Source organism: Anaerobacillus sp. ABR4_321 (genome assembly GCF_056158505.1).
Genome location: NZ_JBSWTK010000001.1, coordinates 1 through 57,671, shown reverse-complemented (window position 1 = coordinate 57,671; position 57,671 = coordinate 1). Strand labels below are relative to the sequence as shown.

The 57,671-nt window shown below is 41.9% G+C and carries 46 protein-coding genes, 3 rRNA genes and 1 riboswitch; of the genes, 38 read left to right on the top strand and 11 right to left on the bottom strand.

Annotated features, from left to right (window positions below; all coding sequences use genetic code 11):
* Window positions 1-117: 117 nt before the first annotated feature.
* The 19 genes from ACXADT_RS00245 to ACXADT_RS00155 all read left to right on the top strand — a co-directional run bounded on the left by ACXADT_RS00245 (window position 118) and on the right by ACXADT_RS00155 (window position 22,718).
* Window positions 118-1,560, top strand: a complete 1,443-nt coding sequence (locus ACXADT_RS00245; protein WP_474832858.1) for a hypothetical protein — start codon at window positions 118-120, stop codon at window positions 1,558-1,560.
* A gap of 2 nt (window positions 1,561-1,562) precedes the next feature.
* Window positions 1,563-2,006, top strand: coding sequence for a GNAT family N-acetyltransferase (locus ACXADT_RS00240; RefSeq protein ID WP_270182559.1), 444 nt, complete (start codon window positions 1,563-1,565; stop codon window positions 2,004-2,006).
* 96 nt (window positions 2,007-2,102) lie between these two features.
* Complete coding sequence (locus ACXADT_RS00235) at window positions 2,103-4,496, top strand: DUF7408 domain-containing protein (protein ID WP_474832856.1); 2,394 nt, start codon at window positions 2,103-2,105, stop codon at window positions 4,494-4,496.
* On the top strand, window positions 4,489-5,415 hold the full coding sequence (locus ACXADT_RS00230; RefSeq protein ID WP_474832855.1) for an ABC transporter ATP-binding protein: 927 nt from the start codon (window positions 4,489-4,491) through the stop codon (window positions 5,413-5,415). The genes ACXADT_RS00235 and ACXADT_RS00230 overlap by 8 nt, the downstream gene beginning before the upstream one ends.
* A gap of 1 nt (window position 5,416) precedes the next feature.
* Window positions 5,417-6,271, top strand: coding sequence for an ABC transporter permease (locus ACXADT_RS00225; RefSeq protein WP_474832854.1), 855 nt, complete (start codon window positions 5,417-5,419; stop codon window positions 6,269-6,271).
* Window positions 6,268-7,827, top strand: coding sequence for a hypothetical protein (locus ACXADT_RS00220; RefSeq protein WP_474832852.1), 1,560 nt, complete (start codon window positions 6,268-6,270; stop codon window positions 7,825-7,827). Before ACXADT_RS00225 ends, ACXADT_RS00220 begins: the two co-directional genes overlap by 4 nt.
* 2 nt (window positions 7,828-7,829) lie before the next feature.
* Complete coding sequence (locus ACXADT_RS00215) at window positions 7,830-8,825, top strand: AAA family ATPase (RefSeq protein ID WP_474832850.1); 996 nt, start codon at window positions 7,830-7,832, stop codon at window positions 8,823-8,825.
* Window positions 8,822-9,697, top strand: coding sequence for a DUF58 domain-containing protein (locus ACXADT_RS00210; protein ID WP_474832848.1), 876 nt, complete (start codon window positions 8,822-8,824; stop codon window positions 9,695-9,697). The genes ACXADT_RS00215 and ACXADT_RS00210 overlap by 4 nt, the downstream gene beginning before the upstream one ends.
* 9 nt (window positions 9,698-9,706) lie before the next feature.
* Window positions 9,707-11,506 (top strand): vWA domain-containing protein, encoded by a 1,800-nt coding sequence (locus tag ACXADT_RS00205; RefSeq protein WP_474832847.1) that lies wholly within the window; start codon window positions 9,707-9,709, stop codon window positions 11,504-11,506.
* On the top strand, window positions 11,496-14,249 hold the full coding sequence (locus ACXADT_RS00200) for a VWA domain-containing protein (protein WP_474834613.1): 2,754 nt from the start codon (window positions 11,496-11,498) through the stop codon (window positions 14,247-14,249). Before ACXADT_RS00205 ends, ACXADT_RS00200 begins: the two co-directional genes overlap by 11 nt.
* Before the next feature lie 96 nt (window positions 14,250-14,345).
* Window positions 14,346-15,710 (top strand): sigma-54 interaction domain-containing protein, encoded by a 1,365-nt coding sequence (locus tag ACXADT_RS00195; protein ID WP_474834611.1) that lies wholly within the window; start codon window positions 14,346-14,348, stop codon window positions 15,708-15,710.
* Between the two features lie 230 nt (window positions 15,711-15,940).
* Window positions 15,941-16,648 (top strand): CoA transferase subunit A, encoded by a 708-nt coding sequence (locus tag ACXADT_RS00190; RefSeq protein ID WP_474832845.1) that lies wholly within the window; start codon window positions 15,941-15,943, stop codon window positions 16,646-16,648.
* Entirely contained in the window at window positions 16,645-17,313 is a 669-nt protein-coding gene (locus ACXADT_RS00185) for a CoA transferase subunit B (protein ID WP_474832844.1), read from the top strand. The genes ACXADT_RS00190 and ACXADT_RS00185 overlap by 4 nt, the downstream gene beginning before the upstream one ends.
* Before the next feature lie 15 nt (window positions 17,314-17,328).
* Window positions 17,329-18,648, top strand: a complete 1,320-nt coding sequence (locus ACXADT_RS00180; RefSeq protein ID WP_474832842.1) for a GntP family permease — start codon at window positions 17,329-17,331, stop codon at window positions 18,646-18,648.
* Between the two features lie 21 nt (window positions 18,649-18,669).
* Complete coding sequence (locus ACXADT_RS00175) at window positions 18,670-19,449, top strand: 3-hydroxybutyrate dehydrogenase (RefSeq protein ID WP_474832841.1); 780 nt, start codon at window positions 18,670-18,672, stop codon at window positions 19,447-19,449.
* A 57-nt stretch (window positions 19,450-19,506) separates the two neighbouring features.
* Complete coding sequence (locus tag ACXADT_RS00170) at window positions 19,507-20,682, top strand: acetyl-CoA C-acetyltransferase (RefSeq protein ID WP_474832839.1); 1,176 nt, start codon at window positions 19,507-19,509, stop codon at window positions 20,680-20,682.
* Window positions 20,683-20,969: 287 nt separating this feature from the next.
* Entirely contained in the window at window positions 20,970-22,028 is a 1,059-nt protein-coding gene (gene rsgA / locus ACXADT_RS00165; protein ID WP_474832838.1) for a ribosome small subunit-dependent GTPase A, read from the top strand.
* 24 nt (window positions 22,029-22,052) lie between these two features.
* The gene (locus ACXADT_RS00160) at window positions 22,053-22,553 is read left to right on the top strand and encodes a DinB family protein (RefSeq protein ID WP_474832837.1); all 501 of its coding nucleotides are present in this window, start codon (window positions 22,053-22,055) and stop codon (window positions 22,551-22,553) included.
* 42 nt (window positions 22,554-22,595) lie between these two features.
* A complete protein-coding gene (locus tag ACXADT_RS00155) occupies window positions 22,596-22,718 on the top strand; it encodes a YuzL family protein (RefSeq protein WP_270182575.1) in 123 nt (40 codons plus the stop codon).
* Window positions 22,719-22,771: 53 nt separating this feature from the next.
* On the opposite strand, the gene ACXADT_RS00150 is transcribed toward ACXADT_RS00155, so the two are convergent.
* Window positions 22,772-24,181, bottom strand: a complete 1,410-nt coding sequence (locus tag ACXADT_RS00150) for an aminotransferase class I/II-fold pyridoxal phosphate-dependent enzyme (protein WP_474832835.1) — start codon at window positions 24,179-24,181, stop codon at window positions 22,772-22,774.
* A 373-nt stretch (window positions 24,182-24,554) separates the two neighbouring features.
* Between ACXADT_RS00150 and ACXADT_RS00145 the strand changes: the two genes are divergently transcribed.
* Window positions 24,555-26,252, top strand: coding sequence for a peptide ABC transporter substrate-binding protein (locus ACXADT_RS00145; protein WP_270182577.1), 1,698 nt, complete (start codon window positions 24,555-24,557; stop codon window positions 26,250-26,252).
* Between the two features lie 39 nt (window positions 26,253-26,291).
* Here the strand turns inward: ACXADT_RS00145 and ACXADT_RS00140 are convergent, their stop codons facing one another.
* The 3 genes from ACXADT_RS00140 to ACXADT_RS00130 form a co-directional block, all read right to left on the bottom strand.
* Window positions 26,292-27,752, bottom strand: a complete 1,461-nt coding sequence (locus ACXADT_RS00140) for an amidase family protein (protein WP_474832834.1) — start codon at window positions 27,750-27,752, stop codon at window positions 26,292-26,294.
* A 118-nt stretch (window positions 27,753-27,870) separates the two neighbouring features.
* On the bottom strand, window positions 27,871-28,452 hold the full coding sequence (locus ACXADT_RS00135; protein ID WP_270182579.1) for an ECF transporter S component: 582 nt from the start codon (window positions 28,450-28,452) through the stop codon (window positions 27,871-27,873).
* Window positions 28,453-28,599: 147 nt separating this feature from the next.
* Window positions 28,600-28,735, bottom strand: a riboswitch (FMN riboswitch).
* Window positions 28,736-28,906: 171 nt separating this feature from the next.
* Entirely contained in the window at window positions 28,907-29,281 is a 375-nt protein-coding gene (locus tag ACXADT_RS00130; protein WP_474814059.1) for a c-type cytochrome, read from the bottom strand.
* 174 nt (window positions 29,282-29,455) lie between these two features.
* On the opposite strand from ACXADT_RS00130, the gene spoIIP reads away from it, so the two are divergent.
* A complete protein-coding gene (gene spoIIP / locus ACXADT_RS00125; RefSeq protein ID WP_270182581.1) occupies window positions 29,456-30,625 on the top strand; it encodes a stage II sporulation protein P in 1,170 nt (389 codons plus the stop codon).
* 36 nt (window positions 30,626-30,661) lie between these two features.
* Here the strand turns inward: spoIIP and ACXADT_RS00120 are convergent, their stop codons facing one another.
* On the bottom strand, window positions 30,662-31,234 hold the full coding sequence (locus tag ACXADT_RS00120) for a YitT family protein (protein ID WP_270182582.1): 573 nt from the start codon (window positions 31,232-31,234) through the stop codon (window positions 30,662-30,664).
* Window positions 31,235-31,361: 127 nt separating this feature from the next.
* Between ACXADT_RS00120 and ACXADT_RS00115 the strand changes: the two genes are divergently transcribed.
* The 8 genes from ACXADT_RS00115 (at window position 31,362) to ACXADT_RS00080 (ending at window position 43,417) form a co-directional block, all read left to right on the top strand.
* Window positions 31,362-33,791: a putative bifunctional diguanylate cyclase/phosphodiesterase gene (locus ACXADT_RS00115; protein ID WP_474832832.1), complete on the top strand. Its 2,430-nt coding sequence runs from the start codon at window positions 31,362-31,364 to the stop codon at window positions 33,789-33,791.
* Window positions 33,792-34,049: 258 nt separating this feature from the next.
* A complete protein-coding gene (locus tag ACXADT_RS00110) occupies window positions 34,050-35,684 on the top strand; it encodes a M4 family metallopeptidase (RefSeq protein WP_270182584.1) in 1,635 nt (544 codons plus the stop codon).
* A 157-nt stretch (window positions 35,685-35,841) separates the two neighbouring features.
* Complete coding sequence (locus ACXADT_RS00105; RefSeq protein WP_474832829.1) at window positions 35,842-37,446, top strand: cation:proton antiporter; 1,605 nt, start codon at window positions 35,842-35,844, stop codon at window positions 37,444-37,446.
* Between the two features lie 197 nt (window positions 37,447-37,643).
* Window positions 37,644-38,156 carry a GNAT family N-acetyltransferase gene (locus ACXADT_RS00100; RefSeq protein ID WP_270182586.1) on the top strand — a complete coding sequence of 171 codons (513 nt, stop codon included), beginning with the start codon at window positions 37,644-37,646 and terminating at the stop codon, window positions 38,154-38,156.
* 195 nt (window positions 38,157-38,351) lie between these two features.
* Window positions 38,352-39,602 carry an ATP-binding protein gene (locus ACXADT_RS00095; RefSeq protein ID WP_270182587.1) on the top strand — a complete coding sequence of 417 codons (1,251 nt, stop codon included), beginning with the start codon at window positions 38,352-38,354 and terminating at the stop codon, window positions 39,600-39,602.
* 5 nt (window positions 39,603-39,607) lie between these two features.
* Window positions 39,608-40,804, top strand: a complete 1,197-nt coding sequence (locus tag ACXADT_RS00090; protein ID WP_474832827.1) for an HD-GYP domain-containing protein — start codon at window positions 39,608-39,610, stop codon at window positions 40,802-40,804.
* Between the two features lie 96 nt (window positions 40,805-40,900).
* Entirely contained in the window at window positions 40,901-42,040 is a 1,140-nt protein-coding gene (locus tag ACXADT_RS00085; RefSeq protein WP_270182589.1) for a PqqD family protein, read from the top strand.
* A gap of 168 nt (window positions 42,041-42,208) precedes the next feature.
* The gene (locus tag ACXADT_RS00080) at window positions 42,209-43,417 is read left to right on the top strand and encodes a S1C family serine protease (protein WP_270182590.1); all 1,209 of its coding nucleotides are present in this window, start codon (window positions 42,209-42,211) and stop codon (window positions 43,415-43,417) included.
* Between the two features lie 17 nt (window positions 43,418-43,434).
* On the opposite strand, the gene ACXADT_RS00075 is transcribed toward ACXADT_RS00080, so the two are convergent.
* Together ACXADT_RS00075 and queF are read right to left on the bottom strand one after the other, a co-directional pair.
* Window positions 43,435-44,091 carry a queuosine precursor transporter gene (locus ACXADT_RS00075; protein WP_270182591.1) on the bottom strand — a complete coding sequence of 219 codons (657 nt, stop codon included), beginning with the start codon at window positions 44,089-44,091 and terminating at the stop codon, window positions 43,435-43,437.
* Between the two features lies 1 nt (window position 44,092).
* Window positions 44,093-44,509, bottom strand: coding sequence for a preQ(1) synthase (queF, locus tag ACXADT_RS00070; protein WP_474832825.1), 417 nt, complete (start codon window positions 44,507-44,509; stop codon window positions 44,093-44,095).
* Window positions 44,510-44,705: 196 nt separating this feature from the next.
* On the opposite strand from queF, the gene ACXADT_RS00065 reads away from it, so the two are divergent.
* Window positions 44,706-45,197 (top strand): YtxH domain-containing protein, encoded by a 492-nt coding sequence (locus ACXADT_RS00065; RefSeq protein ID WP_474832824.1) that lies wholly within the window; start codon window positions 44,706-44,708, stop codon window positions 45,195-45,197.
* A gap of 37 nt (window positions 45,198-45,234) precedes the next feature.
* Here the strand turns inward: ACXADT_RS00065 and ACXADT_RS00060 are convergent, their stop codons facing one another.
* On the bottom strand, window positions 45,235-45,324 hold the full coding sequence (locus tag ACXADT_RS00060) for a YjcZ family sporulation protein (protein ID WP_224884444.1): 90 nt from the start codon (window positions 45,322-45,324) through the stop codon (window positions 45,235-45,237).
* A gap of 100 nt (window positions 45,325-45,424) precedes the next feature.
* Window positions 45,425-46,153, bottom strand: coding sequence for a glycerophosphodiester phosphodiesterase (locus ACXADT_RS00055; RefSeq protein WP_474832822.1), 729 nt, complete (start codon window positions 46,151-46,153; stop codon window positions 45,425-45,427).
* A 108-nt stretch (window positions 46,154-46,261) separates the two neighbouring features.
* Between ACXADT_RS00055 and ACXADT_RS00050 the strand changes: the two genes are divergently transcribed.
* Together ACXADT_RS00050 and ACXADT_RS00045 are read left to right on the top strand one after the other, a co-directional pair.
* Window positions 46,262-46,591: a YmaF family protein gene (locus ACXADT_RS00050; protein ID WP_474814033.1), complete on the top strand. Its 330-nt coding sequence runs from the start codon at window positions 46,262-46,264 to the stop codon at window positions 46,589-46,591.
* Window positions 46,592-46,733: 142 nt separating this feature from the next.
* Complete coding sequence (locus ACXADT_RS00045) at window positions 46,734-47,906, top strand: aminotransferase class I/II-fold pyridoxal phosphate-dependent enzyme (RefSeq protein WP_474832821.1); 1,173 nt, start codon at window positions 46,734-46,736, stop codon at window positions 47,904-47,906.
* A 41-nt stretch (window positions 47,907-47,947) separates the two neighbouring features.
* On the opposite strand, the gene ACXADT_RS00040 is transcribed toward ACXADT_RS00045, so the two are convergent.
* The gene (locus tag ACXADT_RS00040) at window positions 47,948-48,469 is read right to left on the bottom strand and encodes a GNAT family N-acetyltransferase (RefSeq protein ID WP_270182597.1); all 522 of its coding nucleotides are present in this window, start codon (window positions 48,467-48,469) and stop codon (window positions 47,948-47,950) included.
* A gap of 124 nt (window positions 48,470-48,593) precedes the next feature.
* Here ACXADT_RS00040 and ACXADT_RS00035 point away from each other — a divergent pair, with 124 nt between their 5' ends.
* Window positions 48,594-49,481 (top strand): alpha/beta fold hydrolase, encoded by an 888-nt coding sequence (locus ACXADT_RS00035; RefSeq protein ID WP_474832819.1) that lies wholly within the window; start codon window positions 48,594-48,596, stop codon window positions 49,479-49,481.
* Window positions 49,482-49,534: 53 nt separating this feature from the next.
* Here ACXADT_RS00035 and ACXADT_RS00030 read toward each other — a convergent pair whose 3' ends face one another.
* Window positions 49,535-50,605, bottom strand: coding sequence for an ATP-binding protein (locus ACXADT_RS00030; RefSeq protein ID WP_474832818.1), 1,071 nt, complete (start codon window positions 50,603-50,605; stop codon window positions 49,535-49,537).
* A gap of 317 nt (window positions 50,606-50,922) precedes the next feature.
* Here ACXADT_RS00030 and ACXADT_RS00025 point away from each other — a divergent pair, with 317 nt between their 5' ends.
* The 5 genes from ACXADT_RS00025 (at window position 50,923) to rrf (ending at window position 57,142) form a co-directional block, all read left to right on the top strand.
* Window positions 50,923-51,540: a class I SAM-dependent methyltransferase gene (locus ACXADT_RS00025; RefSeq protein WP_474832816.1), complete on the top strand. Its 618-nt coding sequence runs from the start codon at window positions 50,923-50,925 to the stop codon at window positions 51,538-51,540.
* Window positions 51,540-51,872 carry a CHY zinc finger protein gene (locus ACXADT_RS00020; RefSeq protein ID WP_474832815.1) on the top strand — a complete coding sequence of 111 codons (333 nt, stop codon included), beginning with the start codon at window positions 51,540-51,542 and terminating at the stop codon, window positions 51,870-51,872. Before ACXADT_RS00025 ends, ACXADT_RS00020 begins: the two co-directional genes overlap by 1 nt.
* Before the next feature lie 405 nt (window positions 51,873-52,277).
* A 16S ribosomal RNA gene (locus tag ACXADT_RS00015) occupies window positions 52,278-53,827 on the top strand.
* A 213-nt stretch (window positions 53,828-54,040) separates the two neighbouring features.
* Window positions 54,041-56,970: ribosomal RNA gene (locus ACXADT_RS00010) — 23S ribosomal RNA — on the top strand.
* 55 nt (window positions 56,971-57,025) lie between these two features.
* Window positions 57,026-57,142, top strand: a 5S ribosomal RNA gene (gene rrf, locus ACXADT_RS00005).
* The 16S, 23S and 5S rRNA genes sit together here, the layout of an rRNA operon.
* The last annotated feature ends 529 nt before the right edge of the window (window positions 57,143-57,671 follow it).

The following is a 57,671-nucleotide window of genomic DNA, read 5'->3' as shown; positions in this document are numbered from 1 at the left end:
GTCGTGAACACGGTTTTTTTGTAGCCCTTTGCTGCCAATAGAAAGAATAGTATGATAAATCTGGAATAACTGTAAAAAGGAGTGAAGATCATTCTTAAGAAGAATGCACCCAAACTTTTGATTGTCTTAGCAATTTTTACTGGCTTTCTCCTCTATATGAATTGGAACCATGGTGAAGAGCCTACTTTTGCGATTAGTGATGATTTCGAGCAAGTTGACTCTGAACAAATGTTGATGGCTGAATTGACGAGGCAATTAACTGGATCTGAGCTAGCTGCAAACTATCAACTATTTGAAGATGTAGATTATGAGAAACTATTAATTGAGGTTCAGCGCACCTTGAAGGTTGAAAAAGCATGGTTACACCAAGGTGAGCTACAGCTTATTTATAGTATCGATTTACGCAGAGAGGATCAAAAGCAATTGGACGTGCCATATTTGATGTTTGAAGAGGTTGGTCTAATGGCAGATGGGAAACGTTATAATTTTGAACTCACAACACTCGAGACGAATTGGCTGTCCAAAGGGTATGTACATAACTATCGATTGTATAGAGGCATAAACATACGAATGACAGGTTCTGAAGAGAACTTTGAAAAGCTTCAAAACATAACTGGACATGAAGAAATTGATCAAATTGTTATCGGTCAGCCAAACATGATTCACGGTTCATTTGAAGATAAGAAGGCAATGGAGTCAATGAAGATCGGTCTCTCACTGCCTACAAATGCAAATGATGAGCTTGAAAGGATGGAGCTTAATCAGAGAACAAATTTGAACGATGGAAGAACGATCGAATGGGAAGCGCTCACTTTATTTATTCATAATACAAAGCTCTTATTCAACATGGATACTGAGCGGCCATTACAAGGTATGACGTTACGAGTTAAGAAACCGAATGGAGGAGTTTTTGAAGACCAAGTGAGTGTCGGGAGTTTAGGAAAAGGGCAGTATGAAGTGAACATGAGAGGGTTTACAGAATTCCCGAATGAACTAGACATTGAAGTGACTGCGCTTGAATTCATGGATGAAGGCACGCCCATGACGTTTACAATTCCGAAAGAAATAATCACTCAAGGGTTGAGAATGGATAAAGGAGAATCGCAATCTATCGAGAAAAAGATTGGATCTAAGAATGGCGTGAACATCTTTTTCGAAGGATTGTCTACTAATGATACATACGGTGGTCCACATGAAGATTTGATGGGGATATTGGTTGGGTTAGAAGGTGTTGAGGACAAACAATTCAATACTTGGTTTAATTACGTGACGGAAGGTATGCAAAATTTAAAATATAACATCTCAGGTGATTCTGAGTCTGAGGTCTATCAATATAGGCAAGGCCCGCTTATTGAAATATCCGACCAAGATGGAAACATCTTAGAGCCTATCGGTAGCTCACTAAATCCGACCCCTGAAAAAGAAGTTCAAAATATATTGATCGAAAGAACGTATTTTGAAAATGCTAGCGAAATAAACTTGAAGATCAGTCACTTTCCCTATGTTGAACAGCTTGAAGAGAACAATACAACGTTTAAGTTAACAAGTAAAGGAGGTTGATCATGAAAATAGATAGAGAGTTGGAAGACTATCCGTTTGATCTTCTCCTCGATGCAGATCCATCAATCGAGAAGGTGAAAGAATATCTCACGCATGGGGTTTGTTACACCGCGAGAATTAGTGAGAAGATCATCGGAACTTATGTTTTGTTACATAAAGGATCTTCCGTAGAAATCATGAATATAGCAGTAGAAGAATCATATCGAGGAAAAGGGATAGGTAAGAGATTGTTAAAGGATGCGTTAGCTAAAGCAAAACAAATGGGAGTGGAGACTGTTGAAATTGGGACAGGAAACTCTAGTATAGGTCAGCTAGCTCTATACCAAAAGTGTGGATTTAGGATCATAGACATTCAACATGGCTATTTTGAACGCTATGAAGAAGAAATAATTGAGAACGGAATCGTATGCAGAGATATGATAAGGTTATCGATTTCTGTTCGGTAAGGGATATTGTTCCATTTTCTTTATCAGAAGATGGAACTTTTTTGCATAATCAATCGTTCAATTAGTGGAGAGACGATGAAAAAGGGGGAAGAAAAAGTGAGGAACATACATAAACAATTAGCAATTATTCTATTTTTCATAGTTGCGATCTCGGTACCTCATTATGCCGATGCAGCAGGTGGGATAGAGGTAGAAACAAACATAGGCATCGACGGAAAAGCACAGATTGGAAAAGGCTTTCCTGTCGAGCTCACCCTTAAGAACAAAGGGGAGAGTGTAAAGGGCGATTTGGTCATTGCTTCAAGCAAAGGCTATTCCTCTGGTCACAACCAGGTTGTTCCAGTAGAACTAGGGGAAGGTGAGGAAAAAACCTTCCAGCTCACTGTTTCAGGGTTTGGGGAGCACGTCCAGCATTCGACAAGCCCTACAAAGAAAACGCAGCATATTTATTTTTATGAGGGAGGCTTTGAGGACGGAAAGCAAGTGGAGCTTTCAGGAGATCTCGATTTAACGCCTTCTTTTTTACCGTTCGATCGCCTTGTAGTCGGTGTGCTTAGTGATGATCAAGATGCGTTCAATGCGATTAAGGTGACGACGATAAATGGAAGTTCTCCAGAAGTCATTCAAATGGACTCCGTTTATAATTCAGCAGAAGCACTCGAGGTATTTGACCTCATTGTTATTAATGAGTATAACGCAGCGGTATTTTCAGATGATCAACAGGAGAAGATAGCAGAATGGGTTGAACGAGGGGGTAGCCTCGTCATCGGGAGTTCCTCTGGGGTGACGGAGCGTATTGGGTCGTTGAGTGACCTGTTACCGCTTACTCCAACAGGATCAGAGCAGTTAAACGAATTCAAGGTTCTTAATTCCGAGGAGTCACTGTCTCTATCAAACTTTGAAGTGATGACTGGTGAATTGAAAGATTCAGCAAAGGTAGAATTTAAGGAAGGTAACACACCACTCGTTGTTAGTGATTCTATCGGTATGGGACAGGTCATTCAGCTTACATACAACCCATCCTCAAAAGCCCTCGTGGACTGGGAAGGAAATAGCAAATGGTGGGATAAACTGATCCAGAACACTGTAGATATTAGCAGGGGAGGGTACAACTCAACGGATGACATGCTTCAGCAGCTTACATATGACTCAGAGATGTTCCCAGGGTCTGTCGTCCCGATTTCAATGTTGGTTATGGTGTTTGCGATCTATCTTATTGTAGTTGTACCTGTTCTCTACGTTATTTTGAAGAAAAAAGATCGACGTGAGTGGGGTTGGTGGATTATTCCATCGCTCGCTTTGATTACTAGCATTGGTATCTATCTCGTAGGAGCAAAAGATCGATTGCAAGGAACACAAGTGAATGAAATGATGGTTTTCGAGCTAAATGAATCCGGAATGGCTTCAGGTTATGGAAGTGCGTCACTTTTAACAAATGGGAGCGGGGATTATAGTCTTTCATTTGAGGGGGAAACCTTATCTCTTTCACCAAAAACAGATCACGTCTATGAAGATATTGATTACAGCACGTTTCCTATGAAAGAAAATACGGCAGATGGAGAGAAGATCACATTCCAGGATGTAGAGTACTGGTCGACACGTTCAGCAACAGTTACTGTACCATCAGTCCAACTAGGTGAACTCGAAGCTGATCTAGCAGTGGTAGACGGTCAGTTGACTGGTGAGATCACTAGTAACTTAACGTACGATTTAAACCATGTCTACCTCATCAGTGGCACAAAAACGTATGAGCTCGGAAACGTTAAAGCAAGCTCTAGAACGGCGATTACGGTCGATGATGTCGATAATACCTTAATGACTGCTCCATCTTCCTATGCTGCACAAAATGTGTTTCCAAATGCGCACAATGCTTATGGAGGACAAGGGAGCAATAAAAACTGGAAAGAGTTTTCGATTCTAGAATTCTATTTATCGAATGGCTTGCTCAATTCTAGAAATACATCCCCAGTGATAGTCGGATATATAGATGACTCGATCCTTAATGGGAAGATCAATGATAAATCACCGAAGAGAAATAGTTTAAACATGATCGTAAAGCCGGTCGAAGTTGAAACTTCAGACGCTGGAGAGTTTTCCATCGATCTAGGTGACACTGTTCCTGAGATCGAGACGCTTGAAGGAGACGCTGAATTTTACATTGAACCATTAGCGAACGGTGAGAATTGGATCGATATAGGGCAGGGGAAATTTGAATTTCGTTATCAGCTTCCTGAATCGATCAACAATAAAGATGTAACGTTTGAAGAGTTGACGGTAAAATTTGACCAACTCAACGGGAATTCTGAAATACGTTTGATGAATAAAGAAGACGGCAAGGTTCTAGAGCAACAAAGCGAGAAGATAACAGACAATGTGAAGGATTACGTTATAGATAATGCAATCGTTCTTCAAGTAGAGAGACCGAGCGGTATGAAGGGTCAATTCTTTGTTCCTCGTATAATGGTGAAGGGGGAGTTTACTAGTGATTGAGATCGTTAATCTTACGAAGCGCTATGGAACGTTCACAGCGCTAGACCAAATGAATTTAACTATAGAAAAAGGAACCGTATTCGGAGTGGTTGGTCCGAACGGTGCAGGGAAGTCTACCACATTTTCAATCCTAGCTACACTTCTTGCGCCGACGAGTGGGACAGCATATATCGATGGGATCGACGTGACGCAAAACCCGTCGAAGATTAGAGAATACATCGGGTATATGCCTGACTTCTTCGGTGTATATGATTCTTTAAAAGCAGGTGAGTATCTCGACTTTTATGGTGCGAGTTACGGTATCGCTCCGAAAGAGCGGGAAGTTTTGATCCCTCAGCTACTGGAACTGGTGAACTTATCTTCGAAGAAAGACACGTACGTTGATTCGCTTTCTAGAGGGATGAAGCAGCGTCTTTGTCTTGCTCGTTGCCTTATCCATGATCCTGAAATATTAATTCTAGACGAGCCTGCTTCAGGTCTTGACCCACGTGCACGAGTAGAAATGCGCGATATTTTAAAAGAACTAAAAGCCATGGGGAAAACGATTTTGATTTCTTCACATATCCTCCCAGAGCTTTCTGAAATGTGTGATGCGCTTGGCGTCATCGAAAATGGACAGCTCGTCGCAACAGGTTCAGTCGCTGCGATTCAACAGCAGTTAAAAGCAAACAAAGTGTTAATTGTAACTGTTCAGAATGAGTTTGAACGTGCTGTACAGTTCTTCGAAGATCAGCCGCTTGCAGTTGATGTTCGGAAAACAGCTGATACTGAACTTCAGTTTGGGTTTAATGGAACGGATGAAGATCAAATCCGATTACTGAAAGAGGCATTACAACAAAGCCTACCGATCCTTAGCTTTACTGAGGAAAAAACGGATCTTGAGGATATCTTTATGGAAATTACGAAAGGAGTGGAATAAGGTGAAGGCGTTACTTTTAAATCCAGTCCTGAATAAAGAATTTAAATTGAGGCTCAGGTCTTTTAAGAGCTATCTAGGGATACTCATTTATTTAATCGTTCTAGGCAGCATTGGAATCGGGTTCATCTTTTTAACGACGATGAACGCGAGGATGGGGTATTTCCGTCCGGAAGAAAGTCGCGTTATGTTCATGGTGCTGTCGATGGTGCAGCTAGGATTAATTTTGTTTATGACGCCTGGACTCACAGCCGGTGTGATCAGTGGGGAACGTGAGCGACAAACGCTAAATATGCTTCTTACGACAAAACAATCTTCAGGAAGCATCATTGTAGGAAAGCTGTTGTCTTCTTTATCTTTTCTACTTTTGATCATCGTGGCATCTCTCCCGCTCTACAGCATCACGTTTCTATTTGGAGGGGTAGCCCCTGGGACCATTCTTGCTACCTTTGGACTTTACATGATTACAATTCTGACGATCGGTAGTTTGGGCGTGATGTTTTCTACTTTGATTCGAAAAACGATCGTTTCGATGATCACGACATACGGCGTGGCATTATTTTTAACGGCATTTACGGCTTTTGTTGCGGTTCTATCGATTCAGTTCATTTCGATGGGTGGTCCGACCCAAACACAAAATCCTATTCCATACCTTATGTTGATGGGGAACCCTGCAGCTGTGCTGATGACCGTCTTTGAACCTAGTATGCAAAAAGAATTGATGAAACAAAGTGGCATTTCGATTCCTCTTTGGATCAGTTACTTATTCACCTGTGTCTTCTTGATCACCTTGTCATTATGGATCAGCATTTCGAAGCTGCGGCCGAATATGAGGGTAAGCAAGAGGAGAAAAGCATGACAGAAAAAGAGTCGTTTCTCTCCTATCTAACCGTCCTTAAGCGAAAGCTACAGGTTCAGTATGTAACGATGAGAGCGATCAACGGATTATTAGTAGCTTTTGGAATAGCCATTCTTATCCTTGTAGCTGGTCGGATCATCGCAATTCCGTATCTACTTTATATTTCAGCAATAAGTGCTGGACTCGTTTTCTTAGCTACATTGATTATAGCGTTGGTGAAGAAGCCTCGTTTAACGGATGCTGCAAAGTTTTTTGACCGGTTCGTTGGTGAAGATCGCGTTGAGACCGCTTTGACGTTCTTGCAAGATGATTCGAATGAGATGATCCGTATTCAGCGTAACGACACTGTTCAGAGAATGCGTCGTACGATGACAGAAGTTCATAATATGAAACTTTTAACAAGCAAAAAGCGAATCAGCTCTTTGGTAGGTACAGGTCTTTTGATTGCTGCCTTGGTTCTTTTTCCTAACAACACGATGGAGCAAGGGTTCCTCATCGAGAAAGAAAATGAATTGGTAGAGAAAACAAAAAAAGAGTTGGAGGATCTAGCAAAGGAAAAAGATTCTCCACTACAGGAAGAGCAAAAGGAGTTATCAAAACAACTTGAAGAAGCGAATTCAGCTGAGGAACTGTTGCAAACTCTGTTAACAAAAGAAAAAGAGTTAAACGAATTGAAAAAAGAAGCTGAAAGAGCGAAAAAGCAGCTCATGACCCTTTCCGAAAAGAGTGAGGGGCTAAAAGGCATGTCAGAGGCTCTAAAAAACCTTGATCAAGATCAATTAAAGGAAGCGATGGATGCGTTAAAACAAGAAGAGCTTTCACAGGAGCAAAAAAACACGCTGAAGACGTTAGAAGAACAGATGAACGGTTCATCCAATTCCGGCGAGTTGTCTGATGAAGAGATACGTGAGTTATTAGAAAGCCTTGAAAAATCATTGAGTGAAGCTGTTGCGAGTGCCAACCAGTTGGGGGATATTCAGGCATTACAAAACAGCTTGCAAAGCGGGGCGAAGTCTCTAAATTCATCGATGCAAGCTTCGGGTATGGGAGGCGTACAATCGCTTTCTTTTGCCAACTCTAGCTTACAATCTAGTAGCCAAGGAATTTCTAGCGGCAAAAGCACGGGGTCTGCCAGTGGGAATTCTGAATCGGCCGATGGAGCAGGCACGTCGGGCAGTGGAGGCAAAGGAAGAGGAACTGGAAATGGAACTGGAAACGGAAATGGAACTGGAAGCGGTGGAAGCGGTTCGAGCTCTGGAACAGGCGGTTCATCAGGTGGAACAGGTCAAGGTGATCGAGAGTTATTGACCGTTCCTGATCGAATTGGTGGAGAAGGAACGATCGAACAAGATAGCGGTGAACTTGGAGAAGGTAGCAGTGAGATGGAAGAAGCCAAAGAAGCGCCGGTCCTTCCTGGTTCAGTCAGGTCTTACCAAGAAGTGTACGGTGATTATGAAGAAGGATACCGGCAAAGCGTAGATCGGATGCAGCTCCCAACACATTTAGAATCTCTCGTGAAACAATATTACAGTGAGATGAACCCGGAAGGAGAATAACAGTGGTCGAATTGAAAGAACAGGAAAATAAATTATCATACACTAGAGAGAAAGTAGAAGAGATTCGAACAGAGCTTGGCAAGTTTATTGTAGGGCAAGAAAAGACGATCGAGCAGGTTCTTTGGACGATCTTTTCTGGAGGGCATGCGTTGCTTGAAGGCTTGCCAGGATTAGGAAAGACGATGCTCGTAAGAACGCTTTCAGATATTATGGATTTGGATTTTTCTAGGATTCAGTATACGCCTGACTTAATGCCCGGGGATATTACGGGTACGATGATGATTCAACCTGATGAAAAGGGAGGACAATCTTTCTCGTTTCATAAAGGGCCCATCTTCTCAAATATCGTGTTAGCTGATGAAATTAACCGTGCCACACCGAAGACTCAGAGCTCATTACTAGAAGCGATGCAGGAAAAAACAGTAACCGTAATGGGAGAAATGAAAAAACTTCCGCGTCCATTTTTTGTCTTAGCTACACAAAACCCAATCGAACTTGAAGGAACGTACCCACTACCAGAAGCACAGATGGATCGGTTCTTAGTTAAGATCGACGTAGAGTATCCTTCGCGAAATGAATTGAAAGAGATTGCGGTGCGAACAACGGGTGGGAATGATGTAAAACTCGAAAAGGTTGTAGACGGTCAGTTTATAGTAGATGTTCAAAACCTAACGAACGACGTTCTCGTGGCTGATAGCATCATGGATTTTGCAGTCTCACTCGTTTTGAATACACATCCAGATCAAGAAGGAGCACCTGAGGCTGTTCAACAATATGTACGATACGGTTCAGGACCACGTGGCCTTCAAGGAATCATCAAGGTTGCAAAAACAAGGGCGCTTTTAGCGGGGAGGGCTAATGTGTCGATCGGTGATATAAAACAAGTCGCTATACCGGTCCTTAGGCATCGAGTCTTCCTGAATTTTGAGGGTGAAGCATCAGGCGTTGTGACGGATGATCTTCTTATGGAAGTAATTAAGGGATTAGAAGAAAGATGACGCTATTATCTCCACAGTTCCTTCAACGATTACCTAAACATAGAATTCAAACTGCAATTGTCGCAAAAGGTACTCATCGAGGGGAAAGAAAATCTACGAAGCTAGGAACGTCTCTCGAATTTTCCGATTATCGCCTTTATTCACCAGGGGACGACCTGCGACAAATCGATTGGAATGCTTATGCCCGAACAAAGCGTCACTATATTAAGAGGTTTATGGATGAACAAGAGCTGTTGATTTCCATTTATTTAGATTCTACCTCTTCCGTTATGTTGGACAAAGGAAAAAGGGAGTATGCTCAAGCTCTCGCGGTAGCATTCGGATATATGGGTTTATGCGGAGATGACCGAGTATGTCTTCATCCGGTCGGTGACAAGATACCCCCTTTTCCATTTCGTAAGGGACGAGCGTATAGCACGAAACTTCTAAACTATGTTACGTCTCTTAATCACATGGAGGAAAGAGCAACGCAGTCTTTTATGAAAGACGTTGTTCGTAAACTTCCGAAAAAGACTGGGATTTCCATCGTGATCAGCGATCTCATGGAGCCATTAGATGAGATTCAATTTACTCTGAAGCGACTTCAAGCACAAAAACAACAGGTGCGATTGGTGCAAGTGCTGTCAGAGGAAGAAGTAAACCCTAGTTATAAAGGGGACTTGAAACTGATCGATAGTGAAAGTTCTACAGAAACAAACGTCTCGATGAGTAAGAATGTCCTTCGCTCCTATCAAAAAAGATTCGAGTCTCATCAGCATGATCTCGCTCAGTTTTGTTCAGAGCGTGGGATCAGTTTTGTGACATGTTCAACTTCTGAGACGATCGACAACGTAGTGTTTCGTGATTTCCGTAGGAAAGGCTGGATTTTGTGAGGTGATGACATGGGGTTATTGGTACCCTCTTTTTTATGGCTATTAAGCTTATTAGCTGTAATCATTGTATTTTACTTATTTCGAAAGCAATTTGATAAAACACGAGTGCCATCTACTTTTCTGTGGAATCAAGTGATTGAAGAGTGGCAGGCCTCTAAATGGTGGAAAAAGCTTCAGCAAAACCTATTGTTTTATTTGCAGCTCTTGTTTATCATACTCATCGTTTTTGCACTCGCGAGGCCTTTCGTTACGACAGATCGCCTATCAGGTGAAACCGGGGCAGTCGTACTCGATACGTCAGCTACAATGTCTGCAGGTGATGGGGAGACGAAGTTTGATCAAGCAAAGAAAGAAGTACTCGATTTAATAGACACCCTTGGAGATGATCAGAGCTTAACGATGGTCACTTCAGGGGCAGTACCTACAATGATATTTGCAAAAGAAACGGACAAACGAAAAATGAAAAAGATCGTCGAAGAGCTCTCGGTGACTTATGAAGAAGAAAATATACAAGAAGCGATTAGCCTTGCTTCATCGTACATAGCGAATCAACAGGGGAGTGTATACGTATTCTCAGATGACGTGAAAAAGAATGAGGTTAGCGAAGTTCAACACCAGGTTGTGGTTAATAACATTGGTGGAGAAGTGAAAAATCTATCATTACGAACCTTTGGGGTGAAGAACAATCAAGCAACGGCTACAGTGAAGAATGAAATGCCTGAAGCGTCAACTGTCAGCGTATCGGTTTATTCTGAAGATGAAGCATTGATCGAAGCAAAAAATGAAAAGGTGAATTCAGGAGAGTCATTCACGTTTCAGTTCGATGGATTACCGGAGGGTACCTATTTTAAAGCACAGATTAAGAACGAAGATGATTATAAGGTCGACAATACCCTCTATACCTTTTCAGAGGTAGAGGCTACGCCTCAAGTCTATCTAGCTGGTGATGTCTCTCCTTTTATAAAACGAGCCATCACGCTGCTCGGGTATGATCCGGTCACGTTATCTATTGAAGGCGATTCTTTTTCATATCCTGAGCGTGAGGATGCTATTTACGTGTTGAACGGGGTAGCACGTGAAGATTGGCCGGAAACAGGAGGGATCTTACTCTTTTCTCCTATGATTCAGGATTTCAATGGCTATGAAGTGAAAGAGAAAATTGAACTTGAAAAGACGCTCATGAGTAAAAACCAGGCTGTATTGGAATATGTGAGTATGGAAGATGTTTACCTGAACGCTGCATATCCGACTTCAATTCCACTCGAACCAATCGTAACTAGCGGTGATACTCCTGTGTTACTCAGCGGAAAGCTTGAGGGAAGACCGATGTTGTTTGCTTCATTCGATATCGAAGATTCTGATTGGCCATTGCATCCGAGTTTTCCAATCTTTATACAAAATGCGATTCAATATGTGAGTGAAGATCAACATTTCCTTGGTTCTTATTCCCCTGGTCAAACAATCGACTTACCGTATTCATCAACAACGAAAGGTGCTGTATTAGAAGATAGTAAAGGAAGTCACTTGGGAGATTTAAGTACGGACGAGTGGAGCCAAGCCGCTCCTTATCAACCTGACTTGTATACCATCGTTGAAGAACGAACAGATGGCTTTCAAGAGAAGCGCTTCATTGTAACTCTGCCTTCGAATGAACGGTCACCAATAAGTAGCGAGTCTTTCGCATTAGGAGAAGAAACGACAGCAGTTACAGAGTCGGGTAAGATTGAATGGTGGTATGTGCTCGCTGGTTTAGGACTTCTCATTTTATTGATCGAATGGGAGGTGTATCGACGTGGGCATGCATTTTGATCAACCTCTATGGCTGTTCACCTTCTTTCTCGTCGGACTATCGTTATTTCTTTATTGGAAACAAATGCGATCTACTACTGAAGAATGGGTTTTACTTTCCGTTAGATCACTACAATTTGTTTGCTTGATCTTTGCGCTCGCTGGCATGCAAATCGTAACGCCTGTTACAGAGGTTTCAACCATTTTTGTCGCGGACAGGTCTGATAGTCAAAAGAACCAAAGTGAAGAGATGATGGGCTATATTCAGAGTTCACTTGAAAACAGTCGATCTGATGATGAGTTTGGTGTCGTAACCATTGGATCAGATGTGAATGTTGAACGGAATTTAAGCCGTTATGAGAAGCAGAAGATTGAATTTCTTGCTGAAACCGATGGCAGTGCTACTGATCTCGCAAGTGGTCTTAGTGTTGGTGGAAGTCTACTAAACACGAACCATCGATCGAGGGTCGTTCTGTTAACGGATGGAAACGAAACGGTGCATGATGCAGTAGCACGTGCAGAAGAATTAGCGAGGCAAGGCATCACTGTAGACGTAAAAGCGTTTGAGCCTGAATCACGAAAAGATGCTGCGATTACGTCATTTCGTGTTCCAGATAAGGTGTATACAGGAGAGACGGCAACTCTTGAGCTTAATGTTGAAAGTAACGAAAAGATGCTAGGCAACGTAAGAATTTATGGAGGAAACGAACAAATCATAGATAAGGAAGTTGAGCTCGAAGCTGGCATCAATCGGTTTACGTTTAACGATGAGATTTCAGAAGCGGGTTTCAAGGAGTACAAAGCTGAAGTGACTGCACCAGATGACACGATTCCTGAAAATAATGAAGCATACGGAATTTCAGTCGTGAAAGGCACGCCTAAAATCTTAGTGATCGAAGGCGAAGAAGGCGAAGGAGATAATGCGGTAGCAGCGTTAGCTTCTACTGATCTATCTGTAAAGCAAATTACGCCTGAATTTCTTCCGACTACTCTCACCGGTCTAGCGGAATACCAATCTATCATCTTTGCGAATGTGTCCGGAACGCAGGTAAGTGAAGCACAGATGACGATGATCGAGTCGGCTGTAAGAGACTTTGGGACAGGATTCATCATGACAGGTGGGAAGAATAGTTTCGGGTTAGGTGGGTATTTTCAAACGCCGATTGAAAAAATTCTTCCTGTTGATATGGATGTGAAGGGTAAAAAAGAAATTCCATCGCTCGGCATGGTCATGGTACTGGATCGTTCAGGAAGTATGTCAGGGTACAAGCTCGATCTTGCAAAAGAAGCAGCGGCTCGTTCTGTGGAACTGCTAAGAGAGAGGGATACGTTTGGGTTTATCGCTTTCGACGATCGTCCGTGGGAAATCATTGAAACGAAGCCGATCGAGGATAAGAAGAGTGTGATCGAAAAAGTATCGAGCCTTACCTCCGGTGGAGGGACCGAAATCTTTACGTCACTCTCACTTGCTTATGAAACATTGTCTCCTCTCGAATTAAAACGAAAGCACATCATCTTACTTACTGATGGACAGGCAAGCAACCGGCCTGATTATGAAACGATGATAAACGCCTCGGAAAATAGCGATATTTCACTTTCGACTGTTGCGATCGGAACTGATGCGGATAAAGCGCTTCTCGAAGAAATCGCTGGCTACGGAGATGGACGTTTTTATGACGTTGAAGATCCATCGACGATTCCTAGTATATTAGCAAGAGAAACAGCGTTAACGACAAGGACGTATATTGAAGACAACCCTTTCTTCCCTGTTTTGACGGGAAATGAATTGCAGTCTTTCCTTGAAGGTGGGATACCAAGAATGAATGCCTACATTGCTACGACACCAAAAGGGAGGGCATCTGTTCTTCTTCAGAGTGAGAAGGAAGATCCAGTTCTTGCTAGGTGGCAATACGGTCTCGGTAAGACGATTGCCTGGACGAGTGATCTTAGCGGTGAATGGTCTGGTAATTGGCCATCTTGGAAGCAGTGGTCCGCTTTCTGGAACAATATGGTGACATCCACCCTTCCACAGTATGAAGGTAGTGCGTTTGAATTGAAGACCGCTAAACAAGGGGATCAGGCAACTGTTTCAATTACATCTTATGATGACGTTAAAGGAGAAGTAAGTGGAAAAATAGTAGATTCAGGAGGTAATGAAGTACCATCACAATTTAACATTACTGCACCTGGAGAATATGAATTAACCTTTAAAGGAGAAACAGGTGTTTACTTTGCTCAGATTCAACAGCAAGAAAATGGCGAAGTAACCGACGCTTATCAAACAGGATTCGCCCTCCCATACAAGGAGGAGTACCGTCCAGTGAATCTCGACCAAAAGAAGCTTGAAGCGATTGCTGAGGCAGGAAATGGACGCGTGCTCTCTGATAATGATAATGTGTTTGAACGAAATACACCTGTTGGCTACGATCGACAGCCTATTTGGAATTATCTCCTGTTACTCGCACTTCTATTATTCATTGCAGATGTTGCCATTCGTCGTTTTGGTCTCATAAAAGTCAACTTGAAGAACAAGCAATTGAAAAAGGAACGCCCTCAAACACAAGTAAGCCCGAGCAAATTTGAACGGTTAAAAACAGCGTCAAAAACTAGCTCTACGAAGAAAACTTTTTCTAAAGTTGATCCACCAGAGGAAGTCGTTACAAAGAATGAGAAGAAAAGGCAAGAGCTGCCTATTAAAAAACAAGAATTGTCAAACAGTGATCGGATGTCCAGATTGCTCGATGCGAAAAATAGACGTAAGTAAAGGTAAGACTCTTGTGCTAGTCACAAGAGTCTTATTGATTTTAAGAGGAAGAGTGATGGTACAATAAGAGAATGATAGGAAAGAGGAGTGGCTAAATTGAACCCTGGTGAGCTTACGATCAAGTGCAACATCTTAGAGAAGATTATTGATAACGCTTACGAATGGATCGTTGTGGTAAATACGGATGGCTTAATCGATTATATGAATAAAACGTACTGCGAATTTTTAGAAGTGAAGAGTGAAGAAGTCATTGGAAAGCATGTTACTGATGTTATCGAGAATACCCGTATGCATATCGTAGCAAGAACAGGCGAGCTCGAACTTGCTGATCTCCAATACATCCGTGGAAACTACATGATTGCCAATAGAGTCCCGATCTATCATCATGATGAACTCATCGGAGCTGTGGGAACAGTGATCTTTCGTGATACAGAGCAATGGAAACAGATGAACACGCATGTGAAGGGACTGCTTTCAGAGCTTGAATATTATCGAAGTGGTAAAGCGAAAGAAAATGGTGCAAGCTATTCTCTTTCAGATATCGCAGGCGTTTCTGACTCCATACAAAGCTTAAAGGACAAAGTTAAGCAAATTGCGAGTGGAAACGTGTCTGTGCTCATACGCGGGGAAAGTGGAACTGGTAAAGAACTCTTCGCTCACAGTATCCACCAGCTAAGCGAACGAAGCAATCGCCCTTTTGTTAAAGTGAACTGCGGAGCGATTCCAGATCAGCTTCTTGAATCAGAGCTTTTTGGATATGAGGAAGGGGCTTTTACTGGAGCGAAAAAAGGCGGGAAGCCAGGCAAGTTTGAACTTGCGAATAACGGAACGATCTTTCTAGATGAGATCGGTGATATGCCCGTAAATATGCAGGTGAAATTATTGAGGGTTCTTCAAGATCGTGAAGTGGAGCGGGTCGGTAGTCTCCGCTCAAAGAAAGTAGATGTAAGAATAATCGCAGCGACGAATAGGCCGCTCGAAGCGATGGTAGAAGAACGCAGGTTTCGAGAAGATCTGTTTTATCGAATCAATGTTATCCAGCTATTTATTCCTCCTTTACGAGATCGACTTAAGGATGTAACGCCTCTTGCAGAATTGTTCGTAAAGAAGATCTCGATAAAAACTGGGAAGCGAGTACTTGGGATAGAGGAAGAAGCGATGAGGTTTCTTCTTCAACATAACTGGCCCGGTAACGCTCGGGAACTCGAGAATGCTCTTGAAGCAGCTGTTCACTTAACAAGAAATGAAACGCTCGATGTGGATGCTCTACCAGATTATTTAACAGAAGAAAAAACGATCGTGTCAGCTGGTCGAAAATTAAAGGATGTACTAGAAGAAGCAGAGAGGGAAGCGATTCGAAAGACGCTTGTGAAATGTTCCGATAATAAAATCGAAGCAGCAAAAATTCTAGGAATAGGGAAAACGAGCTTATATGACAAGATAAAAAAATACGACCTTTAGTGATTCCGCAAAACCGGAAATAATTCCGTTTTTGCGGAATTTTTCTATTTTGACAGTTATAGATGAGGTTTGATGCATTTTTCTCAATGCGTATGCTCTGAAATTCCGAAAAAGCGGAAACGTATGATTGGATCGAATGCTTTAAAGTAAGAGCTGTCAGTATTTTTCGAAAAATGAAAGTTGGCACGATACTTGCAACGGTTTATGTGAATGGGAAAGGAGTTGGAGTCATGAAGAAACAGTATGGCAGTGGCTATGAAGCAATAAAGGATATTAAAGACGGTTCCAAGATTATGGTAGGAGGGTTTGGTCTCGTAGGGATACCAGAACAGATGATTCTTGGTTTAGTGGAATCTGGTGTTAAAGATCTTACGGTAATCTCAAATAATTGTGGTGTAGATGAGTGGGGACTTGGTCTCTTGTTAAAGAAAAAGCAGATTAAGAAAATGATCGGTTCCTATGTAGGAGAAAACAAGGAGTTCGAACGTCAAGTTCTCTCTGGGGAGCTTGAGGTAGAGCTGATTCCACAGGGGACGCTAGCTGAACGGATTCGAGCTGGAGGTGCAGGGATCCCAGCGTTTTATACACCAGCTGGAGTAGGAACTGAAGTAGCAAGAGGGAAAGAAACAAGGATATTCGATGATAAGGAATATGTCCTTGAACATGCTCTGCATGCGGATTACAGCCTTGTACGAGCGAGTATAGCGGATGAGATGGGGAACCTTGTGTTCAACAAAACAGCAAGCAACTTTAACCCTATGATCGCAGCTGCAGGAAAGGTTACGTTTGCAGAAGTAGAACAAATCGTACCGACAGGCGAACTTGATCCGGATCAAATCCATACGCCAGGTATTTATGTTCAAGCATTGTTAGAGGCAGAGCAAGAAAAACGTATAGAGCGTCGCACTGTACGTGAAGAGCAAGGGGTGATGAAATGAGTACAACAAAGACGAATGTAAGAGAACGTATCGCTAGAAGAGCTGAACAAGAAATTGAAAGCGGTTTCTACGTCAATCTCGGTATCGGCATGCCTACGCTAGTTGCCAATCACATTTCAGATAATAAAGAGGTTGTTCTTCAATCAGAGAATGGGCTGCTCGGTATCGGCGCTTATCCTAAAGAAGGAGAAGTCGATCCTGACTTGATCAATGCTGGTAAAGAAACGGTTACAGCGATAACAGGTGCTTCGTTTTTTGACAGTGCTGAATCGTTCGGAATGATTCGCGGCGGTCACATCGATTTAGCGATTCTAGGAGGAATGGAAGTTTCCAAGAATGGTGATTTAGCGAACTGGATGATTCCAGGCAAAATGATTAAAGGTATGGGCGGCGCGATGGATCTTGTACATGGTGCAAAGAAAATCGCGGTCATTATGGAACACGTGAACAGAGATGGCGCACCGAAAATCGTTGAATCATGTTCACTGCCTTTAACAGGCAAAGGTGTCGTCGATCGAATTATCACCGAACGAGCTGTAATCGATGTAACTGAAGAGGGGCTCGTGTTAAAGGAAATAGCAAAAGGTTATACGTTAGATGATATTAAGAATTCAACCGGAACAGATCTTGTAGTGGCGTCAGATATTGCGTATGACGCATTTTAAGAAGGAGGAACAAGAATGTTAAGTATGATTGGATTGATTGGGGGGCTTTTGCTACTCATCTACCTTACGATGAAAGGAATGAACCTGTTAGTAGTAGCGCCTCTATGTGCATTGTTTGTAGCAATCATGAGTGCTCTCCCATTGTTTCCTCAACTCGTTGAGGAGGGTGCTGCGAATTTCGTTGGCAATTATATGGGAGGATTCGCAGGATTCGTATCATCTTGGTTCCCGATGTTCCTACTAGGAGCGATCTTTGGGAAGGTGATGGAAGACAGTGGAGCAGCTGACAGTGTATCAAAATGGGTCGTAGCAAAGCTTGGGATCAAACAGGCAGTACTCGCGATCGTGCTAGCGTGTGCGATCTTAACGTACGGAGGCGTAAGCTTGTTCGTTGTAGCGTTTTCCGTTTATCCGATGGCAGTAAGTTTATTTAAACAAGCAGATTTGCCTCGTCGATTCATTCCTGCAGCTCTTGCTTTTGGATCGGTAACATTCACGATGACATCTGCTGGTTCACCTGAGATTCAAAACTGGATACCAATCGAATATTTAGATACAAGTCCATATGCAGGCTGGGAAGTCAGTTTAATCGTAGCATTGTTTATGGCAGGGTTTGGGTACTGGTGGTTAAAGCGCATGATCTCGAAAGCTGTTGCTAACGGCGAAAAGTTCGTTGCAAGAGATGAAGATCCTGAGGTTGAAGACCGTCCGCTACCACATCCACTGATGGGGTTAGTTCCTCTTGTAATCGTATTGATCATCTCGTTTATCTTCCACGATAGTTTGAAACAGTCAGCTTTGATCATCGCGCTGCTAGGTGGAATCGTCGCTACATATTCGTTAAACAGAAAATATTTTGCGAACTTCGGCCGAGCTGTTTCAGATGGTACCCTCGGTGCATTGATCGCAATCGGTAATACGGCTGCAGTTGTTGGCTTTGGAGGAGTAGCAAAGGCAGTTCCAGCTTTTGAAACGGCTGTTGGTTTTATGACTGGTATCCCAGGTAGTCCTTTGATTGGAGGAGCTATTGCGGTAAGTGTTATCGCGGGATTAACAGGATCAGCTTCTGGTGGACAAGTCATTGCATTACCGATCCTTGCGCCGCATTATATTGACGCTGGTGTCAATCCTGAAGCACTTCACCGTACGATCGCGATTTCTTCTGGTGCACTCGATTCTCTTCCACACAATGGTTATGTGGTTACAACGATCAGAGCGATATGTGGAGAATCACATCAGGATGCATACGGTGCAGTTGGAGCATTGACTGTAATCGTTCCGTTGATCGGCTTAGCGATTGCCATCATTTTATTTAGTCTTGGATTAGGAATATAAGGGTTCAAAGGAGGAAGTCAGTTGTTTGTAAAAGACAAGGTAGTCGTGATCACTGGAGCAGCAAGTGGCATCGGTAAAGAATTAGCAAAAGTGTTTTCTGATCACGGAGCAAACGTTGTTCTAAGTGATCTGAATGAGGTGAAGGTAAAGGAAGCTGCAGAAACTATTCGTGGAGAAGGTGCTGTAACCCTTGGAATTCGATGCGATGTAACGAAAGAAGATGAAGTTCAGGCGATGCTCGACCAAACGATAGAACAATTTGATCGAGTGGATGTACTGATCAATAATGCTGGGCTTCAGCACGTATCCAATTTGGAGGACTTTCCAACTGAAAAGTTTGAACTCCTTACAAAAGTGATGCTCGTTGCACCTTTTATTGCGACTAAACTCGTTTTTCCGATCATGAAGAAACAGGGTACAGGGCGCATCATCAATATGTCGTCGATCAACGGGTTAGTTGGATTTTCAGGAAAGTCAGCATACAACAGTGCGAAGCATGGCGTTATTGGCCTGACGAAAGTTGCTGCTCTCGAAGGTGCTGAGCACGGCATCACCGTTAACGCTGTGTGTCCAGGATATGTCGATACCCCATTAGTTCGTGGTCAACTAGAGGACCTTGCAGAGAGCCGGAATGTTCCACTTGAGCGAGTATTAGAAGATGTCATTTATCCTCTAGTTCCGCAAAAACGCTTGTTATCGGTTCAAGAGATTGCGGATTATACGATGTTTTTGGCAAGTGACCAAGCGAAAGGAATCACAGGCCAAGCTGCTGTGATCGATGGAGGGTATACGGCTCAATAATATTTGTAAACGTTTTCCTTCCTTTGTAAAATAAAGATGAGGAATGGAGGAGATAGTGTGAAAGATGTGTTTATTTTAGAAGGAGCTCGAACGCCATTCGGGACATTTGGTGGTTCACTAAAAGACGTGTCGCCAACAGATTTAGGCGTAACAGCTAGTAAAGAAGCAATGAAAAAGAGTAAGGTCAGTCCTGAAGAGATCGACTTATCTGTTATTGGAAACGTTATTCATTCAACTTCCAATGCATCTTACCTTGCTCGTCATATTGCATTAAAGTCTGGTGTTCCAATCTCTAGTCCTGCTTTAACCGTGAATAGATTATGCGGGTCAGGACTGCAAGCAGTCATATCCGCGGCACAGTCGATCATGATGGGAGAAGGGAAAACAGCTCTCGCCGGTGGTGCCGATAACATGAGTCTATCGCCTCACGTCTTAAGAGGTAGCCGTTTTGGCACAAAACTAGGTGCACCAAAAGTGGACGACATGTTATGGGCTACGTTAACCGATGGATACACAGGTTTTGGAATGGGTGTGACTGGTGAAAACTTAGCTGAAAAGTATGGGATAACGCGAGAAGACCAGGATGCATTCGCAGCACAAAGTCAAGAAAGAGCTTCACTTGCAAGAGCACAAGGTAAATTCTCTGAAGAAATAGCACCAGTTGAAATTCAAGGGAAAAAGGGTACAACCGTTACTGAGGATGAGCATATTCGTGAAGGTACAACAACAGAAAAGCTAAGCACGTTAAAACCAGCATTTAAAAAGGATGGGACCGTTACTGGTGGAAATGCGAGCGGAATTAATGATGGGGCAGCAGCGGTCGTATTAGCAGGAGAGGAATATGTATCTTCTCATTCTTTATCCCCGCTAGCACGCATCGTTTCATGGGGCATCGCTGGAGTAGACCCTTCCATAATGGGGATTGGACCAGTCCCTGCTATTCAAACGGCATTAAAAAATGCTAACTTAACCATGCAAGATATGGACTTAGTCGAAGTGAATGAAGCCTTTGCTGCACAGTATTTAGCTGTGGAAAAGGAGTTAGAGCTCGACAGGTCGATCGTTAATGTGAACGGAGGGGCGATTGCCCTTGGTCATCCTGTTGGAGCAAGCGGGACGAGAGTGCTATATACAATGACGAAAGAACTGAAACGAAGAAATGGTAAGTATGGTGTAGCTTCACTTTGTATTGGTGGGGGTCAGGGAATCGCAGTCGTTGTAGAAATGGTCTAATCTTTCAGAAAACATTTACAATTAATTATAAGTAACATATAATGAGTGTATTACTAACGGAAAGGGGCTGTGTATTATGTTAAATCACAAAATGAGCATTGTAATTTCATATTGTGCACAGTCCAATCGATCGCCAAAATAATTCAGAAGATCCTTTTGATTAATAAGGCCATGGACTGTGTGCGTACATGTCCATGGTTTTTTTATCCCACACGTGTAGGGATGTGTGAAAAGCCGTGATTAACAACGGCTTTTTTTTAATACTTTTATTAATCAGGAGGATTTTAATGAAGTTAACGAATTTAGGATGGAACGATTATTTTGAAGCTATGCTTAATGAGAAACGTGTTGAAGGAAGAGAACCAGTAAGAGTGATCGAGGAGCATCGAGGCTCATATGAGGTTTCAAACGGGGATACTGTGTTTCGGGCAGACCTATCAGGAAAATACCGTTATGAAGCAGCTCAGCGAGAAGATTTACCTGCGGTTGGAGATTGGGTGATGGCGACGCTTTTACTTGAAGAAGAGAGAGCTATTATTCACGATTTGATACCAAGAAAGACAAAATTCTCAAGAAAAGCAGCAGGGAACACAACAGACGAACAAATCGTAGCGGCTAATATCGATACTGTGTTTCTTGTAAATGCACTAAATCAAGATTTTAACTTAGCAAGAATCGAGCGCTACCTTGTCATGGCGTGGGAAAGTGGAGCTACCCCAGTCATCGTTTTAAGTAAATCTGATTTATGTGATGATGCTGACACAAAAGCAGATTCTGTTGAGGGAATTGCAATCGGAGTGCCAGTTCACATTGTTAGTTCATCGACTGGTGAAGGGCTTGAAGCACTAGAACCATATGTGAGTGACGGGAAAACCGTTGCATTACTTGGATCTTCTGGAGCAGGAAAATCAACATTAATCAATAAGTTATATGGTAGTGACATTCAGCTAGTTCAGGGAATCAGAGACGATGATGGAAAGGGGAGACATACGACGACCAGCAGGGAGTTAATCGTTCTTGAAACAGGCGGAATACTGATCGACACCCCCGGAATGAGAGAACTCCAGCTTTGGGATGCGAGCAGCATGACGAACAGCTTTCAAGATATAGAAGCACTTTCCGAAAACTGTTTCTTTAGAGATTGCACACATACCGGGGAACCAAAGTGCGCAGTACTTTCTGCGATTGAAGAAGGAAGTCTCGAGCAAAGGCGGTTCGACAATTACAAGAAATTTGAGCGGGAACTCGCTTATTTGGAAAGGCAAACGGATAAGAGGGCTCAAATCGAAGAACGAAAGAAATGGAAGAAAGTAGCTGGAGATCGTACAAGGCAACACCGCAGGTAATCTTATGCTGAGAGGAGCAAAATGATGGATGATGAACGTTCTGTTTTAGCTCAATATGCTTCTTTACCAGACTGGTTAATTCAAACGGTCAAGACGTTAAGTGATGATACATTTTTCACGCCGATTAAGCCGAATAAGTGGTCGGTTGCAGAAATTGTAGCCCACCTTCGTGTATGGGACACGTACCTGTTAGAAGAGCGACTCCCTTATATTCAGAAAGAAGCGAGGTTAAAAAAATCATCAGTTAGTGTTGAATCGGTCAATTTAAAAGCCTCAAAGTATGCGAAGTCAGGTAAGTCAATGGAAGATTTGATTGAGGAATGTATTCTAGAACGTCGTAACGTTGTAGCAAAGTTAAATGAATTTACGCTCGAAGAATGGGAACATACCTTTTATATCGATAATTATCCATTATGTTTAACGAGCTATATAAAAGGGCTTATTGAACATGATCATCATCATAAACTCCAAATCGAGGTTTTTATGAACGAACTAGGCATAGAATTCCACACTCTTCTTTCATAAGAGACCACTCATCCGGACATGCTATGAGTGGAGGTGAGTCGTATGGCAAAGCGAAAAGCAAATCCATCTACAACAGGCCTTCCTTCTTCTCAGCCTGAAGGACAGGGAACTGGAATTGAGTTAGGCGAGCCGCAAGATTCCAAGAGGAAGAAGAAAAAGAAATAGCAAAAAGTGTGTTGCGTTAAAAGCAACACACTTTTTTTATTGTTAAAGAATGCTTAAGCTTGTACCAACTCTCGCCTAAGAATTTTGTTCATACTAGCAACCAATCTTCTGGCACCTTCAAGTAATGGTTCACGGTCTACATAGAAGAGGGGTACTTTGATTCGTACGGTATCGTTGGATCCAGCATGCGGAAGAATCAGCAAACGCTCTTCTAGAAATACTTTAACAATTTCTTTGTCAGGCACCTGGGTTTTTATATCGATCCACAAGGAAGTAGGATCACCTTTTTCCACAATCGTAATATTTTCTGAGAACGGCTCGATTACCGATAGGAGGTGGTGTCTTCGATCATTCAATTCTTTTAAAACATCATCGAGATGGGACATCATCACTTCTGAACTCAAAATATTATCGACAAGTTCCAATAGAACAGGAGGGGGGATAAGACCGAGCTGCATTTGAACCTCTTGAAGACGTAGCTTCACATTAGATGGTCCTATGATCCATCCGATGCTAATCCCAGGTGCAATCCCAGTGAAATGGCCAATCTGTATGACAAATTTACGATCACTAGCTAGTTCATAATAAGTAGGGATAGAACTGATTTTAGAATGGATGAGTAGTGGTGCTTCAATAATTTCCACCATCGGAATAGTCGCTCTTTCACATAACTGCAATAGATCCGTTCGCTTTTTGCTCGTCGATGCTTTGTTACTCTGATTGTATAGTGGGCTCGTTATGACGAGTTTAAGTTTTTCTTTTCGTAACAGCTGCTCTGTCAAAGGGTTGTCATTTGAGAACCATATTACTTTTATACCTGAAGTCAACAACATATTAATGTGTGAAAATTTAGCGGGCGCTTCGACAGCAATAGTGTCGCCTGGTGTGAGTAGACATTTGAGTGCGATGAGTATGGACTGCTCGATGCTCGAAGTAAGAACCATGTTTTCCGGGTTAGCTTCATTTTTGATGAATTGACATAAAGAGCTTGTAATACTTGAAGTCACGGATCGTCCATTGCTCTCTCTCATTGTAAAAGGAATTAATTCCTTTGTTTCTTTTGCTAAACAAAGATCAGAGGCGGCAGTCCCTGACATCAAATTAATAAATGAGGGTTCATTCATATATTGGTACACTTGTCTGAAAACCACGCTGTCTTCGTTTAAGTGATGATTACGTAATTTGTTCCAAGTGATCGAGTGATTGGGGAGAAGATCTTCAGCTTCTTCGCTTACGCGCGTACCGCTACCTTGCTTAGAAGTGATTAAACCATTCGCTCTTAATTCTGCGTAAGCAGTCGTGATCGTGCTCCGGTTTACCTCCAGTTGTATCGCAAGTTCGCGTTCAGTAGGAAGAAGAGTACCTGGTATCAAGTAGCCATTCAGGATGGCATTCTGATAGTATTCTACAATTTGTTTGTAAAGTGGCTTCTTACTATCAAAATCTAGGATGAGTCTCGCCATTTTTATCACCTCATACACTATTATAGAGAAATTTAAAGAAAATTGTATAAATTTTTAAAAAACTTTTTAGCTCAAAAGTCCTTGATATATAAGGAGAATAAGCCATTTGCATGAATTTATAACATAAATTTACAAATTGGTTGGTGTCAATTTGACTAAATTGGATGGTTACAGAAAGTTTTTTGAAATTTACAATAAGTTTAAACATTCAGGTAACTAGTCGGATTTCATTCTTTGAAGTGGGTTTAGGCGTACATAGCAATGAGTGAGGTGACCTCCCTGTTATTGCACTCATTATCGTTCCTTTTTCCATATTGAAAAGAAAGGAATCAAGCCAATTACCTGGATGGCAAAACAAATAGGGGGTAAAACAATGAAAAAGAAGTTTTCTCTACTGCTTTCAGTCATCATGTTGTTAAGCCTTTTCCTTGCAGCTTGTTCTGGTAATTCCAGTACTTCTGGAAATACAAACAGTGAAGGAAAAGCATCAGGAGATTCAGAAAGCACTGAAGAAACAAGCAAAGAACAGGTATTGAATCTTACGGATACACAGGATATCCCAACGATGGATACTACACAGGCAACTGACACTGTAGCATTCAACGTAATGAACCAGGTATTTGAAGGTCTATATCGTTTAGATAAGGATAATAAACCTGTCCTTGGTATGGCTGCTGAAGAGCCTAAGGTTGAAGAAAAGGATGGGGAAACGGTTTATACATTTACGATTCGTGACGATGCGAATTGGTCTGATGGTACACCGGTAACAGCTGAAGATTTCGTTTACTCTTGGCAGAAGATCATTCACCCTGATACATTGGGCGGATACGCTTCAATGCTAGGAACAGCTGGTGTCAAAAATGGAAATGAAATCGTAACTGAAGGTGACCCGCTTTACGGTAAAGTTGAAGAACTTGGAGTTAAAGCAGTAGATGAGAAGACTCTTGAAGTTACTGTTACTCAGAAGGTTCCTTACTTCTTCGACCTTCTAACATTTGCTTCATTCTATCCACAGCCTTCTAAATTTGCTGAAGAGCAAGGTGAAAACTATGCTCTAGAAGCAGATACTATGCTTTACAACGGACCATTTACTCTTGCTGAGTGGAACCATGGTGAAGGTTGGAAGCTTGCTAAGAACGATGGCTATTGGGATGCTGACACTGTAAAGCTTGAAGAAGCAAACTATAAAATCGTTAAAGATGAAGCTACACGCGTTAACCTTTACGAAACTGGAAAAATCGATCGTGCTAGTCTAAGTGCAGACTTTGTTGATCAGTTCCAGGGAAGAGAAGATTTCTCTACAATTCTTGATACAGCGATCTTCTTCCTTCGTATGAACCAAAAGAATGAAGCGCTAGCGAACAATGACATTCGTAAGGCACTATTCCTTGCATATGACCGTGATGGTCTAGTAAACGTATTGCTAAACAACGGTTCAATCGCTGCTCGTTACCTTGTTCCAAAAGATTTCTTATTCAAAGATGGTGAAGATTTCAGAGCACCAGCTCCAGAGGGCTACCTTGCTGACAAAACAGCAGATGACGCTGCTGAATACTGGAAGAAAGGTCTAGAAGCGATTGGACAAGATTCAGTTGATCTTGAATTCCTAACAACTGATTCAGAGCTTGCTTCTAAAATTGCTGAATACGCAAAAGAGCAGTTTGAGTCTAAGTTAGATGGACTTACAATTACAATCAACAAACAGCCTTGGAAGCAGTTCCTTGATCTTGAAGATGCAGGTGACTTCGATATCTCAACTGGTGGTTGGGGACCAGACTATCCAGATCCAATGACTTACGTTTACATGTTTGAAACTGACGGAGCATACAACCGTATGGATTACTCTAGCGAACAGTATGACAAGCTCGTTTCAGATGCTAAAGTTGAAACGGATCAGCAGAAGCGTTGGGAAATGATGCAGGAAGCTGAGCGTATCCTTATCGAAGAAGATACGGCAATTGTTCCTACTTACCAGCGTGGTGGCGCAATCTTGATGAAAGAACATGTTAAGAACTACCATATCCACAAATTTGGTGCAGATTCTACACTTAAGTGGGTAACGATCGAATAGTAAACGAAAGAAGAGTCGGGCTGCTGCCCGACTCTTCTTTTAGTTGCTCACAGGTTTGGTAATTGTTTTTGGTGCTTCACGGTGCTTTGTAAGCTGTTCAAATGTGTAAGCGAGTTTAATAAGTTGAGGTTCACTAAAAGATGGTCCTGTGAAGGTAATCCCAAACGGTTTGCCGTTTGAAGTAAACCCGCCTGGAACAGTGATGGATGGATAACCTGCTTTTGCAGGGAGGGTAGATCCATAGCTGCCGCCGAATACTATCGCATCCAAACCTTCGTTATTAAACAATGCATCTAGGCCCATTTCTTTTGCTTGTTTAATGTCGTTAAGTCTACTTTTTAAATAATCCGGTTCTGTTAATGTGCCACTCGTTTCGTTTGCCTCGAGTAAGAGTGACTGACCATATTTCATTGCCTGTTCATTCTTATTATTGTAGTCTACGATTGTATTTAAGTTGAGCTTGGTTTCAGATCTTGTTTCGTTAGCAAGGTATGCATCGATTCCTGCTTTAAATTCATATAAAAGCACGTTATAGTCATTTTCTAGTTTTTCTTGATCGGAAACGATCTCTTTAAATTCGGAGACGGAACACCCTGCTTCTTGTAATGCTGTAATAGCAAAATCAAACTGCTCTTGTTCTTCAGGATGCATTTCGTCATAGTATCCATTCTTTATTACGCCAAGCTTGATGGTTTCAAAGGTAGGTTTGAAAAGATAAGGCGTATAGTCACTTTGAGAGGGTGCACTAAGAGTAGAAGGATCTTTCTCATCTTGTCCTGCTAAAATACCTAATAGAATTGCAGCATCGGTAACGTTTCTCGTAATGGGTCCTGCAGTATCTTGAGATGATGAGATCGGAATAATTCCTTGTCTACTCACCAATCCAACAGTTGGTTTAATCCCAACAGTTGAGTTTGAGCTTGCAGGGTTTAGGATCGATCCATTTGTTTCAGTACCGATAGAAGCAGTTGCGAAATGGCATGCAACTGCAGCCGCTGAGCCAGAGCTCGAACCTCCAACGTCCAAGGATCCTGGTCCATATGGATTTAAAACTTGACCGCCTCTCGAGCTATATCCATTCGGCATCGAGTCACTCATGAAGTTTGCCCACTCGGTCATGTTGGTCTTCCCAAGGATAACCGCTCCCGCACGTCTTAGTTTCTTAACAAGAAACGCATCATCTCTCCCGAATGAATTGGAAAGGAGGGAAGAACCTGCACTCGTATGCATGTTGTCACCTGTATTGATGTTATCTTTCAGTAGGATAGGGATTCCGTGTAAGAGGCTTCTTGGTCCCTGTATATGTCGTTCCCGATCAAGTCCTTCTGCAATGAATAAGGCATCAGGGTTCATTTCCAACACTGCATTAATTTCGGAATTGTACGTTGAGATTTGTTCTAAGTATAAACAAACAAGCTCGTAGGATGTTATCGTCCCTTCAAACATCGCTTGTTGTAAATCTAAAATGGTCGACTTTTCAAGCCAATCGATGGTTACCATAGTAGGAGCCTCCTTTTCTACTTTTTTACGTATTCAACAAACGAAAGTAGTTTTCCTTCAATTGGAAAATAGGTCAAAATAAAAACGCGTATCCGGTGTGGATACGCGCTCGAATTTATTAGGCAAGCCTCGTTTGTTTTGCAAACCAGGGTTTTAACTTAATAAAGAATGCGATGAATATGCTAGCTACAATGAAACCTTTTATAAGGTTAAACGGTGTAATTCCTTTTAGAACAAGTGCTTGACGAGCTGAGTCAGACATCGCCTCAAACCCCATGAACCACGTATAGGCCGGTAGGATCAAGAGATAGTTCAACAATCCCATCATTGCTGACATCAATAGAGTACCTAGAATAAGCCCAATCGTAAGTCCTTTCTGAGTCTGATTAAACTTCCTGAATACAATGGAAGTCGGTACGATAAAGAAAACACCTGCGATAAAGTTAGCAAGTTGACCTACAGGGACACCAGTGAAACTTCCTTGTATACCGTAATGAATAAGATTCTTTATCGCTTCAACTAGTATACCTGCGGCAGGTCCATAAAGGATCGCCACAAAGAGTGCTGGAATATCGCTGAAATCAATCTGAAGGAAAACAGGAAATCCAGGTAGCGGAAAATCTAGTAGCATCAATAGATAGGAGATACTACTGAACATTGCGACAACAATCATGCGCTGTGTCTTTGATACAGTTTTCATATGACATTGCTCCTTTGATATTTGAACCATCGAAAAGGAGATGTGGCCCTATGCACGAAAAAAACCATGAGTATGGGGCTCATGGTAGTCGGCATGGGGAAATAAGCAAGCTTATCGTCTATTTTTTCAATAGAAAGCTTGCTACTCCACCATCTTCTCCCATCCAGACTGTACTGTCGGCTCTGGATTTTCACCAGATCCTGCCCAAAAAACAGGCTCGCGGGCTTAAGGAAATTGCTCCTTCACCGCCGGTCGGGAATTGCACCCTGCCCCGAAGATAGTTCGTATAATATTTTACAGCTTTATTATACACGGCGAGAGCTGATAACTCAACAAAAACATCTTGAATTCAAGCTATTCTATAATAGCGCTTTCAAAATAGCTTGATTACAACATCGTTTAGAAATAATAAAAAGCTCTCTGTTGAGTGAACAGAAAGCTTTTTATTACAATACTATTTTTTTTCGGCTAGCCATGCGGCAACCATCTCAGCTTCTTCACCTTGAATCAAACCAGCTGGCATTCCGCCACCTTTACCATTCTTGATGATGTCGAGGATTTCGTCCTTAGAATACTTGCCACCTACAGCATTTAGTGCAGGACCTGCTCCTCCACCAAGGTCTCCACCGTGACAGGAAGCACAGTTCTGAGAGTAGATTTTCTCTGCTTCTCCTCCTGCTGAATCTTCCCCAGCAGATTCTTCCGTTTTCTCGCCATGACCGCCTTCAGAGCCGGCATGTTCTTCCGTTGTTGTTAGCCAGTATGTAAAGCCTACAACGATCGCTAGGAACAAAATTGTCGAAGCAATGTACGCCGATGATTTTCCCATTCTGTTCACCTCCCCTATCCTATCTTAATCATACTTTTCGCACATTCAATTATCAAATATATTTTGCATCTATTTTGAAACATATACGTTTCTACTATTGCTAGTAAAAAAATCTTCTAATGTAATTGGTGATTTCATAGACATAGAGTAAGAAGACGGTGGGGGAGAGAGCGTATGAAACAAAATGCTAAACTTTTTCAGAATCCTAGTAACAGTATGCTTAGAACACTTTCATTCCTTATGATCATTAGCTTAATCAGCTTATTTATCGTTGCAGGATTTATCTCTTCGTCCGAAACAAAATATCGATTTTCTTCATCGATGATGCACGATTGGGTAACGAGCTTTTCAAACGAGGCGATCATTTATGCCATGGGAACGGAAAATCATTATTTAACGCAAGTATTACCGGCAGGAAGTGAACCGCCAGCTCTATCTCTTGTTGCGTTTCAGTTTATCACGAGCATCAAACCAGGCGACATCCGAAGTCTCCTTGGTAGTGAGCTTCCGGGCTTTGCTCTGTATGATGCGAAGATTCATGTGGCTGGAGAAGGGACGAGCTTTGCTAACTTACCTGTAGAGTCAGTACCTCCCCTTAATGATCTGCTTATAGAAAGGGATGTTCCATCTGACAAGCTTACAATCCAAGATCCGAAGAAACCTGTAACACCTCCCGTTCAAACGACGAACGGTAAAGATGTCGCATTCATTTATCATTCCCATAGCTACGAGTCATATTTACCATTGCTAGGCCTCGAAGGCAATAAGAATGGAGACCTTGCAAACGACGGGAAGACAAACATTACTCTCGTAGGAAAAATGCTAGGAGAAGCACTTGAAAACAGGGGGATCGGTACAGTAGTCGATGAGTCGAATATAGGTGCATTATTGAATGAAAAAGGCTGGCAGCACGGTAAAGCGTACGATGTGTCGAGAACCATCGTTCAATCTGCTATGAGTAGTAATTCAGATTTTGATATGTTTATCGATATCCATAGAGATGCTCTTCGGAAGGATGATACGACGGTCACCATCAATAATGAGAAATATGCTAGAACGGTTTTTGTCATCGGTGAAGAGAACCCAAACTATGAAAAGAACCTGAAGCTTGCAAAAGAGCTTCATAATGCTCTGAAGGAAAAGTACCCTGGCTTAAGCAGAGGCGTAATCGGAAAGAAAGGTCAGCGTGTAGATGGTGTGTATAACCAGGACATTTCTCCTAACGCGATGCTGATCGAAATGGGAGGAGTAGATAACAACCTCGAAGAACTAAGTCGCACAGTTGAAGCCATAGCAGACGTTCTTAGTGAGCACTACTGGAGTGTTTTAAAAGTTAGTAATTAAGTAAAAAAGCGCTGGCTCCTAATGGAGTCAGCGCTTTTATGTAGCTTCTTTTTTTATTGTGAGTAAGCTTGTAGCGATTCCAACAAACAAAATAGCGATAGCAGAATACATCGTAGAGTTCAAACCGATCGTTTTTGAGCCGATAATAATAACGAGACCATCGATAAGGAAAATAATGACTCCTACATTTAGAGATGAAATTTTGGATATAAACTGTGCTAAAAGGTCCGTCCCGCCTGTGCTTGTGTCAAATCTAAGCATGATCCCAATTCCTGAACCTACAAAAAACCCTCCTATCATAGCACTTATTAAAGAAGGGTATTGAAAGGAATGGCGCATGGGAGAAAGGACGTCGATAAAGAAAGAGGAGAGTAATAGTCCGTGTAGGCTATTATAAAAGTAAGGGCGAAAATAAAGGAAGGCATATACATAAAGTGGAATACTTAAACATATAATCGTGAGTCCCGTTTCGAACCCCCATATATATTTAAAGATTAACCCAATTCCAATCATACCCCCATCGATGAGATGGTTAGGGACAAGAAACCCATTGACTCCTACTCCGACCATTATACTTCCAACAAAAACAGCTGCTATTTTCTTTAGCATGGTGCGATCACCTGCTTGTTCAGGGTTGTTTTAATATGTATGTTTTCAGAAAGATTTTCATTACGTGTTTGTTAATTACCAGAAAAGAAAATGCTGCCTAGTTGCCAGCAGACTGTCGGGGGTCCTCATGTTTTCAATAATCGAACTATATACGATCGAATACGCATTATACATTGCAGGTTTTATGATTTCATTCTTGATCATTTATGGCGGTGTTTTTCTATTTCTGAACTACAATAAGAAGCCTATACGAAAAACTAGAAAAACCGTTGTGGTTGCGTCCGTCATACTCGGGTTATCACAGTATATGATCAACCTTCTATTCAACTTATCCATTTCAATCCCGGGTTCTGTACAAGTCTATTTGTATCATGCCATTCTATCGATCTTGTTGAGCTCATTGTTTTCATATCTTGTTATCAAACTGTTCATCAACAAAAAGATGAATCCTAAGTATCATTTGATTGGCTCTATGATGATTACTAGTGCGATCCTAACCACATTGATCCTTGGCAACCTTGTCTTCTTTTCGGAGTCGCTGTCCATTCAGTCGATCCATATCATCTTATTTATTATCATTTCATTTGCTTTTTCGCTATGTATCGTACGTTTCTTATTATTGTTGAACTTAAATGGTAATCAGCGGTATTATCGTATTTGGTTATTTGCAGGGAGTTTCGCTGCAAGTATCGTATTTTCTTGTTTACCATACCTGTTGTTTTTTGGAATGGTCGATCAAAGTTTATACCTTAAAGAAGAGAATTCATTTGGACCGTATCTGATAGCGCTCGCTTTTAATTACATCTGTTTAGGAATTCTAGTATATGTTCCAGATCGATACGGAATCGCTAGACAAATAGAACAAACCGATCGGCTAGTACAAAACGAACAGCAGTTTAAAACGCTTTTTCATCACAATCCAGATGCTGTGTTTTCAATCGATAAGAATGGGAAATTTGCGAGTGTAAACTATGTAGCTGCTGAGTACACAGGGTATTCGATTCCTGAGTTAAAAACAAAGTTCTTTCATGAAGTCGTAGTCAGGGATGAGGTTCATCTTGCTAAGGGGATGTTCGGCCGTTCACTGCAAGGTGAAGTCCATCAATTCGATATCAAAATAATGTCGAAACGAAATAAGATTAAAGAGTTACATATCTCGACCGTACCAATTAATGTTGGAGGAGAAATAGTAGGTGTGTACGGCATCGCAAAGGACATTACAGAGAAAAAGCGTGCTGAAAAAACCATACATTTCCTTGCATATCATGATGAATTAACGGGGTTACCGAATAGGCGTTATTTCAACGAAAAGCTCACGTCTCTCCTAAATCAGAAGGTACCCTCACCATTCGCAATAATGTTGATCGATTTTGATAGATTTAAGCGGATCAACGATTTGTTCGGTCACGATTTCGGGGATCTGGTTATCCAGTCCATCGGAAAACGGTTGGAAGAAGTATTAGATGAAAGTTTGTTTGTGGCAAGATTAGGTGGAGATGAATTTACCATCATTCTTCCTCGTTACAGTAAGAAGGAAGATGTCGAACGAGTCGCAGCTTCTATCTTACATGCATTTCAATCTCCTCTAATGATAGAGAATCAAGAATGCTTGTTGACGGCTAGCATCGGGATCGCTCTTTATCCGACTCACGGAAAGAAAGGGGCAGAGTTGCTCAAATACGCTGATATGGCGATGTATCATGTTAAGGAACAGGATATGAACAACTATGCGTTTTATCAAGAAGAGATGAGTAATCAAACGCTTCATAAAATCATGTTAGAGAACGATCTTCGAAAAGCTATTGAACAAGATGAGTTAATCGTCTACTATCAACCGAAAGTGAATACGGTGACAGGCAGCGTCATTGGCTTCGAAGCACTTGTTAGGTGGCTTCATCCTAAGATCGGGTTGATTGCTCCGAATGAATTCATCCAGGCAGCGGAAGAAACGGGTTTGATTGTTCCTATTGAAAAAATCGTTATAAAAAAAGCCTGTGAACAGTTAAAAGTATGGCAAACGCAATACTGCGAAAGATATACCATGTCAGTGAACATATCTCAGCGTCATTTCTATCAGGAGGACGTCGTCTGTACGATTATGAAAAACCTAGAAGACGCAAGCATTTCACCAGAATCGCTTGAAATTGAAATCACAGAAAGTATGGCGATGTTTAATGAGCACACCACGATTCAAAAGCTACAGAAGCTAAGGAAGATAGGCGTTGGCGTAAGTATGGATGACTTCGGTACAGGGTATAGCTCTTTGCATTACATAACGCGATTACCTATCAACAGGGTGAAAATCGACCAATCATTTATCAAAGGATTGATTGATAATTCTAGTAGTTTAGGTATCGTCACAACGATCATCTCTTTAGCGAGACATTTAAACTTAGAGATTATTGCCGAGGGCGTAGAAACAAAAGAACAGATTGACGTGCTGAAACGGTTAGAGTGCTTCGATGTTCAAGGGTATTACTACAGTAGACCGCTTCCAGGTAAGGATGTAGAAACCTATTTATTACAAACAAGTGGAATAGAGTTACCTAGTATGTAGAGGAAATGTTCCTGATCGTTTATGGACGAGCAATAAGCTCGTCTTTTTTGTGCTTAAAAGTTAAATTTTTCCAGTGTGGGAGAGTTGTAGATTTATTATATCACCAAGAGTTGATGAATGTTATTGGGAAATGTGGATGGAAACATCGGTAATATTCCTGTGTTTTTCTATACATTTCCCAATACAAACGTAAAAATATCTGTGATATTCTACTAATGTAATAAAAATTCTAAACATTTTGAATTGGAGGAAAGCAGTATGAAAAAAGGAATGGTAGTAGCACTCGCCACGGGGCTTGCTTTTGGATCAGCGCTTCCAACCGCTTCAGCAGCTTCTGATAAGGATCTTAGTCTAGATCAAAAAAATGCACTTCAAAAAATGGAGAATGTGAAACAAACGTGGGAAAAGGAAAGGAACGTACCTTCATTTTTATCTGGTAAACTATCAAAAGACAAAGTAGGGAATGAAAAAGCAGTCAAAGCGTTTTTAAAATCTAACGAAGGGTTATTCAATGTTAATCAAAAGAATTTAAAGTTGGTTAACGAATCTACAGATGACTTGGGCATGACGCATTATGAATACGTTCAAACTGTAAAGGGAGAAGAAATTGACGGAGCGAAATTTATCGTACATACGGATAAAAACGATAATATTGTAGCGATTAACGGCGATTTACATCCTAATGCTGAAAAGAATTTTAAAGGCAGTAGTAAGGCAAAGCTTTCTGATAAGCAAGCGATTGCAAAGGCTTGGGATCACATCGATGTGAAACCTAGTAATGTTGTAAGTGAAAACCCTAGTTTTGTTAGAAAGTCCAAAGTATCAGATCAAATAGAAAAGAGCGAGAAAGTTGTTGTTGAGAAGGACGATAAGTACTACCTTACTTATAAAGTGCAACTTCAGTTTATCGATCCTTACCCAGCGAACTGGCAAATCTTCGTAGATGCTCGAGATGGCTCAGTTGTAGATGCTTATAACGCTGTAACTGAAGGCGCTACAAGTGGATATGGTTATGATGTCCTTGGAAAATATAAATCTCTAAATACGTACTATGCTAACGGGACGTACTATCTATACGATGTAACAAAGCCTATGAGCGGTGTGATTGAGACGAGAACTGCGAATTATGGCACATCACTCCCGGGTAGCTATTCTGTAGATAGTAACAATGCTTTCACAGCTTACTCTCAAGGTGCTGATGTTAGTGCGCATTATAACGCTGGTGTAGTTTATGATTATTTTGAGAATACTCATAACCGAAACAGCTATGACAACAATGGTGCCACGATCCGTTCCACGGTTCATTACGGCTCGAACTACAATAACGCATTCTGGAACGGTTCTCAGATGGTATATGGTGATGGCGATGGCCAAACGTTTGATCCACTTTCAGGCGGACTCGATATCGTAGCGCACGAAATTACTCACGCAGTCACTGAAAGAACGGCAGGTTTAATCTATCAAGATCAATCTGGTGCACTTAACGAATCCATGTCCGATGTTTTCGGTTACTTTGTTGAACCGGAAGATTATCTAATGGGAGAAGATGTGTATACACCTGGAACACCAGGAGATGCACTAAGAAGTATGTCGAATCCAGAAGCTTATGGTCAGCCGTCTCATATGGATGACTACTATTACACTTCTTCTGATAATGGCGGTGTGCATACGAACAGTGGTATTCCAAACAAAGCGGCTTATCTAACGATCCAGAGCATTGGAAAAACAAAAGCAGAAAAAATTTACTATCGTGCGCTAAGCTTATACATGACTCCATCTACTGACTTTAGTGATGCTCGCTCTGCATTACTTCAAGCAACATCTGATCTTTATGGAACTGGCTCAACGTATAACTCAGTAGCAAGTGCTTGGTCTCAAGTTGGTGTGAACTAAAAAGAGTGATGGAAGGAAGAGTCCCGAAGTGGGGCTCTTCTTTTGTGTGAAATCATCGTTAGGTGGGAACACTACCATTGGTGAAATCTTCCGTGATTTTCCATTCTACATATGATTTGGTTATAATATAAACAGAATAAAGAATCGGAGGGAAGATATGGAACATTTAGACTTGCATCATATTTTTGAACTTGGCCTGATTCTCGTGATTATGGCAGCTGGAATAACAGCAGTTGCAAAAAAATTAAAACAGCCTTATCCTATCGCCCTGGTTATAATCGGAACGTTAATTGGCTTATTGAATATTCCTGTACTTGAACCGTTAAAGATGTTCATTACGGAAGGGGATATTTTTAATTTTGTTATTCTAACGATCTTTTTACCTGCATTGCTCGGTGAGGCTGCATTAAAGCTTCCATTTTCTCATTTGAATGAAAACAAGAAGCCTATTCTTGCCCTTGCCTTCGGAGGGACATTTCTTTCCTTCCTCGTTATCGGGTTTTCAACGCACTATCTTCTGGGTCTACCCATTCCTGTTGCATTTGTATTTGCGGCATTAATGAGCGCGACAGATCCGGTAAGCGTGCTTTCCATTTTTAAAAGTATGGGTGTAAATCATAAACTCTCTACAACGATTGAAGGCGAAAGCTTATTTAACGATGGACTTGCGGTTGTGTTGTTCAAAATCTCTGCATTTTCTCTTCTAGCTTATATGGATATGGGCTGGGGTGGACTGACTAGTGGTGTGTTAGAGTTTGTGAAAGTTGTAGCTGGTGGTCTATTGATCGGTGGAGGGTTTGGATATGCAGTTTCAATCCTCACAAAGTACTTTGACGACTATCCCCTCGAGATTATTTTTAGCGTGATTCTATTCTATGGTGCTTATATTGCAGCAGAGAGTATCCACGTCTCAGGTGTTATTGCCGTGGTTATTGCAGCACTCACTTTTGGAAACTTTGGTTCAAAAGTTGGAATGAGTCCAACGACAAGGTTAAATATTAATAACTTCTGGGATGTTGCAGCATTGCTTGCGAATTCAATCGTCTTTTTAATGGTCGGACTTGAAATTACGCGAATTGAATTTGCAGATAAATGGGGAACCATTGGCCTCGCGCTGTTAATCGTATTAGTCGGTAGAAGCATCGCAGTTTATGGAAGTACGATGTTTGTAAAAGGATTACCGGCATCTTGGCGACACGTTCTTAACTGGGGTGGGTTAAAAGGATCATTATCCATCGCTCTAGTCTTAAGTTTGCCAGGGGACTTCGATGGAAGAGAAACCATCTTGATCCTTACCTTTAGCATCGTGCTGTTCTCTCTAGTCGTTCAAGGAATTACGATCAAGCCGTTGATCAATTATTTTGGATTGCGCGCCAAGCACAGCGGCTCAAAAGAATACGAAGATATCGTTGCAAACCTACATAGACATGAAGCGGGGATTGCTGAAATTCAAAAGATAAAATCACAGCTCTTCATTCCTGAGCCTGTCTATGGAGAAATGCTTTCTACCTATGAAAAAGAAATCGATGAGATTCACGATAACCTTGATCGCCTTTTAGAAGAACATCCTCATCTTAAAAAGAGTCAGCTTATCACTCTGAAGAAACATTCTTTATACGCACAGCATGCACGAATTACAGAACTAGAGCAAGATGAAATCATCTCGATCGAAGTGGCCGAAAAGTACAAAGAAATCTTAAACAATGACCTGGCTAACATCGAGGAAGATGATACGTTGAAAGACTCCAAGAAATCTAACTAGGCTGCCGCACTTTTGTGGCAGCTTTTTTGTTTGTCCTGCATAACCTATAAGAGAAAGGACAACATAAATAGAGAAAATTTCGTTTATTAAGGATTTGTAAGGGTATGGTTTACAGTAAGTAAATCTGTAAGGTATAGTGATAAAAGTCATTTTCACTTTCATTGAAAATAACTCACAAGGAGGACTTTTGAAATAAAATGCCTTACCTTCAGACCGATCGTCTGACCATTATTCCATTTTCCTTTGATCTTATTAAAGCGATGGCGAATAAGAAAGAACTAGAGAAATTATTACACGTTGAAGTTCCTAGAGAATTTGAAAACGTTCAGTTTGAAGACTTTCTACCATTTCACCTGGATGATTCTGATCTATCCAAGGTAAACTGCAAGTGGGAAGGAATCCTTATTCATACGTCTGATGAAAAAGTAATAGGAACGATGGGATTCAAGAATACTGGCGACGCATCAGGAAATCTAGAAGTTGGATACCACTTGATACCAGATTATCGCAATAAAGGCTATGCTGTTGAAATGGCGAATGCTCTTGTAAGCTGGGTCTTTTCTGATAAATCTAAAGAAGAACATCCTGAATCTGAGAATATCGATTCAGTGATGAGACGCTTAGGCTTATCAAGACTAAAGGTTCAACAAAATATTGCGAAAGATAAAATAACCGAAGAGAAATTCATTAAGAAGAATAAATATATTTGAACGTCAAACCCCACCCGTTAGTGGGGTTTTTTATTTGTTGTCGATCCCACAACACAGTACATTTCAGCACTGTAAATTTACAAATAGAATATGAAAATTAAATAGGGATTTGGTAATTATTGTCGAATAATATGCTATAATCAAGAGTGTTTGAGATACATTGGTACTGCCTTGAATGCAGTGTTAGGAGTAGTTATGAAAGCAGCATCATTAAGTTCCACAATATTGGAACAGGAAAAAAAATCAACCAGATTATTTTTATATCTATTTTTTATCATCACTCTAGTATCAGGGATATTTACTTTAATAGTTGAAAAAAGGATTTCTTCTGAGATAAACCCTGGAACTCCTGAAATCATTATTGATGAATGGATTTATTTTTCTACTGAACTGGTCCTGCTATTGATTGGTTATTATTTAATAAAGGTAAATAAAAGTGGACTTATTCGGTACATATTTTTACTTGTTTATCTATTTGTTGCTTTGGTTACAGAGCTTATTATTTACTCTATCTATGAGATGGAATATACCAGTGGAAGTGTTATGGAAATATTTTTCGTTCTCTTCACCCCTATATTCTTAGATAAGAAATATTTCTGGTGGGTCACATTGGGTTTGATCTCAAAATATTTAATCGTTGGTTTGTCTTTATCAATTCCTAAGGTAATTCATCCTGTCACAATACTTGTATTAATCTCTATTTTGACATTTATCTTCCTTAACAAATCGCTATCGTATGTTAAATCTATTGAAAAAGCATATTTACAATTAGCACACAATGAAAAGCTTGCGTTCATGGGACAGGTGGCAACGAGTATTGCTCATGAGATAAGAAATCCGCTTACATCGATCAAAGGCTTTTTACAGCTACAAACATTGCAATCAGATGTTGACTCCAAACATTCTTCGATTATGATGGATGAGATCGAGAGAATTAACTTAATTGTTAATGACCTTTTGGTTCTTGGAAAACCGAGTAGCTTATCATTAAAGAGTAAGAGTATCGAGGTTATTATCAATTATGTTGTAAGGTTAACAAAGAATCAGGCAACTGCTAACGGTATTACTTATCATGTTGAATTTAATTCTAAAAATCCGTATGTACTATGTGATGAGAATAGAATTAAGCAAGTTTTAATTAATATCTTTCGAAATGCAATAGATGCTATGCCGAATGGTGGAAACTTAGAAATTATAGCCGATAATTATAGTGACGAAGAAATTTGCATTATATGCCGAGATGAAGGAACTGGAATTCCTGAAGAGTATATTGGTAGACTCCAAGAAGCGTTCTTCTCGACAAAAGAAGATGGCACCGGATTAGGTTTGATGGTAAGCTATCGAATTATTGAAGAACATGGCGGAAGAATAGAAGTGGAAAGCTCACCAGAGAAAGGAACGACATTTAAAATATTTTTACCGTCAACAGACCCGAAAATGAGGTAATAAGCATGAGGAAATTTATTAATCCAACCCTAATGGTAGAAGAGAAGAGAGCAGTTATCCTATTTGTATGGTTATTTTATCTGGTCTCTTTTTCGTACGATGTTTTTTATAGCATTATTTTGAAAAACTTCTTAAACGGTGAAGCTTCACAAATATTAAATGGTGGATTAGGTATATGGTATTTCGTAATAGAATTATTAATGATTCCATTTATCTTTTTTTGTCTGAGGAAAAACTACACATTCCGTGTGAAATATATGATCTTTATCGTTTATACACTACTTAATTTTGTTAATGATTTAGTAATCTATTACGGCAATGATATACCTTATCGCTCGGGGAGTATTGCCGAATTACTGATCGTACTATTTAGCCCTATTTTTATAAATTCCAGGTTCTTCTGGCTTGTTGCTACGGGGAGTTTATTAAAATATTCCCTATTAGGTCTTATCCTTCAAGACCAAACATTATTATTGCCAGTTGTTTTACTAGTAGTAGTTTCATTAATTGCTTTCATTTTATTGCAGCGATTTAAAGCTTATGTAAATACAATACAATCTACATTTGATGAACAATTGGAAGGGATTGTAAAGGGTGTTGTGGCTACTTTAGAGTTAAAAGATCCATATACTCGAGGTCATAGTCAACGAGTGGCTGCTTACTCATGTATGCTTGCAAAAAGAATAAATGGATTTTCTTCCGAGCAACTTGCGAATTTTAACTACGCATGCTTACTGCATGATGTTGGGAAGGTAAATATACCAGATAGTATTTTAATGAAGCCATCGAGATTAAACAACGAAGAGTTTAATGTGATTAAAACTCATCCCACTGTAGGAGCAGAAGCTTTATCTGGTATTAAAGGTTTAGAGTGTTGCCTCGACGTTGTAAAATACCATCACGAAAGATGGGATGGAAGGGGATACCCGGAAGGTTTAAAGGGAGAAGAGATTCCATTTCTAGCGCGTATCACCGCAGTAGCCGATGCATTTGATGCCATGACTTCTTCAAGATCATATCGACCAGCGATGTCTTTGACCGAAGCTTATTCACAAATAATTGAGGGAGAAGGTACTCAATTCGATCCTGAGATGGTGAAGACTTTTAAAAAAGTATTTCCGGAGTGGTCTGCGTATCATAAGGAACATTCTAATTCAGTTGAACCAACTAATAAAGGAGGTGAAATTAATGAAAATTCGTAAACTCAAAAAAGTAAAAACACCTTGTTGGTGGTGTATTTATTTAAGAGGTGTGTAGGGTGCGTGTTTTGCACCCTCTTTTTTTGAAAGGAGTTCTTTATGAACAGTGAATCTTCAATAAAGTTAACCGATTATCAAATACATAAAAACCAGAATGAATATATTGTCGAAAATGTAAGGTCTGCTGAATACTACGAAATGAATGAGTCCGCGGTAGAAGCGATTAAACTACTTGATGAAGGGAAAGATTTAGATGAGATCGAGAGGATTCTATTAAATAAGTTTCCTCAAGACGATATCGATGTTCGTGGTTTTACTGAACAGTTAGTTGAGTTAGGCTTTATTTTAGGTGACAATAATAGTAAAAGAATACCGGTTCCTAAGCCATCAGTTGTTGACAGAATTTCTCCTAAAATTGCAAGGTTCTTTTTTAACACTATTTCCTACACGATTTATTTACTTCTTTTCCTCGTGAATATAACACTATTGGTTATGCATCCAGAATTTATTCCTCATTATAGTGATTTATTTATTTCAGATAGTTTAGCTGTTTCGATGTTAACATACTTGTTATTATCGCTTGTCTTAATTTTCTTTCATGAAATGGGACACGTATTAGCTGTTCGCTCACATAATCTTTCTACAAATCTCTCAATTGGTCATAGACTTTTCTTAATAGTGATCGAGACAGACATGACACATGCATGGAGATTAAAGAAAAAAGAGAGAAATCAACTCTACCTTTCGGGTATTTGTTTTGATAACGTCTTGTTTTTATGTGCGATCCTAACTCAAATGTTCTTTCAAAACTCGATGTTACAAGCTATTTCCTCTCTCGTACTCTTAGATATATTTATTAAGTTTGTTTACCAATGCTGTGTATATATGAAAACGGATTTTTATTATGTTATAGAAAATTCCACTGGATACTATAACTTAATGGAAAGAAGCAGAGAATGGGTACTCGGGAAAAATATTGATGTAACTACAAGCCGCGAAAAAATTACTCTATGGTTATATGGAGTTATTTATATTATTGGGGTAGGGCTATCGATTTTGTTGTTTATTTTCTATATGATTCCGCAACTTTATTATATGTTGAGGACAAGTCTAGAACACCTGTCTCACCCAATTCAAACGATGTATTTTTGGGATGGTTTCGTCATCCTTTTACAGCTTGTTATTGGAGTCGGATTGCTACTATTCACCTGGTCCCGATCCCTGCTGAATAAACAGTAAGGGGTTTACTAGTTTCGACGTTTTTACCCATAATCTCCCGGGAAATATATACAAAAATACGACAAATATCAAAGAATATGAAAAAGCTCTCATATTCCCTACAGAAGTATGACTAGTCGTTACAATGTGTATATAAACAGTTCAAAGGGGAGAAAGGGTGACATAGTAATGGGATACTATGATGATCATAATCAAACAAGAAAGGTAAGGAAGGCTAAGGGAGGCATGAGCTGGTTTTTGCCTAGCACATTCGGTGCCGTAATCGGGGCTTCTGTGATGCTTGTGGCAGCACCACTGTTTACTAATTCTGACGTCCCAACAATGAGCCAACCTTCTGTGCAAAACACTGAAGAACAGTCCGCTACTTCCAACGTTTCATATGACGTTTCAACGGATATTACGAAAGCGGTAGAAAAAACACAAGGTTCTGTCGTTAGTATTACAAAGTATGAGGATGGCTTTTCTCTTGATAGCGGGGATGGTCAGGAAGGTCAAGCGGCTGGTTCAGGGTCAGGGGTCATTTATAAAAAAGAAGGCGGTAGTGCATTCGTTGTAACAAATAACCATGTAATCGAAGGTGCATCCTCGCTTGAAGTGACGTTGAATAATGAAGAAAAGCTCGATGCAAAACTATTGGGAGCAGATCCTCTCTTAGATCTTGCCGTGCTTGAAATCGATGGCAGCAAAGTAGATACCGTAGCAGAGTTTGGTTCGTCTGAAAACTTGAAGACGGGAGAACCTGCGATCGCTTTAGGTAATCCGCTCGGTTTTCTGGAAGGGTCCGTAACTCAGGGAATCATCAGTAATACAAACCGATCGATTCCGGTCGATCTCGATAACAACGGTCAGCCGGATTATTCAGCAGACGTCATACAGACTGATGCCTCTATCAACCCTGGTAATAGCGGGGGCGCATTGATCAATATTCAAGGACAGCTTATCGGTATCAACTCATCGAAAATCGCTCAAACACAAGTAGAAGGAATAGGTTTTGCGATTCCTATCAATGTCGCTGAACCGATTATTGAACAGCTGGAAAAGACAGGGGAAGTAAAGAGACCTGTAATGGGAGTGACGCCGGCGTCATTAGCTGAAGTTCCGAAGCAACATTGGACGGGTACACTTAACCTTCCTGAAGATGTGAAGGGCGGAGTTGTACTGATGGGCATATCTCCATCATCTCCTGCATCTGAAGCTGGTTTACAGGAGCGAGACGTCATCGTGAAACTTGATGATCAAGACATTACAAGTTCTGCAGAACTAAGAAAGTATCTGTATTCTAACAAAGAAGTTGGAGATGAAATGGAAGTCACTTATTATCGTGATGGTGAACTCCAAACCACAACGATGATCTTAGCAAACCAAAAAGCACTATAAAAAAAGCCTCTAGATGATTAAACATCTAGAGGCTTTTCTGAATGAAACCTTTCTTCTCTTCTTGAATCGATCTTAGTTAACGCATAAAAGATCGGAGTATCAAGAAGTGCAAGAGCCATCTTTATAGCGAATTGTGATAGTATCATGATCCAAATATTTGGCACGGTACCTACAAAAGCAATCGTTATAAAGATCGTTGTATCGATCAGCTGAGAAGCAGCTGTACTTGCGTTGTTTCGGATCCACTTGTGTCGGTTCGCAGTCCGTTTCTTGATTTCAGAGAAAATATATACATCAACGTGCTGAGATACAAGATATGCAGCAAGACTAGCGAGTACGAACCGATAATTTTGTCCGAGTAAAATTTCATAGGCAGCTTGTGTATCTGAAGCAAACGGTGCGACAGGGAGCAACATGCCGATGAAAATCATGATGCTGGCAAAGATTTGGGCAGCGAATCCATAGCGGATGGTCCGCTTAGCTTCTTCCTGCCCAAATCGTTCGTGAATAATGTCAGTGAAAAGGAAAGAGAATGCATACATTACGACTGCAGCAGGAATAACAAAACTTCCTATCATGACGACTTTTCCTGCTAGTACATTCGCAATTACGATTGAGGTTGCAAATAGCACATTGAACAGGACAAGACTGCGGTCGATTTGCTGAGGCTTCATATTAAGCGTCAGCCTTCTCTCTTACTGCAGTAGTTTTCAATTCGATGCCACCGCGAGCTGATTGATACACTGTAATCGTAACCTTAAGAGGATCGATTGCGTAAACCACATCATCAGCGATACGAGCAGCTAATGTTTCACAGAAGCTTCCTTCATCTCGATACGACCAAAGATAAAATTTTAACGACTTAGATTCGATACACTTTTTATCTGGTACGTAAGAGATTTCAACTCTACCAAAGTCAGGTTGTCCAGTTTTCGGGCAAACAGCTGTAAATTCGAGTGCGTTGAATGTGATCTCTTGTACATTCGGGGCATCGAACGATTCGTTCTTTATTACTTCACGAGCTTGTTCTACACTTTCTGGTCTTGGCATAGGACCAGAAGAAGGTAGCCAGGCTTTACCCATACTATTCATAAAAAAATTCCTCCTTAGTTTTGTTATAGCAGGAAGGTTTCGAACTGCTCTCATACAACGCAGTCTATTATAACAGAGGAATTTAGGAAAGCGAAGTGATTTTTGCTTCCACAATTTAGTTTAGCTTTTGAAGGAAAGGGAAAGAGAGAAATTAGAGTTAGTAGATAACAATCTATTTATACAGGAGGAAGAACCCATGCAAACGACCACTGTAAATGAAGAAAAGAATAGTAAACTAATGAAAGGTATCGTAGTAGGAGCGATCGTTGGAGGAGCGGTTGCGATGCTAGATTCCACTACACGCCAAAAGGTGAAGAGAGCAACGAGTAATGCGGTCGATTCTTCTAAAGGGTTGTACACAAACGTAAAGGAAAACCCATCTGAATTTAAGAATGATTGGATGGACCGTATCCAGTCAGCATCAGAAGTGTTGAAGGAAGCTGTTAATGACGCTCAAACGCTTTATGAGAAAGTGAACGATGAGGTTGTGGACCAAGTAAACCAAGTTAAAGAGGATTCTAGTGAAGTGATTTCATCTGCGAAAGAAGCTGGCGAGGGATTACAAGAAATAGGTTCGAAAGTAAAGGAAGCAGGTCAAGAAGTAACGGATTCTGATGAACAAACAACCGTTCCCGGAAGTGAATCACGCACACCTGGAAATGTCACGGCGAATCCAAACGTAAAATAACTAAAAAAACAAGCCAGCGTTTAGCCGGCTTGTTTTTTTAGTATAGCCAAGAAGCTCCGATGATGATTAGCAAAATAAACAGCACGACGATTAGAGCAAATCCCTGGTTGTATCCATATCCACCCATATAAAACGACCCCTTCGTTGTTTTCTTTGGTTCAGTAATAACCTATGTCGTGACTGGGTGAATCGGAAGTAGGCTATCGCACATTTTTAGTGAATTAGCCCTAATCGTTACGTTGAATAGCAACGGCTGGATAATCAGTGAACATGGCTTCACATCCCATGGATTCAACTTTACTCATTTGATCGATCGAATTGATCGTATAAACTCTTACTGGAATCTGTAGCTTTGTTGTATGTTCCATTAGGTATTCATCCAAAGCATGGTATTCGATATGAATGCTTTTTGCTCCCGTCCTTTTCATATATTCCCATGGGTGAACAAGTTTATCTGAAAGGAGGATCGCTGTTTCAATGCTATCCTCCTGTTGATTAATACGTTGAATGCTATAGTGATTGAACGATGAAAGAACGGTTCGATCGGTTAGCTGATGATGGTGTAAAAGAGCGATGATTGTGTTTTCTATTCCTGGATATGGCAGATAACCGGTCTTTAATTCAATGTTTAACCGTAAAGAAGTCGGCTTAATCCAAGCTAACACGTCATCTAGACTTGGAATGGGTTCACCTTGAAATCGCTTTGAGTAAGCCCCGCCAGCATCAAGCTTACATAATTCCTCGTATTGGTAATCTTTCACCCATCCCACACCATTTGTTGTTCGATCTACCTTCTCGTCGTGAATCACGACTGGAACGCCATCCTTCGTTAATTGCACATCAAGCTCAATCCCGTGAACGCCTGCCTTCTCTGCAGCTTTAAAAGAGACGAGTGTATTCTCTGGGTGAGTACCGGCTGAGCCCCGATGACCATAAACCATTAAGGTTGAACGCATAAGTCACCTCTTCCTTTTCATATGATAGCTGTACTTAACTTCTTTTTCTATTCAAGAGGCTTGTTTCCTTTCAGCCAAAACGAATAATGATAAAAAGGTGGTCGAAAGATGAACAAAGGAATGCAGCTTCCTTTTGCACATACCCATCATTTTAAGACGAAAACGACTGAGAAAGAGGATCACGATCATCATGTCGTTGGCTTTAGTTTCCCTGCGAGTGGTAATGATCGTGATGAGCACGTTCATAGATTAGAAGGGGTGACGATGCAAAATCATCATCAGCATCGTTTCAGTATAAAAACTGGACCTCCTATCCCGTTACCTGGTGGAGGACATTATCATGAATTTGATGGAGAAACTTTTTCCCATACTGAACACGAGCATGCATTTTTTGGGGGAACAAGTAAGCCTTTAGGGTACTATCCTACTAATTGGTAAAGAGGCGAGGTTTGCCTCTTTTTTTTATGTCTTATGAACCATCCCTATAGGGAATCCTACGTCATGACTTTACAGAAGCGAATATTCAAGATAACATAAATTACTAGAATTTATAGAAAATTATAAATGGGATGTGAGTTGTTTGAAACAGTTTGAGCAATCGGACGCATTAAAGAGATTACCAGAACAATTCTTTGCAAAACTAGCCGCTAAAGTGAACCGGTATAAAGAAGAAGGACACGATATCATTAATTTAGGACAAGGTAATCCTGACCAACCAACGCCACAGCACATTATTCAAACACTGCAGTCGTCTGCTGAAAAACCTGAATATCATAAATACCCACCGTTCAGAGGACAACCTTTTCTAAAGCAAGCTGTTGCTGAATTTTATAAAAGGGAATTTGATGTGACGATTGATCCTGAACAGGAAGTAGCTGTTTTGTTTGGTGGAAAAGCAGGCTTGGTAGAAGTGAGTCAATGCTTATTGAATAAAGGAGACAAAGCATTGATGCCTGATCCAGGTTATCCGGATTACTGGTCAGGAGTCGCGATGGCCGAGGCAGAGATGCATCCCATGCCTCTATTAGAGGAAAATGATTTTTTACCAGATTATGAAGCGGTTTCAGAAGAAGATTTTCGTAAAGCAAAACTGATGTTTCTAAACTATCCTAATAACCCGACTGCTGCACAAGCAACAGAGTCTTTTTTTGAGGATACGATTAAGCGTGCAAATGAGCATGATATTTGTGTCGTTCATGATTTTGCTTATGGAGCGATTGGCTTCGATGGAAAGAAACCGATAAGTTTTCTTGAAGTAGACGGTGCAAAAGACGTCGGTATTGAAATCTACACGATGTCCAAAACGTACAATATGGCAGGCTGGCGAGTAGGCTTTGCGATCGGAAATCCATCCGTTATCCAGAGCATCAATTTATTACAAGATCACCTCTATGTTAGTTTGTTCAGTGGAATTCAAGAGGCAGCTGCAGAAGCCCTATTAGGCTCACAGAAATGTGTGGAAGATTTGAATCACATGTATGAAAGCCGAAGAAGTGTGTTGATCGAAGGGCTAAAGGACATAGGTTGGAATGTAAAGGCGCCAGCTGGTTCTTTCTTTACCTGGTTAAAAGTTCCTGAATCGTTTACTTCAGAGACATTTGCTGACTACCTATTAGAAGAAGCTAAAGTAGTTGTAGCACCAGGAAATGGGTTTGGAACATATGGTGAAGGGTATGTTAGAGCTGGTTTGTTGACCTCAGAAGACAGGTTGAGAGAAGCGGTCAGTCGTATTGAAAAACTAGATTTGTTTTAGCTCTGTTAAAAAAGGTCGCATGCTTTGCGACCTTTTTACAGTTACGAACACACGGACAAAATATCATCTATATCACTCCAGCCATAGGCGGTTTCAAGAAGCTCTTCTCCTCCAATCGTAATGTCTTTCTCCATCACATAGCTTGGGCCAAAATGAAGGTAAAACTGGTCAGCAGGGTTTCCATTAAGTACCCAAACAAGCATAGATTGATGTCCTTCGTCTTTTAGTTCCTTCGCTACATGACATAGGAGTTTTTTACCAGCTCCTTTACGGTGTGCACTTTCTAATAAATAGATCGCGTATAGTTCACCATCATAAGGGAGATCTTCGCTCCTATTCTTACCGCCATTTGCAAAGCCGACGATTTCGTCCTTGTCATTGACTGCTACAAATATACTCTTTCCGTCTTCTAACCCTTTCTTCCAGCGCGCTTCTCGCACTTTCATATCGAGTGAATCAAGAAATAAGCTAGGTACTATTCCCTGATAAGTTGTACGCCAACTGTTTACGTGAACCCTTGCAATATCAGTCGAATCTTCAACAAATGCTTTTCGTATCCTCATAATTGTCCCCCAAAAGTGTAAATATCGAGTAGTGCATTCTTCTTAATTTGTTTTCTACGTAGAGGGGATGATTCCCTTCCAGTCGAATTATGGTTAGCAAGGGAAGTATGAAAGGAAGGTATAGATGAAAGAATTCGAGATAAAAGTAGAAGGCCAATCGATTCATGGTTATAAGTGGGGGAATCCAGAAAATCCTCCGATCATTTGTCTGCATGGATTAACGAACAATGCTTTAGGGTTTATTGAGTTGGCAGAAGAGTTGAAGGATCAATTTCATTTGATATCATTTGACTTACCTGGTCATGGTAAAACAGATGCTTTCATGGAAGATGACGCCTACCTATCCACACCTTTTACAGAGTGGCTGAAGGCGGTCATTGAAAAAGTGTCCAATAGACCGTTTTATTTGCTTGGACATTCATGGGGGGCTGCGATCGCTATTCATTATGCAAGGTTGTATCAAGAGGATGTGAAAGGACTTGTCATGCTGGATGGAGGATATCTTTCTCCGTCAGATGAACCATCTGCAGATCTCGATGAGCACTTACAACGCATGTCTGATTGGATCAATGGTTCTCATTTTCGATCGATTGAAGAATACGAAGATAATAAGAAAGCGGAAGTTGGAAGATGGTCAGAAGCGCTACAAAAAATGGTTCATGCAGACATGACGTCTGATACCGATGGTGTTCGGATGAGAACATCTGAGCAAACAGCAAGAGCTATTATAAAAGCGCTCTATAATGAACCTTCTAGTAAAGTATTCGATACCATTTCTGTTCCGGTTTACTTGTTAAGAGGAACGTTACCAGAAGAAGGAGAAGCGGTTAGAGTGGATGCAGTAGATTCCATGAGAAGGGCGATTAAAAGTGAATGTAGAATAACTGCAATTAAAGATGCGGGGCATGTTCTTCACTGGCAAAAGCCAGAGGAAGTAGTAAACGAAATTCGAGGTTGGTTTGCTGCTCAGGAAGACCTTTCTTCTATTGAAAGTTCTTCACGTTCACACTAGAAACGAATGCATTAGAAAAACACCACCTATGTCGATGACGACAAGGTGGTGTTTTAAGTATGGTGAATGGGTAGGCAGACAGTTATTTTCGTCCCTTGGCCGGTTGCACTGTCTATTGAAAATTTTCCATTATGTTTGTCTATGATTCGTTTACAAATAGCAAGACCTAGGCCAGTTCCTTGTTTCTTTGTTGTGTAAAATGGTGAACCTATTTTCTTGATATCCTCTTCTGGAATCCCTCCGCCAAAATCTTTAACGCATACTTCGATATGATCATCAAAAGTGGCGACGCTAATGACCACCCTTTCACCATCGTTACTCGCTTCGATCGCATTTTTTATAATATTGATAAACACTTGCTTTAGCTGGTTATTCTCACAATAAACAGGTGGAAGACTGTCAGGATACTCTGTCGTTAAGATGATCGATTCCATGTTTGCCTGTGCATTTAATAGTTCGATCACTTCTTCAATAATGTGGTCAATATGATAGTAGCTGAAATTGACCTTGTTAGGCTTCGCTAACATTAAGAATTCCTCGATGATTTGTTCAATCCGATTAAACTCTGTGTCCATTACTTTAATATAACGCTCAACATCTTGATTTTTGTTCTGGAATTCGATTAATTTTAAAAAACCCTTCAATGATGTGAGGGGGTTCTTCAGCTCGTGTGCAATTCCAGCGGCTAGCTGACCAACAACGGATAGTTTCTCGGATTGAGCAAGCTGCTCTTCATTTAATCGCCTTTCTGTAATATCTTTTGCTGTTCCAATAAGGTTCGCGACCGTATTCCCTTCAATGATCGGAACGAGCGTGATATCGAACATACGGTATCCTTGCTCAGGAAAGGTATAGGCTTCTTCGAAGTGCAGCGTTTCTTTTCGAATGATGACTTCTTGAAAACGCCGAATCGCTTTAATGCCCTGATCCATACCTAAAAATTCTTCGATTCGTTTTCCTGAAATATCTTCTTTCGTCGTTTTGTAGTTTGCTAGGTACCCCTCATTAATGGCTTCGATCTCAAAGTGTTGTAAATCAACAACTCGGATAAGAAAAATAAGATCTGATAGATGGCGAAAGATAAGCTTGAGGTTGTTTGTATCTAGACCGCTTTCTTTTTCCATTTCAAATCCCCCATTTATCTTAATGATTTTGTTTTCCTTAAATGGTAAGTTCCACAATTTATGAAAATACCCTTTCATAATTACAAAATGATAAATGAAGATGAGCGATTGCTTTCAATTAAAGGATGATATAGTCTAGTGAAAACGAGCTAACTTTCGATTCTAAGCACTAGTTGAGGGTTATCTTTAGAAGTGTAAAGCATGTAGCTATATTTTTTATGACGCGCGTACGGGGCATAATTCACTTTATACCGTACCCCGTTGTGGAAAAAATAAACAAAGAGTTTCACTCAAAATCAAACTAAGAAGGGGGTGTCATGTTGTTAGAGAATACTGGGGAACGAATTATTCCTGATACGATGAAGCCGACTAACGGGATGCTGCTCGAACATTTAGCCAGGTATTATTTTGCAAGCGAATTTGTGAAAGGGAGGACGTTGGATATTGCATCCGGAAGTGGTTATGGAAGTCAGTATCTGGCAAAGAAAAACAAGTCTATCATTACTGAGTTAGTTGGGGCTGATCGAAGCATCGAAGCAATAACATATGCCAGAGGTCGTTATCATCATCCGCTCGTGACGTATGAGTGTGCAGATGCGCTAGATCCCAAACTACCTTCTAAGCTTGGCCAGTTTGATTCGATCGTAAGCTTTGAAACATTAGAACACGTAGAAGATGACCGGCAGTTTTTACGAAATCTAATGAAGATATTGAAGCCCGGTGGAACATTAATCGTCTCTACACCTTTTGGAAGAGGAAGAGGGAAGCCGACGAACGAACCCTTCCATATCCATCAGCTGACAGAGGAGGAGTTCGGGGAACTACTCTCTCCATATAAGAAAGTAGACTATTATTACCAGCGTGGTGTCATTTTCGAGCCGCCCCGAGAAGGAACGAAATATTCTTTTGGAATAGCGATTATAGAAAAGGAGTAGTGGGTTACTTGAAAGAAACGGAGATAAAGGGAAAGCCCATAGACAATGAAACAAGATGTGTACATTATCAAACTGAGAAAGACATCGTGGCGATTAAGTTTTATTGCTGCGATTCGTATTTCCCATGTTTTAAATGCCATGAAGAAACCGTATCTCATGATATACAGTTATGGCCAGAGAACAAATGGAACGAATTTGCAGTGCTATGCGGAAGTTGTAAGACTGAGCTTACAATTAATCAATACCTTACATCTAACTCAAGCTGTCCATCTTGTGGATCAGCATTTAACGATAAGTGTTCTCTTCACCATCACTTATATTTTCAAGTTTAGTAGTTTATAGACTTTTAGATTACGATAGCATTGATAAGATAGAAGAAGACTGTAATGAAACTGTTTCTTGATAGAAAGGAAGACCACCCACTCACGGGCAGAAGCACCTCCCTATATGAGGGAGATATTTTTTTGGAATAAGTTATTGACGAAGCTTGCAGGGGATGATAAGATATATCTTGTCACTTCGAAAAACGACATCAACCTTTTTTATTACTTATAAAAAAGTGTTGACACATTCCGACACTGCTGTTAAAGTAGAAGTTGTCACTCGCTGAAACAAACGAGATAGACAGAATGGAAGTTTAATAGAATGACAATCGATCTTTGAAAACTGAACGAAACGCCATGCAAGAACTTGTTTCTACGGAAACAAACATTGTTTTAAAGCTAGATTGAACTTTTCTATCGGAGAGTTTGATCCTGGCTCAGGACGAACGCTGGCGGCGTGCCTAATACATGCAAGTCGAGCGGAGAAATGGGAGCTTGCTCCCATTTCTCAGCGGCGGACGGGTGAGTAACACGTGGGCAACCTGCCCTACAGACTGGGATAACTCCGGGAAACCGGAGCTAATACCGGGTAATACGTAGCATCGCATGATGCAACGTTGAAAGTTGGCCTCTGGCTAACACTGTAGGATGGGCCCGCGGCGCATTAGCTAGTTGGTAAGGTAACGGCTTACCAAGGCCACGATGCGTAGCCGACCTGAGAGGGTGATCGGCCACACTGGGACTGAGACACGGCCCAGACTCCTACGGGAGGCAGCAGTAGGGAATCTTCCGCAATGGACGAAAGTCTGACGGAGCAACGCCGCGTGAGTGACGAAGGCCTTCGGGTCGTAAAGCTCTGTTGTTAGGGAAGAACAAGTACCGTTCGAATAGGGCGGTACCTTGACGGTACCTAACCAGAAAGCCACGGCTAACTACGTGCCAGCAGCCGCGGTAATACGTAGGTGGCAAGCGTTGTCCGGAATTATTGGGCGTAAAGCGCGCGCAGGCGGTCTCTTAAGTCTGATGTGAAAGCCCACGGCTCAACCGTGGAGGGCCATTGGAAACTGGGGGACTTGAGTGCAGAAGAGGAGAGTGGAATTCCACGTGTAGCGGTGAAATGCGTAGATATGTGGAGGAACACCAGTGGCGAAGGCGGCTCTCTGGTCTGTAACTGACGCTGAGGCGCGAAAGCGTGGGGAGCAAACAGGATTAGATACCCTGGTAGTCCACGCCGTAAACGATGAGTGCTAGGTGTTGGGGGGTTCCACCCTCAGTGCTGAAGTTAACACATTAAGCACTCCGCCTGGGGAGTACGACCGCAAGGTTGAAACTCAAAGGAATTGACGGGGGCCCGCACAAGCAGTGGAGCATGTGGTTTAATTCGAAGCAACGCGAAGAACCTTACCAGGTCTTGACATCCTCTGCCACTCCTAGAGATAGGACGTTCCCCTTCGGGGGACAGAGTGACAGGTGGTGCATGGTTGTCGTCAGCTCGTGTCGTGAGATGTTGGGTTAAGTCCCGCAACGAGCGCAACCCTTGATCTTAGTTGCCAGCATTCAGTTGGGCACTCTAAGGTGACTGCCGGTGACAAACCGGAGGAAGGTGGGGACGACGTCAAATCATCATGCCCCTTATGACCTGGGCTACACACGTGCTACAATGGACGGTACAAAGGGCAGCGACACCGCGAGGTGAAGCGAATCCCATAAAGCCGTTCTCAGTTCGGATTGCAGGCTGCAACTCGCCTGCATGAAGCCGGAATTGCTAGTAATCGCGGATCAGCATGCCGCGGTGAATACGTTCCCGGGCCTTGTACACACCGCCCGTCACACCACGAGAGTTTGTAACACCCGAAGTCGGTGAGGTAACCTTTTGGAGCCAGCCGCCGAAGGTGGGACAAATGATTGGGGTGAAGTCGTAACAAGGTAGCCGTATCGGAAGGTGCGGCTGGATCACCTCCTTTCTATGGAGAATTACGAGGCAACATTGGTTGCCAAACTTGCATGAGCGTTTCGTTTAGTTTTGAAAGAATGATTGTATTCTTTCACGTTCCTTGAAAACTAGATAGCACAAACAACGACATCCAATAATTATTATTTTTTGCGTTATAACTTAGTTAGTCACATCTAACGATGTGCACCGATGACGTTAGAACACTGTTTCTAGCGAAATCTAAGGTTAAGCTACTAAGGGCGCACGGTGGATGCCTTGGCACTAGAAGCCGATGAAGGACGGGACGAACACCGATATGCTTCGGGGAGCAGTAAGTACGCTTTGATCCGGAGATTTCCGAATGGGGGAACCCACCATCCGTAATGGGATGGTATTTACTTCTGAATACATAGGAAGTAAAAGGCATACCCGGGGAACTGAAACATCTCAGTACCCGGAGGAAGAGAAAGCAATCGCGATTTCCTGAGTAGCGGCGAGCGAAACGGAAACAGCCCAAACCAGAGGGCTTGCCCTCTGGGGTTGTAGGACGTCTCATTGGAGTTACAAAGGCACGGATAGACGAAGCGACCTGGAAAGGTCCATCAGAGAAGGTAACAATCCTGTAGTCAAAATCCGCTGCCCTCCGAGACGGATCCTGAGTACGGCGGGACACGTGAAACCCCGTCGGAATCCGGGAGGACCATCTCCCAAGGCTAAATACTCTCTAGTGACCGATAGTGAACCAGTACCGTGAGGGAAAGGTGAAAAGCACCCCGGAAGGGGAGTGAAAGAGAACCTGAAACCGTGTGCCTACAACTAGTTGGAGCCCGTTAATGGGTGACAGCGTGCCTTTTGTAGAATGAACCGGCGAGTTACGATCCCGTGCAAGGTTAAGCCGAGAAGGCGGAGCCGCAGCGAAAGCGAGTCTGAATAGGGCGAAGGAGTACGTGGTCGTAGACCCGAAACCGGGTGATCTACCCATGTCCAGGGTGAAGTTCAGGTAACACTGAATGGAGGCCCGAACCCACGCATGTTGAAAAATGCGGGGATGAGGTGTGGGTAGCGGTGAAATGCCAATCGAACCCGGAGATAGCTGGTTCTCTCCGAAATAGCTTTAGGGCTAGCCTCGCGGCAAGAATCTTGGAGGTAGAGCACTGATTGGACTAGGGGTCCCTACCGGATTACCGAATCCAGTCAAACTCCGAATGCCAACGATTTATCCGCGGGAGTCAGACTGCGAGTGATAAGATCCGTAGTCGAGAGGGAAACAGCCCAGACCACCAGCTAAGGTCCCAAAGTATACGTTAAGTGGAAAAGGATGTGGCGTTGCTTAGACAACCAGGATGTTGGCTTAGAAGCAGCCATCATTTAAAGAGTGCGTAATAGCTCACTGGTCGAGTGACGCTGCGCCGAAAATGTACCGGGGCTAAACGTATCACCGAAGCTGTGGATTGTCTTACGACAATGGTAGGAGAGCGTTCTAAGGGCTGCGAAGTCAGACCGAAAGGACTGGTGGAGCGCTTAGAAGTGAGAATGCCGGTATGAGTAGCGAAAGACAAGTGAGAATCTTGTCCGTCGAAAGCCCAAGGTTTCCTGAGGAAGGCTCGTCCGCTCAGGGTTAGTCGGGACCTAAGCCGAGGCCGAAAGGCGTAGGCGATGGATAACAGGTTGATATTCCTGTACCACCTCCTTTCCGTTTGAACGACGGGGGGACGCAGAAAGATAGGGAGAGCGCGCTGCTGGATATGCGCGTCCAAGCGATTAGGCTGGTGAATAGGCAAATCCGTTCACCGTGAAGGCTGAGTCGTGATGGCGAGGGAATTTAAGTACCGAAGTCCCTGATTCTACACTGCCAAGAAAAGCCTCTAGTGAGGAAAGAGGTGCCCGTACCGCAAACCGACACAGGTAGGCGAGGAGAGAATCCTAAGACGATCGGGAGAACTCTCGTTAAGGAACTCGGCAAAATGACCCCGTAACTTCGGGAGAAGGGGTGCTTCCTCGGGTGAATAGCCCAGGGGAGCCGCAGTGAAAAGATCCAAGCGACTGTTTAGCAAAAACACAGGTCTCTGCCAAGCCGCAAGGCGATGTATAGGGGCTGACACCTGCCCGGTGCTGGAAGGTTAAGAGGAGGGGTTATCCCTTACGGGAGAAGCTCTGAATCGAAGCCCCAGTAAACGGCGGCCGTAACTATAACGGTCCTAAGGTAGCGAAATTCCTTGTCGGGTAAGTTCCGACCCGCACGAAAGGTGCAACGACTTGGATACTGTCTCAACGAGAGACCCGGTGAAATTATAGTACCTGTGAAGATGCAGGTTACCCGCGACAGGACGGAAAGACCCCATGGAGCTTTACTGTAGCCTGATATTGGATTTTGGTACAGCTTGTACAGGATAGGTAGGAGCCATAGAAGCCGGACCGCTAGGTTCGGTGGAGGCGTCGGTGGGATACTACCCTGGCTGTACTGACATTCTAACCCAGCACCGTGATCCGGTGCGGAGACAGTGTCAGGTGGGCAGTTTGACTGGGGCGGTCGCCTCCTAAAGAGTAACGGAGGCGCCCAAAGGTTCCCTCAGAATGGTTGGAAATCATTCGCAGAGTGTAAAGGCACAAGGGAGCTTGACTGCGAGACCTACAAGTCGAGCAGGGACGAAAGTCGGGCTTAGTGATCCGGTGGTTCCGCATGGAAGGGCCATCGCTCAACGGATAAAAGCTACCCTGGGGATAACAGGCTTATCTCCCCCAAGAGTCCACATCGACGGGGAGGTTTGGCACCTCGATGTCGGCTCATCGCATCCTGGGGCTGAAGTAGGTCCCAAGGGTTGGGCTGTTCGCCCATTAAAGCGGTACGCGAGCTGGGTTCAGAACGTCGTGAGACAGTTCGGTCCCTATCCGTCGCGGGCGCAGGAAATTTGAGAGGAGCTGTCCTTAGTACGAGAGGACCGGGATGGACACACCGCTGGTGTACCAGTTGTTCCGCCAGGAGCATAGCTGGGTAGCTACGTGTGGAAGGGATAAGTGCTGAAAGCATCTAAGCATGAAGCCCCCCTCGAGATGAGATTTCCCACAGCGTCAAGCTGGTAAGATCCCTCAGAGATGATGAGGTTGATAGGTTCGGGGTGGAAGCGTGGCGACACGTGGAGCTGACGAATACTAATCGATCGAGGGCTTAACCTAAAAAATTGGAATACGATGTTGCGTGCTATCTAGTTTTCAGGGAATACCTGAATAGTCTAGTGATGAAGGCGAAGAGGTCACACCCGTTCCCATGCCGAACACGGAAGTTAAGCTCTTCAGCGCCGATGGTAGTTGGGGGCTCTCCCCCTGCAAGAGTAGGACGTCGCTAGGCAAATGAGAAGTCAGAGCATTGAGCTCTGACTTTTTTGTATGCTTTTTTGGTTTTTATTGCGAGACCGTAAGGTAAGTACCTTCATTGAGAAGAGAGAAAAGGGCATCTTCGAAAGCTTCGTAGGGGTGGGAGAAGCAAGAAATTCGAGGAAGCAAGTGAGGCTGGACCGGAGTAGATATTCGGAGATCTATGAGGATCCAGCATCGCGCAGCTGACGAAGAAGTTCGCCGCTTATCGCGCCCCGTATGAGAACACGGAAGTTAAGCTCTTCAGCGCCGATGGTAGTTGGGGGCTCTCCCCCTGCAAGAGTAGGACGTCGCTAGGCAAAGAGAGAAGTCAGAGCATTGAGCTCTGACTTTTTTGTTTTGTCTGACTATGGGATTTAGTAATCAGGGGTTCTTGAAAAGGGGTTTCGCGGATATAATCTTTGAATCGCGGATAAAAGCCCCGATTTCGCGGATATAAATCGAAAAGCGCGGATATATCATGATTATCGCGGATAAAACGAAAAATTCGCGGATATCGCCCC

Bases quoted from the DNA above. Each gene is read 5' to 3' on its own strand.
- ACXADT_RS00240 (WP_270182559.1), top strand. From the start codon at position 1,563: ATGAAAATAGATAGAGAGTTGGAAGACTATCCGTTTGATCTTCTCCTC.
- ACXADT_RS00220 (WP_474832852.1), top strand. From the start codon at position 6,268: ATGACAGAAAAAGAGTCGTTTCTCTCCTATCTAACCGTCCTTAAGCGA.
- ACXADT_RS00210 (WP_474832848.1), top strand. From the start codon at position 8,822: ATGACGCTATTATCTCCACAGTTCCTTCAACGATTACCTAAACATAGA.
- ACXADT_RS00205 (WP_474832847.1), top strand. From the start codon at position 9,707: ATGGGGTTATTGGTACCCTCTTTTTTATGGCTATTAAGCTTATTAGCT.
- ACXADT_RS00200 (WP_474834613.1), top strand. From the start codon at position 11,496: ATGCATTTTGATCAACCTCTATGGCTGTTCACCTTCTTTCTCGTCGGA.
- ACXADT_RS00190 (WP_474832845.1), top strand. From the start codon at position 15,941: ATGAAGAAACAGTATGGCAGTGGCTATGAAGCAATAAAGGATATTAAA.
- ACXADT_RS00185 (WP_474832844.1), top strand. From the start codon at position 16,645: ATGAGTACAACAAAGACGAATGTAAGAGAACGTATCGCTAGAAGAGCT.
- ACXADT_RS00180 (WP_474832842.1), top strand. From the start codon at position 17,329: ATGTTAAGTATGATTGGATTGATTGGGGGGCTTTTGCTACTCATCTAC.
- rsgA (WP_474832838.1), top strand. From the start codon at position 20,970: ATGAAGTTAACGAATTTAGGATGGAACGATTATTTTGAAGCTATGCTT.
- ACXADT_RS00160 (WP_474832837.1), top strand. From the start codon at position 22,053: ATGGATGATGAACGTTCTGTTTTAGCTCAATATGCTTCTTTACCAGAC.
- ACXADT_RS00155 (WP_270182575.1), top strand. From the start codon at position 22,596: ATGGCAAAGCGAAAAGCAAATCCATCTACAACAGGCCTTCCTTCTTCT.
- ACXADT_RS00150 (WP_474832835.1), bottom strand. From the start codon at position 24,181: ATGGCGAGACTCATCCTAGATTTTGATAGTAAGAAGCCACTTTACAAA.
- ACXADT_RS00145 (WP_270182577.1), top strand. From the start codon at position 24,555: ATGAAAAAGAAGTTTTCTCTACTGCTTTCAGTCATCATGTTGTTAAGC.
- ACXADT_RS00140 (WP_474832834.1), bottom strand. From the start codon at position 27,752: ATGGTAACCATCGATTGGCTTGAAAAGTCGACCATTTTAGATTTACAA.
- ACXADT_RS00135 (WP_270182579.1), bottom strand. From the start codon at position 28,452: ATGAAAACTGTATCAAAGACACAGCGCATGATTGTTGTCGCAATGTTC.
- ACXADT_RS00130 (WP_474814059.1), bottom strand. From the start codon at position 29,281: ATGGGAAAATCATCGGCGTACATTGCTTCGACAATTTTGTTCCTAGCG.
- spoIIP (WP_270182581.1), top strand. From the start codon at position 29,456: ATGAAACAAAATGCTAAACTTTTTCAGAATCCTAGTAACAGTATGCTT.
- ACXADT_RS00120 (WP_270182582.1), bottom strand. From the start codon at position 31,234: ATGCTAAAGAAAATAGCAGCTGTTTTTGTTGGAAGTATAATGGTCGGA.
- ACXADT_RS00115 (WP_474832832.1), top strand. From the start codon at position 31,362: ATGTTTTCAATAATCGAACTATATACGATCGAATACGCATTATACATT.
- ACXADT_RS00110 (WP_270182584.1), top strand. From the start codon at position 34,050: ATGAAAAAAGGAATGGTAGTAGCACTCGCCACGGGGCTTGCTTTTGGA.
- ACXADT_RS00105 (WP_474832829.1), top strand. From the start codon at position 35,842: ATGGAACATTTAGACTTGCATCATATTTTTGAACTTGGCCTGATTCTC.
- ACXADT_RS00100 (WP_270182586.1), top strand. From the start codon at position 37,644: ATGCCTTACCTTCAGACCGATCGTCTGACCATTATTCCATTTTCCTTT.
- ACXADT_RS00095 (WP_270182587.1), top strand. From the start codon at position 38,352: ATGAAAGCAGCATCATTAAGTTCCACAATATTGGAACAGGAAAAAAAA.
- ACXADT_RS00090 (WP_474832827.1), top strand. From the start codon at position 39,608: ATGAGGAAATTTATTAATCCAACCCTAATGGTAGAAGAGAAGAGAGCA.
- ACXADT_RS00085 (WP_270182589.1), top strand. From the start codon at position 40,901: ATGAACAGTGAATCTTCAATAAAGTTAACCGATTATCAAATACATAAA.
- ACXADT_RS00080 (WP_270182590.1), top strand. From the start codon at position 42,209: ATGGGATACTATGATGATCATAATCAAACAAGAAAGGTAAGGAAGGCT.
- ACXADT_RS00075 (WP_270182591.1), bottom strand. From the start codon at position 44,091: ATGAAGCCTCAGCAAATCGACCGCAGTCTTGTCCTGTTCAATGTGCTA.
- queF (WP_474832825.1), bottom strand. From the start codon at position 44,509: ATGAATAGTATGGGTAAAGCCTGGCTACCTTCTTCTGGTCCTATGCCA.
- ACXADT_RS00065 (WP_474832824.1), top strand. From the start codon at position 44,706: ATGCAAACGACCACTGTAAATGAAGAAAAGAATAGTAAACTAATGAAA.
- ACXADT_RS00060 (WP_224884444.1), bottom strand. From the start codon at position 45,324: ATGGGTGGATATGGATACAACCAGGGATTTGCTCTAATCGTCGTGCTG.
- ACXADT_RS00055 (WP_474832822.1), bottom strand. From the start codon at position 46,153: ATGCGTTCAACCTTAATGGTTTATGGTCATCGGGGCTCAGCCGGTACT.
- ACXADT_RS00050 (WP_474814033.1), top strand. From the start codon at position 46,262: ATGAACAAAGGAATGCAGCTTCCTTTTGCACATACCCATCATTTTAAG.
- ACXADT_RS00040 (WP_270182597.1), bottom strand. From the start codon at position 48,469: ATGAGGATACGAAAAGCATTTGTTGAAGATTCGACTGATATTGCAAGG.
- ACXADT_RS00035 (WP_474832819.1), top strand. From the start codon at position 48,594: ATGAAAGAATTCGAGATAAAAGTAGAAGGCCAATCGATTCATGGTTAT.
- ACXADT_RS00030 (WP_474832818.1), bottom strand. From the start codon at position 50,605: ATGGAAAAAGAAAGCGGTCTAGATACAAACAACCTCAAGCTTATCTTT.
- ACXADT_RS00025 (WP_474832816.1), top strand. From the start codon at position 50,923: ATGTTGTTAGAGAATACTGGGGAACGAATTATTCCTGATACGATGAAG.